Origin of the sequence: Martinezella multihospitum (assembly GCF_900094585.1) — a bacterium.
In the GTDB taxonomy this organism is placed as follows: domain Bacteria; phylum Pseudomonadota; class Alphaproteobacteria; order Rhizobiales; family Rhizobiaceae; genus Rhizobium; species Rhizobium multihospitium.
The window spans coordinates 280,513-338,183 of record NZ_FMAG01000006.1; the positions used below are offsets into that span (position 1 = coordinate 280,513).

Consider the following 57,671-nt stretch of genomic DNA (forward strand, 5'->3'; position numbering starts at 1 on the left):
GCACCGCGGTCGATTGGTCCATGGAGAGGATCTTGAAAGCCTGATAACCACGCTCCCGGCGCTGGATCAGCGCAACGATGCGGGTTCCTTCGAGAATCGTCTGATAACCGTCGCGGCGGAGACACGTCACATGCAGCAACACGTCCTGCATGCCGTTATCCGGCACGATGAAACCGAACCCCTTGGCGACATCGAACCACTTGACGACGCCTGAGATTTCGATGAGCTCGACGGTATCGCCGGACATCTCCTCGAAGTCGTCAACTCCCTTCGATGAAATTCTGTCACCCATCCTAGCCAGCCCTCGATTACGCGTCACACTGTTACGGTTAACTGATTCCCTGATATCAAGATTAACATCTTGGTAACGGAAAAGCGCAAGTCCTAGTTTTCGTTTATTCCCACCCTAAGATTATTGCTCCAAGACTTGCGCGAAGCTGGTGCCGCGATCGAAGATCCGCCCAGCTCAACATTAAGAGAGGAAATAGAATGCGTTATCTCCATACGATGGTCCGCGTCACCGATCTCGACGCCTCGTTGCATTTTTATAGCACCCTGTTCGGGCTTGTCGAAACCCGCCGCTACGAAAACGAGAAGGGTCGCTATACACTCGTTTTCCTTGCGGCCGATGAGGATGCCGAATCATCCCGCAGCAATGGTGCTCCCAGCCTTGAACTGACCTACAACTGGGATCCGGAAGAATATAGCGGAGGACGTAGTTTCGGCCACCTCGCCTATGAAGTCGACGACATCTATGCGACCTGCCAGAAGCTGATGGACAACGGCATCACCATCAATCGCCCGCCGCGCGACGGTCACATGGCCTTCGTGCGTTCTCCGGACGGCATTTCCATCGAGATCCTGCAGAAGGGCGCCAACCTTCCGTCTGCCGAGCCCTGGGCCTCCATGCCCAATACCGGCTCCTGGTAGCGCCAAGCTTTCGCGAGGCTTACGGCACGCGCGGAGCCATCCGTTTCGCGCTTGCCGCCCATGCCTATCCTCCGGCATGCTTGGACGACTCGAAGCATCATGCATCGGATATCGCGCGGTCATCGTTCCCAGTCAGCGCGTGCGATATCGCCGTCCCTCGCAAGGAGGCCGTTCCGATGCAACCTTATTTGCAGGGAACGTCCTATGTGCGATCAGCGGATTTTATACGGCAGGAAGAAGCTCGCAAGCACAATTGCCGTTCTTGCCTCATTTGTGATGATGGCGGGCTGCGCGACCACGGCCAAAAAGCCAACCGAGACTTCGCAAGCCGCGCCCGTCGTGCCATTGACTGTGGCAGAACAGCTGGCAGCCGACATGAACAGCAAGGCAGACGCGAGGCGACGCAAGGCCGATGGCGCCTATCGCGATCCGATGGTCCATAGCGTCAACGGCACACGCCAGCAGATCGTCGCCCAGCAGAATCAGGCGCTCTATCCCGCACCTGCGGCAGCCCCGACCGCGGACGGCCAGACCGGCATCGCCGGGCTGGTCACGCAGCCGACCGGCGTCAACGCGAATAGAAGCAGCATCTTCTCCGCGCCGCCGCCGATTGCGGTCAATCCGGACGGAACTCTAGCAAAGAACCAGCCAGACGGCGGCCAGGCGATCACGCCGATGATGCGCAGCGTCTACAGCACGCCACCAGCCGCTATGCAGACAACGGCACCGCAGACGATGGATGCCGCCAGCGTCCCCAATGGCCGCACCTCGGCCGACATGCTGCCGCCACCCGTCATCCGCAACTCAAACTCGCCGGCGGTAGCTGCACCGCAGCCGATTGCGCAGGTGACGGCATCGGGAGTTTCGGCGACGCCGAACCCGAATGTGCGTGAGTTGAACGGCAGACAGGCAGCGGCCTTGGCGCAGTTCATCGCCTCGAAGAACCAGCCTCAGAACGGCAAGCTGCTGGTGCAGCCCATGCCGGGTGCAAGTGGGCAATAAAAAAGCCCGCGTTTCCAGGGAATCTTCGATATCGCCGGCAAGAGCCTGTTAAGGCTCACTTATTCAGTGCCGGCGGTAGTTTCACCCATCTGTCATTTTTTCCACAAAAAAGCAAAATTGCCGCTTGCGGGAATGAAATCACCCCGCTATAAGCGCGCCACACAACAGCTGCACGCGCCCTTCGTCTATCGGTTAGGACGACAGATTTTCATTCTGTAAAGAGGGGTTCGACTCCCCTAGGGCGTGCCACTGTTGTTCTCTCCTGTCATGAATTCATTGACCTACCGCTTGCGGACGCAATGGGCTATTCTTATCTAGGCCATGCAGCACGCGCCCTTCGTCTATCGGTTAGGACGACAGATTCTCATTCTGTAAAGAGGGGTTCGACTCCCCTAGGGCGTGCCAAAAGCGTGTCCCGAAGTTTTCCACAAGCACCTCGAAAAATCTTCGCCTAGTCATAGATTTTTTTGGGATTTTTCTCAGATTTTTCGCGATTTTCCGCTTGCGAGAATGAAAGGTGCTGACTATAAGGGCGCCACAGCACGCGCCCTTCGTCTATCGGTTAGGACGACAGATTTTCATTCTGTAAAGAGGGGTTCGACTCCCCTAGGGCGTGCCACTGTTCTTCCCCCTGCAAATCGTTGATTGAACTTCGTAAACGAAGTTTTGGGCAAGTTTCTCAGAGAGCTTTTGCCACGTCCGTGACGCGCAGCTGCACGCGGCGGCTTCCCTGCCAATGATCGGCGCCGAGCGTGCCGGCGACATGGATCTGAGCGCCGCGCGACGACATCAGCAGATCACCCAGAGGCGTCTCGGCCGCACGGAAGGCGATGCCGTCAACCCGGCCGCCGTCCTGCGCCTCCAGCGTGATCTTGATATGCGACTGGCCGACAAGGCGGGAATCGCGCAACCTGTGGCTTGGAAGGGCGAAGACGGGCTGTGGATGGCCAGAACCATAGGGGCCTGCTGTCTCGAGCCTGTCGATCAATTCCACGGTGGCGCCGCTTGCTCCGAGCGCGCCGTCGATCTTCAATGTCTCGTTGGCCACGAGACCGGGGACTTGTTTCTCCGCCTTCTCGGTGAAGAAGGCGCGCAGCTTGCCGAGATTGCTCCGTTCCACCGTCAGACCGGCCGCCATGGCATGGCCGCCACCTTTGACCAGCAGGCCGGCATCAACGGCGGCGCGCACCATACGGCCCATGTCGAAGCCATTGATGGAGCGGCCGGAGCCGGTGCCTTTGCCGACGGGATCGAAGGCGATGGCGAAAGCCGGGCGGCGGAATTTGTCCTTGAGGCGCGAGGCGATCAGACCGACGATTCCCGGATGCCAGCTCTCGCGCGCCGTCACGATGACGGAGGCGCCATCACCATTGCCATATTCCGCCAGCGCTTCGGCCTCGGCCTCCTGCAGCATGGCGGCTTCCATGGCCTGCCGCTCGCGATTGAGCTCGTCCAGCTTCGCCGCGATCGTTTCGGCCTCGCCGGCGTCCTCAAGCGTCAGCAACCGAGAGCCAAGGGCTGCATCACCGATGCGGCCACCGGCATTGATGCGCGGGCCGATCAGGAAGCCGAAGTGATAGGGCGTGACGGGACCATTGAGCCCGGCCTTGCGAAACAGGGCGGCAAGCCCGAGATTGCCCTGGTGGCGGGCAGCGATCAGCCCCTTGACCACATAGGCGCGGTTGAGACCCTTCAGCGGCACAACATCGCAAACGGTCGCGAGCGCGACGATATCGAGCCAGGCAAGCAGGTCGATCGAACGCACGCGGGAATCACCCGCTTCGCGCAGCAGCCTGAGCGCCGCGACCAGAACCATGAAGACGACGCCAGCAGCACAGAGATGCCCCTGCCCCGAAAGATCGTCCTCGCGATTGGGATTGACCAGGGCATGGCAAGGCGGCAGCTCATGCGCCACCTGGTGGTGATCGATAACGACGACGTCGATGCCGCGTGCCTTGGCCACCTCAAGCGATTCGAAGCTGGTAGAGCCGCAATCGACCGTCACGATCAAGGTCGCGCCACTATCGATGAGTTGTCCGATGGCGGTCGGATTGGGGCCGTAGCCTTCAAAGATGCGATCGGGAATATAGATGCTGGCCGGGACGCCGAAATGGCTCAGGAAGCGATAGAGCAGCGCCGAGGAAGCCGCACCGTCGACGTCATAGTCACCGAAGATCGCGACGGTTTCGCCCTTCCTGATCGCTTGCAGCAGGCGCTGCGCCGCCTTCTCGCAATCGGTCAGCAGATGTGGATCCGGCATCAGGCCGCGAATCGTTGGATCGAGGAAAGCCATGGCTTCCTCCTGCCCGACGCCGCGCCCGGCAAGCACCCGGGCAATCAGTTCCGGTAGACCATGTGTCTGCGCGATGGCAAGCGCTCTGTTCTGGCCGGCCTGATCGAGCCGGGACACCCAGCGATTGCCTGATACCGAGCGCTCGACACCGAGAAATGCCCGTTGAACTGGATCGACCGGTTGCTCCACCATCTCTCCCGGAATTTGCGGGCGGCGTCCCTTTAAGGCACGCCGCCGCTGGTCAGATTATTCTTTCGGCCGCTCGATGCGAATGACCTGCGGTTCGCCGACGAGATAGCCCTCGTTCTTGATCGTGGCAACGGCCTTGCGCACCGAATCCTCCGTCGTCGCATGGGTGACGAGGATGATCGTCTGGTGATCGGACGGCGCCAGATGCTGCTTCGAGCGCTGGACGATCGATTCGAGCGAAATATGGTTTTCCGCCATGCGGGTCGCCACGCTTGCGAAGACGCCGGTGCGGTCAAGCACGGTCAGGCGGATAAAATAGCCGCCTTCATGGCTCTGCATCTGCGCCTTGCGATAGGGTTCCAGCGCCTTGGCCGGATGGCCGAGCACCGGCACGCGCTGCTCGCCCGGGCGGCTCTTGGCGATATCGGCGATGTCGCCGAGCACGGAAGATGCCGTCGCATTGCCGCCTGCGCCTGGGCCGACCATCAGCAGTTCGCCGAGAATGTCGGATTCGATCGCAACCGCATTGGTGACACCATCGACCTGGGCAATGACCGAATCGAGCGGCACCATGGTCGGATGCACGCGCTGCTCGATGCCGCTTTCGGTGCGCTGGGCAACGCCGAGCAGCTTGATGCGATAGCCGAGATCGGCAGCAGCACGAATATCCTCGATGGAGACATTGGTGATCCCCTCGAGATAGATGTCGTCGGCCGCGATGCGATTGCCGAAGGCAAGCGTCGTCAGGATGGCAAGCTTGTGAGCCGTATCATTGCCCTCGATGTCGAAAGCCGGATCGGCTTCGGCATAGCCGAGGCGCTGGGCTTCCTTGAGGCAATCGCTAAAGGATAGGCCTTCCTTCTCCATCCGGGTCAGGATGTAGTTACAGGTGCCGTTCATGATGCCGTAGACGCGGGAAATCGTATTGCCCGTCAGGGATTCGCGCAGGGCCTTGATGACCGGGATGCCGCCGGCAACGGCTGCTTCGAAATTCAGCAGGGCACCCTTCTCTTCGGCGATCTGTGCGAGCTCAACACCGTGATAGGCCAGCAGTGCCTTGTTGGCGGTGACGACATGCAGGCCACGTGCAAGCGCTGCGCGCACAGCTGCATTGGCAGCACCCTCGGAACCGCCGATCAGCTCGACGAACACGTCGATATCGGCCTTCTGGGCGAGATCGACCGGACCGCCGAACCATTCGATGCCAGTCAGATCGATGCCGCGATCCCGCGTGCGATCGCGCGCGGTAACGGCGACGATCTTGACGGGACGACCGCAGGTAACGGCAAGCTCGTTAGCGCGGCTCTGGATAATGCGGACGAGCGAGGCACCAACGGTGCCCAAGCCCGCAATGCCGATTTTGAGGGCATCTGCCATGGAAAATTCCTGATCAGTATTGGGGACGGCAGCCGCCAGAGCAGCTGCCGCGCGACATTATGAACGGTGAGCGTTCAGCGAAATGACATTGTGCATCGTCTCGTCCGCCGTCGAGAGGAAGCGCTTCAGATTGCGCGCTGCCTGGCGGATGCGATGTTCATTTTCAACGAGCGCGATGCGGACGTAATCGTCGCCCTGCTCGCCGAAGCCGATGCCCGGAGCAACCGCAATGTCGGCCTTCTCGACCAGAAGCTTGGAGAATTCCAGCGAGCCGAGATGACGGAACTTTTCCGGGATCTTCGCCCAGGCGAACATGGTCGCCGCCGGCGGCGGCACGTCGAAGCCGGCCTTGCCAAAGCTGTCGACCAGAACATCGCGGCGCCGCTTATAGATGTTGCGCACTTCGGCGATATCGGAACCGTCGCCGTTCAGCGCGTGGGTCGCTGCCACCTGGATCGGCGTGAAGGCACCGTAATCGAGGTAGGACTTCACGCGCGTCAGCGCCGCAATCAGCCGCTCGTTGCCGACGGCGAAGCCCATGCGCCAGCCGGGCATGGAGAAAGTCTTCGACATCGAGGTGAACTCGACCGTCACGTCCATCGCGCCCGGCACTTCCAGCACCGACGGCGGCGGCGCGTCGTCGAAGTAGATTTCCGAATAGGCCAGATCCGAAAGCACGATGATGTCATGCTTCTTCGCGAAGGCGATGACTTCCTTGTAGAAATCGAGCGTCGCGACATAGGCTGTCGGGTTCGACGGATAGTTCAGGATGAGCGCCAGCGGCTTCGGGATCGAGTGACGCACGGCCCGCTCGAGCGGCGGGAAGAAGCTATCATCCGGCTCGACCGGTATCGAACGGATGACGCCGCCTGCCATCAGGAAGCCGAAGGCATGAATCGGATAGGTCGGGTTCGGGCAAAGGATGACGTCGCCAGGCGCGGTGATCGCCTGCGCCATGTTGGCGAAGCCTTCCTTCGAGCCGAGGGTGGCGACCACCTGCGTATCGGGGTTGAGCTTCACGCCGAAACGACGGGCGTAATAGGCGGCCTGCGCGCGACGAAGGCCTGGAATGCCCTTGGAAGAGGAATAGCGATGCGTGCGCGGGTCCTGGACCACTTCGCACAGCTTGTCGACGATCGCCTTGGGGGTCGGAAGATCTGGATTGCCCATGCCGAGGTCGATAATGTCCGCCCCGCCCGCTCGCGCGCTCGCTTTCAAACGATTGACCTGTTCGAAAACGTAGGGCGGCAAACGCCGGACTTTATGAAACTCTTCCATTTCTTTCCCCATGGGACAGCGGCCCTCAAAACCGCGCTGAAGTTCGTTGATCTCCCGGCCAGCCGCGATACGAACTTGGGACTCGCGGCGCCGTATTCATGCTATCTCGAAAGATAAGGTGAATCTTGGGCGCTTATGCACGCAAAGTGCAATCCGCCTGTCAGATACATCCAAATTCGGCCTATCCGAACGCTTTGCGTCCAAATCGCCTGAAACGCAAGGCTAATTCTGCGTCTGGGCAGGCTGCGTGCCGCCCTCTTTCTGAATTTCCTGCAATGTATCCTGACCATGTTCGGCAGCGAGCTTGCGCATCTCGGCGACGCGTCTCTGGTACTCGGCTTCCGAGATCGTGCCGGCCTTGCGCTGCGATCCGAGTGCCGTCAGCTGCTTGACCAGATCACCAGCCTGCTGATCGTTGATCTGGACGTTTGCAGCGGTCGGCGGCGCATTGAAGGAAGGATAGCCATCCTTGTAATATTGCTGCGTGCTGGTTTCCACGACCGGCGTGCCCTTGGCGGGCTTTACGATCACCGCCTGGGGCGGTTGCTTGCGCTTGGCGAAGGCCGCCTTTTCCTCAGGCGTCGAGCAGCCCGCGAGCGTCAATGCGAGAATTCCGCACATTGCACCGCAGAGTACGGAATACCGGTTCAGTCTTGCCACCATGCCGCCGCCCATAATTGTCTTCCTGCGCTATTCCTTGCTGTGGGTTGCGACTGTTAAATTTGTCGCAGCAGCAAAGCAAGAGCAGGGTTGCGTTTCATTCGACTTGTATTCCTTTTCCCGCAAGATGTACAAATGGAAAACAAGACACGAGCTGCCGCCGGGAGGATGATGCGTGACCGACAGCAAGCGGGACAAGAATGAAGGTAATGGCGGCTTTCCCGGCTTTGATCCAAAGTCAGTCGAGCCTTACATCGTCAGGGATCCCGAAGCGATGGCCGTCAACTTTGCCCGTGCGCTGGAAAATCTCGGCAAGGCCGCCTCCGCCTGGCTTGCGCCACGCGAACGCGGCGAGAAGGTCGATACGGTTGCCGACCCCTTCACCGACATGGTCAAGACGCTCTCGAAGGTCGGGGAATACTGGCTTTCCGATCCTCGCCGGACGCTGGAGGCGCAGACTCACCTGCTTTCCGGCTATTTCGGCCTGTGGACGAAAACCATGCAGCGCCTCAGCGGCGATTCGTCCGCCGAAACCGAAGCCGAGCCGGTGAAGGACAGGCGCTTTGCCGATGAAGACTGGCAGAAGAACCCCTTTTTCGACTTCCTGAAGCAGACCTATCTTCTGACGTCGAACTGGGCGGAAAAGCTGGTCGGTGATGCGGAAGGGCTGGACGAACACACTCGCCATAAGGCAGCTTTCTACACGAAGCAGATCACCGCGGCCTTCTCTCCGACCAATTTCGTCGCGACCAATCCTCAAGTCTATCGCGAAACCATCGCCTCCAATGCCGAGAATCTCGTGCGCGGCATGAAGATGCTGGCTGAGGATATCAGCCTCGGCCACGGCGAATTGCGGCTGCGGCAGACCGATATGACGAAATTCGCCGTCGGCCGCGATATGGCGCTGACACCAGGCAAGGTGATCGCGCAGAGCGATGTCTGCCAGGTGATCCAGTACGAGCCGGCGACGGACAAGGTGTTGAAGCGTCCCTTACTCATCTGCCCGCCCTGGATCAACAAATTCTACATTCTCGATCTCAACCCCCAGAAATCCTTCATCAAATGGTGTGTGGAGCAGGGTCACACCGTCTTTGTGATCTCCTGGGTCAATCCCGATCATCGCCATGCGGCGAAGGACTGGACTTCCTATGCCCGCGAAGGGATCGACTTCGCGCTCGATACGATCGAAAAGGCGACCGGAGAGCAGGAGGTCAATGCCGTCGGATATTGCGTCGGCGGCACACTGCTCGCCGCCACCCTCGCCCTCCATGCCAAGGAAAAGAACAAACGCATCCGCACGGTGACGTTCCTGACGACGCAGGTGGATTTCACCTTTGCCGGGGACTTGAAGGTTTTCGTCGACGAGGAGCAGATCGCAGCGCTTGAGGGACAAATGAATGTGCTCGGCTATCTCGAAGGCTCGAAGATGGCGACGGCCTTCAACATGCTGCGTGCCTCAGAGCTGATCTGGCCTTACTTCGTCAACAACTACCTGAAGGGTCAGGAACCCCTGCCCTTCGACCTCCTGTTCTGGAACGCCGATTCTACACGCATGGCGGCCGCCAACCATTCCTTTTACCTGCGCAACTGCTACCTCAACAATGCGCTGAGTCAGGGCAAGATGGTGCTCGACGGCAAGACACTGTCGCTGAAGGATGTCCGCATCCCGGTCTATAATCTCGCGACGCGCGAGGATCACATCGCGCCGGCCAAGTCCGTCTTCGTCGGCAGCCAATATTTCGGCGGCCCGGTCGAATTCGTGGTGACGGGCTCCGGCCATATCGCCGGCGTCGTCAATCCGCCGGACAAGCACAAATACCAGTTCTGGACCGGCGGCTCCTTGAGTGGCGACTATGAGAAATGGCTGACGGAAGCAAAGGAGACACCAGGCTCATGGTGGCCGCATTGGCACTCCTGGATCCTCTCGCAGGATCACCGCATGACCGCGGCACGCCAGCCCGGCGGCAAGGCGCTCAACGCACTCGAAGAGGCACCGGGCAGCTTCGTCATGGAACGGGCATAAGCAGCCATCCGATTATGCAATTTCCTTCGTCTCTCATCCCTGCCCGCCTGATTTCGCGCTACAAGCGCTTCCTCTTCGACGCCGAGCTGGAGGACGGAACCTTCATCACCGGCTCCTGCCCGAATACCGGATCGATGCTTGGGCTGACGACGCCCGGCTCACGCATCTGGCTTTCCGAGCATGAGGGCGCGAAGAGAAAATACCGCCATGTCTTCGAAATGATCGAGGCGGACGGCACGACGGTCGGTGTCAATACCGGTATGCCGAACCGGATTGCGGCCGAGGCGATCGCGCTCGGGCAAATCTCCGATCTCGGCGCTTACACGACTGTCAAACGCGAGCAGAACTACGGCCGCAATTCCCGCATAGACCTGCTCTTGACCGACCCTTTGCGCACAACCACCTATGTCGAGGTGAAAAACGTCCATTTCATGCGACAGCCGGGCCTTGCGGAATTTCCCGATACGGCGACGGCCCGCGGCGCCAAGCATCTGGAAGAACTCGGCGATATGGCCGAGGCCGGTTACCGCGCCGTGATGCTGTTCGTAATCCAGCGCCGTGACTGCGATCGCTTCCAGATCTGTAGCGATCTCGATCCGGTCTACGCCAAGGCCTATGAACGCGCTTTGAAGCGTGGCGTCGAGGTCTATGCGTTGAAATGCAGGGTTTCGCCGACGGAAATCGCGCCTGCCGGGTTGATCCCGATAGACGAACCCGGCATAGCTGCATTAGAACAATTTAAGATCTCTACCGAAGGCTAGTCATGGTGAATTACATCGAAGCGGCAACGGCGCCGGCGAAGAATACGGGCGCTATCCGCATCTACGGGCAGGATGCCTTTGCCGGAATGCGCAAGGCCTGCCAGTTGACGGCGCGCTGCCTCGACGAACTGGCCGCCATCGTCAAGCCGGGTGTCGCGACTGATGTCATCGATCGCTTCGTCTTCGAATTTGGCATGGATCACGGCGCCTATCCGGCGACGCTGAACTATCGCGGCTACATGAAATCCTCCTGCACGTCGATCAACCACGTCGTCTGCCACGGCATACCCAACGACAAGCCGCTGCGCGAAGGCGATATCGTCAATATCGACGTGACCTATGTGCTCGACGGCTGGCACGGCGATTCCAGCCGCATGTATCCGGTCGGCGAAATCAAACGCTCGGCCGAACGGCTGCTGGAAGTCACCTACGAATCCCTGATGCGCGGCATCGCTGCCGTCCGTCCCGGCGCTCGCACCGGCGCCATCGGCGAAGCGATCCAGACCTTTGCCGAAGGCGAACGCTGCTCTGTCGTGCGCGACTTCTGCGGCCACGGCGTCGGCAGTCTCTTCCATGACTCGCCGAACATCCTGCATTACGGCCGGATCAATGACGGCCCGGAACTGCGCGAAGGCATGATCTTCACCATCGAGCCGATGATCAATCTCGGCAAGCCGCATGTGAAGGTGCTCGGCGACGGCTGGACGGCCGTCACCCGCGACCGCTCGCTTTCGGCCCAGTACGAACATACGGTCGGCGTCACGGCGGCGGGCTGCGAGATCTTCACCCTGTCGCCGGGCGGCCTCGACCGCCCCGGCCTGCCGCCGCTGCAGGGATAATTCATGGCGAAACGTCCTGCTTCTTCCAACGGACATGGCGACATGCCCCTCGAAAGAGGCGGGAAGCTGGAGACTTTGGAAGAGGCTCCGCTGCTCGACGAGCGGCTGTTCTTCCCCCAACAGACTGTCAAGCCGGCCTCGCAGACCGCCAAATCCGCCCCGATAGCCAAATCTGCGCCAGCCAATGTCGAAGCCCATTATCATGGTCACCGCGACCGGTTGCGCAATCGCTATCGCGACGGCGGCGACGCGGCGCTGGCGGACTACGAAATTCTCGAGCTCTTGCTTTTCCGGCTAATCCCGCGACGCGACACGAAACCCATCGCCAAGGCATTGCTTGCCCGCTTCGGCACGCTTGGCGGTGTATTCGGCGCGCCGGTCAACCTGTTGACCGAGGTCAATGGCGTCGGCGACGCCGTCGCTCTCGACCTGAAGCTGGTCGCGAGCGTCGCACAGCGCATGCTGAAGAGCGAATTGACCGGCAAGCCGGTGCTCTCCTCCTGGAAAGCGCTTATCGATTATTGTCATGCCGCGATGGCACACGAAGCCCGCGAGCAATTCCGCCTACTGTTTCTCGACAAGCGCAACGCTTTGATCGCCGACGAGGTGCAGGGTTTCGGCACCATCGATCATACACCGGTCTATCCGCGCGAGGTCGTCAAGCGCGCGCTCGAACTCTCCGCCTCGGCAGTGATTCTGGTCCACAACCACCCGTCAGGAGACCCGACCCCATCTCGCGCCGATATCGACATGACGAAGACCATCATCGATACAGCCAAGCCGTTAGGCATCACTGTTCACGACCACGTTATTATCGGCAAGAACGGTCATGTCAGCTTTCGTGCATTACGTTTAATTTAGAATTTCGCACCAAAAGCGATAAATATATTTAAGAAATCACAGTATCAATTTGATATTAAATGATAATATTGATTCGACTTAAACCATATATTTGCAGGTCCTCCGAATTTGCCGTTGTGATCGCCGCTCTAATTTTTCAGTTCAGCGTCAGCATCATCTGGCAGAAGGATCATCGCATCCGATCGGCATATACACCGGCGGAAGCTATTGTTTTGATTTGGCCTATCCGCTGCGGGCGTCGGCCATGTGGAGATCGAATGCCGAAGATGTCGCCAGTGCTTGCTCATCGCCTCCTTTCTATCGGTCGCGGCGCGCTTGTCGCGGCAGGCGCTTTCCTCGTGGTCGCCGGCGGCTTCTATGCTCACATGCTCTGGACGACGAACTTCCATCCGGTCATTGCCGGCGAGCTTTACCGCTCCTCGCAGCCCTCGGCCACCAACATCGCCGAGTTTCAAAAGCAGTACGGCATCAAGACCATTATCAACCTGCGTGGCTACAATAGCGGACACCATTGGTACGATAACGAAGTCGCCGAGGCAAAAGAGCTCAACATCGACCATATCGATTTCCATATGTCTTCCGGTCGCGAGCTGACACAGGAGCAGGCAGCACAGCTTGTCGAGATCATGCGGAATGCGCCCAAGCCGATCCTCATTCATTGTCAGGCCGGAGCCGACAGAACCGGCCTGGCCTCGGCACTTTACCTTGCCGCCATTGCCAAGACGAATGAGGCTACCGCGGAGGGCCAGATGTCGATCATCTATGGTCACTTGCCGTTCTCCTTCACGCGTGCCTATGCCATGGACCGTACTTTTGAGAAGCTTGAACCTTGGCTTGGCCTTTCGGCGTCGTGAACACCAAACTTTCCCGTTAGATAATCTGTAACATTGAGAGGCTACCGGTTGACGGAGCATGTTGCATTGCGACATTGATTCCCCATTCCAGTCATCCGAGGCTTCCCGATGGACCAATTCGATCTCCTAGTCGTAGGTAGCGGCCCCGCCGGCCGCAGAGGCGCTATCCAGGCCGCCAAACTCGGCAAGAAGGTGCTCGTCGTCGAACAAGGCAAGCGCGTCGGCGGCGTCTCGGTCCATACCGGCACCATTCCCTCCAAGACGCTGCGCGAAACCGCGCTCAACCTTTCCGGCTGGCGCGAACGCGGCTTCTACGGTCGCGCCTATCGCGTCAAACAGGAAATCAGCGCCGAAGACCTGCGCCGCCGCCTGCTGATCACGCTCGACCACGAAGTCGAGGTGCTGGAACACCAGTTTGCCCGCAATCGCGTCCAGCACATACGCGGCAAGGCAAGCTTCGTCGATCCGCAGACCATGCAGATCGTCAAGGATGATGGCGAGGTCGTCACCGTATCCGCCGCCAGCATCCTGCTTGCAGTCGGCACCAAGCCGTTCCGTCCGGATTACATGCCTTTCGACGGCAAGACGGTTCTCGACAGCGACGAGCTGCTTGATATCGAGGAGCTGCCGCGTTCGATGGTGGTCATCGGCGCCGGCGTCATCGGCATCGAATATGCAACGATCTTCAGTGCGCTCGATACGCAGGTGACGTTGATCGATCCAAAGTCGACCATGCTCGATTTCATCGACAAGGAGATCGTCGAGGATTTCACCTATCAGCTGCGCGATCGCAACATGAAGCTGCTGCTCGGCCAGAAGGCCGAGAAGGTAGAGCGTCTGCCAAACGGCAAGGTGGAGCTGACGCTGGACAACGGCCGCCGCATCACGACGGATATGGTGTTGTTTGCCGCCGGCCGCATGGGCGCGACGGATACGCTCAATCTTGATGCCGCCGGCCTCGAGGCGGACAATCGCGGCCGCCTCAGCGTCAATCCGGAAACTTTTGCGACGAAGGTGCCGCATATCTTCGCCGCCGGTGATGTCGTCGGCTTCCCGAGCCTCGCCTCGACCTCGATGGAACAGGGCCGCATCGCCGCCCGCGTCGCCGTCGGCGCGATCGCCAAGGAGCCGCCGAAATACTTCCCCTACGGCATCTATGCCGTGCCGGAGATTTCCACCTGCGGCCTGTCCGAGGAAGAGGTCAAGGAGCGGCACATCCCCTACGAATGCGGCATTGCCCGTTTCCGCGAGACCTCGCGCGGCCACATCATGGGCCTCGACACCGGGCTCTTGAAGATGATCTTCTCGCTGAAGACCCGCCGCCTGCTCGGCGTTCACATCGTCGGCGAAGGTGCCACCGAACTCGTGCACATCGGCCAGGCCGTGCTGAACCTGAAGGGCACCGTCGAATATTTCGTCGAGAACACCTTCAACTACCCGACGCTCGCCGAAGCCTACAAGATCGCCGGCCTCGACGCCTGGAACCGCATGGGCGACATCAAGTCGGAACTTTAGACTGAGACAATATTGACCGTGCCGGCAGGGCTCACTACTCTGTCGGCATGATGAGCATTCTCAACATCGCTTCGGTCTTCTTCATAAGCCGCTGATCCCCAGGGCTCTCAGCCAAATGAAGATGAGACCGCCTGAGCGGCTGCAACGCCGCGGGTTGGTCCATGCCGAAACAGCCGTACCCCATGAGAAGGGCACAGTACGGCGCGACGATTGAGAAAGATTTCACATGCCATCCGAAGAACAGTACCCGGCTGCACTTTCCGGCGCACAGCTGAATGATTTCATCGAACAGGGTTTTGTGCGCATCGATAATGCGTTTTCAGCGGAACTCGCAGAGCAGGCACGCGTCATCATGTGGCGTGATCTTCGCTGCAGCGAGCATGATCCAGCGAGTTGGACGCTTCCGGTCATCCGGCTACCGGGCTATGGCGGCGAACCGTTCCGCACCATCGCCAATATGCCCATTCTCCACGCCGCCTTCGATCAACTGGTCGGCCACGGACGATGGCTGCCGAGAGACGGCCTCGGCACATTTCCCGTGCGCTTCCCGCATCCCGATGATCCGGGCGACGCCGGCTGGCATGTCGATCTCAGCTTCCCCGGCGACGATTGCGATCCGAACGAGAAAAGGGACTTCTCGGCCTGGCGCGTGAATGTCACCTCACGAGGGCGCGCCCTACTGACGCTCTTCCTGTTTTCCGATGTCGGCGAAGACGATGCGCCAACCCGCATCCGCGTCGGCTCTCACCTGGATATGGCACGCTATCTTGAGCCGGCAGGAGAGCAAGGGCGTTCGCGCATGATGCTCGAGCATATGGGAGCTGACCGGCCTCAGACATTAGCGACGGGAAAAGCTGGGACTGTCTATATCTGCCATCCCTTCCTCGTTCATGCCGCCCAGAAACATCAAGGCAGCACGCCGCGCTTCATGGCGCAGCCCTCGATCGGGCTTGCCGAGCCTTATCGATTGGAGCGGCCGGATAATGCCTATAGCCCGGTCGAGACAGCCATTCGCCGCGCTTTGGGTAAGGAATAGTCGCGCCGAACTGATTGCTGATAGCCTGGAGCCCCTCACCCCAGCCCTCTCCCCGCTTGTGGGGAGAGGGAACATTATGGCGACACAACAAAAAAGCCCCGCCGCGAACGGCAGGGCTCAATTTCAATCCGGAAGAAAGTCCGATTATTCGGCGCTGTCTTCAGCAGCCTTCTTCTTCGGAGCGGCCTTCTTCTTCGGAGCAGCAGCTTCTTCGCCTTCGGCGGCAGCTTCGGTCGCTTCAGCCTTGGCAGCAGCCTTCTTCTTCGGAGCAGCCTTCTTGGCGGCCGGCTTGTCTTCGGCTTCGTCGTCAGCCAGCAGCGCTTCCTTGGAAACGGTCTTGTCCGTGACGTTGACCTCGGTCAGCAGGTGATCGATGACCTTTTCTTCGAAGATCGGCGCGCGCAGGTTGGCGGAGGCGCCGGGCGTGTTGCGGAAGAATTCCAGGATTTCCTTTTCCTGACCCGGGAACTGCTGAAGCTGGGCATAGAGCGCACGCTGCAGCTCGTCTTCGGTAACTTCGACGCCGGCCTTTTCGCCGATTTCGGAGAGAACGAGGCCGAGGCGAACGCGACGCTCAGCAAGCTTGCGGTATTCCTCGCGAGCCTTCTCTTCGGTGGTGTCTTCGTCTTCGAAGGTCTTGCCGGATTCGCTGAGATCGGTTTCGATCTGGCGCCAGATGCTGGCGAATTCGGCATCGACCAGCTTCTGCGGCGTGTCGAACTGATACATTTCGTCGAGCTGGTCGAGGATCTGACGCTTGACCTTCTGGCGGGTGACCGAGCCGTACTGGCTTTCGATCTGACCGCGAACGATCTCCTTCAGGCGGTCGGCCGATTCCAGACCGAGCTTGGTAGCGAGTTCGTCGTTGATCTCGACTTCACCGGGCGCTGCAACTTCCTTGACGTTGATGTCGAAGGTGGCTTCCTTGCCGGCAAGGTTCTTGGCCGGATAGTCGGCCGGGAAGGTTACGGTGATGACCTTCTCATCGCCAGCCTTGACGCCGACGAGCTGTTCTTCGAAGCCCGGGATGAAGCGGTTGGAGCCGAGAACCAGCTGCGAGTCTTCGTCCTTGCCGCCGTCGAAGGCAACGCCGTCGACCTTGCCGAGGTAATCGATGGTGACGCGGTCGCCGTTGGCGGCCTTGCCCTTCTTGGTTTCGTAGCTACGAGCGCTTTCGGCGATCTTGAGGATCTGCTCGGTGACTTCTTCGTCAGCGATCTCAGCGACTTCGCGGGTGACCTTGATGCCGGAAACCGGCTTCAGTTCGATCGCCGGGATGACTTCGTAGGACAGCGTGAACTCGAAGTCGGCCTGAGCGGAGAGGATCTTTTCTGCCTCGTCCTGGTCTTCCGTCATGGCGATTTCCGGCTGCGTTGCCGACTTTTCGCCGCGCTCGGTCAGGATCGCCGGCGGCTGGTCGCGAACGATTTCGTTAACCAGGTCGGCCATGATCGACTTGCCGTAGACCTTCTTCAGGTGCGAGACCGGAACCTTGCCCGGACGGAAGCCGTTGATGCGGACCTTGTCCTTGACCTCGGCCAGGCGCTCGTTCATGCGCACTTCCATGTCCTTGGCCGGGATGACCACCTTGATTTCGCGCTTCAGCCCTTCAGCGAGCGTTTCGATAACCTGCATTGTCCTACCTTCATTCATGGCGGCCGTGCCCAGCCTGCCGTTCGTTTCGATGAGCACGACGCCGGAAAATCCCGAGCGTGGCTTGGATGCAATTCTCTTTCATCTTGCTAGAGCGCCGCGCCTTCTTGTGAACGCGCAAAAGGCAGCTCTATCCCGTCACGAGCCAAAACATCTGATCCACTTTCCTCATCGAAAGCGGGATGCTTTGGGCAAGATGCGCGTCCTGCGGCATATCGGAAGACAGGCTTTTTGAGCCTCCCCCCGTCCACAAGACAGTGTTGGTGCGGGTAGAGAGACTTGAACTCCCACGCCTTGCGGCACCAGAACCTAAATCTGGCGTGTCTACCAATTTCACCATACCCGCGTTCCCAAAACCGCATGGCGATGCCTGCCCATGGGGCCTTCCGGAGCGCGGCGTCTCTATATCACCCGTTTCAAACCACGCAAAGGAAAAATGACGGTTCCGCGACGACGCTAAAGCTTATCGGGGCTCTTCGCGTAGATATCGTCAGTAAAGCGGCTCCTCGTAGACGGATTTGCCGTCGAGAAGCAGGCTTCTGATATGGGCAACACCATCGGAAGACACGCGAGCAGCGATCGCGACACGATTGTCGTTGCGGGCGCTCTCGATATCGCGCCCCTGCCCCTCGGGCACATAGTAGCGCTCGATGCCATAGGTAACGCCGATGATCGCCTGCGATGGATCGGTCGCATCGCCATCGAAAACATAGTCGACAGGCAGGCTCTTGAGCACGACCGTATCGGGTTTCGGCTCTAGCTTTCCGAAGGATGATTCGACGATACCCCAATAGCCGTCATCCTGCTTCTTCAGGCGAACGGACAATATCACGGCACTTCGGCTCATTTTCGGTGGCCCCTCGACCATCGTCGAGAATGGAACCCGTGAAATGTCGTAGTTCAAGGTCACATAGTCGCCGCGCAGAAGATCGCGTGGATCGACCGGCGCGGTCTTTAGGAGAATCTCGACGCCGCTCCGCAGGCCCCAGGCCCGCTCGCCGACCATGTAGCCGAGGACTGCGGTCTGCAGAGCCGCACCGACGATGGCGGCAAGCCACAGGCGGCGGGAACCGATGGTTGGGCTCTTCTCAGCAATATCGGTCATGCCCGCGTCCCCTGCCCGCGATTATCGGAAAAGCGCCGTTCCAGCTGGATGACCAGCCAGGCGGCAATCGCTACCAACAAGCCGGCAACGAGGAAGAACCCGGCCGTGCCGATGATTGAGCCGATCGTCTCGCTGGCGAGGTAAAGAATCTCGCAGGAAAAGACGAAATAGGCGAGATAGCGCACAGCGCCATTGTCGCGGCCGCTGAGCGCTATCGCTACCACCGAGCTCGCCAGTGTCGCTGCCGCGACGATGACGAGCGGCAATTTATCTTCGACCCAGACATTGTTCTCAAAGGAGCCGTTGCTGATCTCGGCATGGACCAGGAAAAAGCCGATCGATGCGATCAGAAAGGCGTAGAAGGCCGGCGCGGCGCCGGCCGTGCGGGCAAAAGGCACCAGCGGCGACGCGGGGACGCTGACGACGAGAAACGCCGCCATGCCGAGAGCGGCAAACAGGATCGCGGTATTCAATCCCTCATGACGGCCAAACAGCCATGTCAGCCAGCCGACGAGCATGAGATAGGCCAAATGCCGAGCCATGGGTGCATCGGCATAGCGGACAAGCACGATCAGGACCATGGCCATCAGGGGCGGCATCCAGGGCATGATCCCATACCATTCGTCGAAATGCCCCCAGAGGTACACGCCGCAAAACGCCCAGGCGAGAAAGCCGGCGAGCCCAACCTGCGCAGCTGAGCGAAACGACGCCGCCACGATGCAGGCCGCGGCGAACCAGACGAGCATCATTCTAAGTTCATCGCCAGACAAATTGTACATCTGACCGACCAAGGCCATGGCGCCGCCAAAACTCAGAGTGCCGAGGATCAACAATCCGGCGGCGACGATCGAACGCCCCTGGACCAGCAGATACGCGGCTCCGAGATAGAAGGCCCATATCATTGCTACCAGCCCGGCGAGACGGATGATCCTCGGGAGAGCCTCCCAGTTTGCGGAGATGAACAGCAAGATGGCAAGGCCGAGAAGCACAGCGGCGATGATGGTCAGTACCCGGCCGGCGCTGAAACTCGTCTGGCGACCGTCATACTCACTGAGGATGGCTTTCGCCGTCCCCGCGTCGACCAGGCCCTTGTCGGTCCAGATCTTGAGATCCCGCTCCAGCCTGCCTCTGTACATGCTTGGCTCCCCTCGCTGCGATTCTGCTCGCGACAGAGTTAGCACAAATCGCCGCACAATCGATGCGAGCCGGGCGGTTCTGGCAGAAGCTTCGGCTCACAGGAATATGTGCCATATTAATACGGAATTAACGGTCTATAGAGTATTCTTAGGACCGGTAAAGAGATACCGATCAAAGATATGCGCAGAGCTCATGCCTCCCATGAAATTATTGCGCTGCACAAATTCGAAAAGTCATACTATTTATTGGACAACAAACGCGGCAGTGGCGCGCCGGGCCGATGCAGATCGGACTAAGCCTGGGGATGGATATCCCGACAAGATATTCGGAGCCGCATACTCCTCCTCCCAATGCGCTCCGATCGATTGACGACACTCCTCCTCCCAAGTCGTCAATCACTATAAATGACGCCCACCGCATCCTCCTCCCGCGGTGGGCGTTATTTTTTTGCCCACTTAAATCGGTTTATGTCGCCTGGACACATGTGCGACCTGCCAATTGGTAAATGCCGGCGCAGACGACTGGTGAGATGATTTTCCACCGACCGAAGGCAGCCTGCGACAGCATCCGACCCCTTCCAAAACAGCAAGGCTGGCGAAAAAGTGGCCAAAGGCCGGCAGCCATCGGTAACTGCCCTGGAACGCCGGGCGCATACCCGAAATCGACTTCCAGTGGTAAACACCCTTTGGCCGCGATATGCACACAAAGCAGCCGCCATCTTAGGCAAAGCGCCCGCAAGACTTGCATATGACGCATAGGTGGCATGAAGCATTCGCTCTTTTAGTTTTCGCGGCGCAGCATATATTTAAATCCATTAGATCGATGACGGAACCAATCGTGGAACTGCTCGATCCCCAAGATCCTCGAAAGGGACTACAATGAACCTGACCCGCTCTTTCAACAACTGGCGCAAGTATCGTCAGACCGTTAACGAACTCGGCCGCATGAGCTCGCGTGAACTGCACGACCTCGGCATCGACCGCGCCGACATCCATCGCGTTGCTCGCGAAGCCACCGGACGTTAATCGCCGGATAGGCTTCGCCTTTCAGCGAAAGCCTTCTCAACGCCCGTTGCGGACCTCCGCGGCGGGCGTTCTTTTTTGCCTATCGACTGAGCAAGTGCAGCATAGCCGAATCCGCCGCGAGCTATTCCTTATCTGCAGAGCACACAAATTTTGAGCATTGGTGTCTTTTTAAGCGTCATATTGCACAAATGCATAGCAGGGACCTTTTCTTTGCACTGCACAAATCACGTCCTCGCGCCTATATAGAGTGCAAGCGCTGAGGCGGTAATCGTACCGCTCGCAAACAAGATACCGAGGACAAGATCATGAACCCGCTTCGCATTGCAAAGAACTGGATCAGCTACCGCCGCACTCTGAACGAACTTGGCAACCTCTCCAGCCAGACCCTTTCGGACATCGGCGTCAGCCGCTACGAAATCCGCAACATCGCTGCTCGTTCCTTCCGTTAATAGGAACGAACTGAGCAGACTGCCTCAAGACGGCGCCTTTCGGCGCCGTTTTTGATTCCGGCGATTAAACGGCGTCGGGACTAGAGCGCGCGACGCCCTTTTGCGCGAGATGCCTTAGCAAAGCATTGGATCGCCGGCCTGCCCGTGATAATGACGCGCGCATGACACAGATCACTTCCCACTCTCCCATTCACGTCATCGGCGGCGGCCTCGCCGGCTCGGAAGCCGCATGGCAGATCGCCAATGCCGGCGTTCCGGTCATCCTGCATGAAATGCGCGGTGTGCGCGGCACCGAAGCACACAAGACGGACGATCTCGCCGAGCTCGTATGCTCCAACTCGTTCCGCTCCGACGATGCGACAAGCAATGCCGTGGGCGTCATTCATGCGGAAATGCGCATGGCCGGCTCGCTCATCATGGCGTGCGCCGACAAGCACCAGGTACCGGCCGGCGGTGCGCTCGCCGTCGATCGCGACGGCTTCTCCGCGGCGGTGACGCAGGCAGTGCATAGTCACCCGCTGATCACAGTCGTCCGTGAGGAAATTGAGGGCCTGCCGCCCAGGGAATGGGATCAGGCGATCATCGCCACCGGCCCGCTGACAGCGCCCGGGCTTGCCAGCGCCATCCAGGCTGAAACCGGCGCCGATGCGCTCGCTTTCTTCGATGCCATCGCGCCGATCGTCTATCGCGACAGCATCAACATGGACATCTGCTGGTATCAGTCGCGCTACGACAAGGTCGGCCCCGGCGGCACGGGCAAGGACTATATCAATTGCCCGATGGACGAAGCCCAGTATAATGCCTTCCTCGATGCGCTGATCGCCGGCGACGCCGTCGGTTTCAAGGAATGGGAAGGCACGCCCTACTTCGACGGCTGCCTGCCGATCGAAGTCATGGCTGAGCGCGGGCGCGAGACGCTGCGCCACGGGCCGATGAAGCCGATGGGCCTCACCAATGCCCACAATCCAACGGTCAAGGCCTATGCGGTCGTGCAACTGCGCCAGGACAATGCGCTTGGCACGCTCTACAACATGGTCGGCTTCCAGACGAAACTGAAATACGGCGCGCAGGCGGAAATCTTCCGGCTGATTCCCGGTCTCGAAAATGCGGAATTCGCCCGCCTCGGCGGCCTGCATCGCAATACCTACATCAACTCGCCCACCCTGCTCGACCGCTCTCTTGTGTTGAAGTCGCGACCGGGGCTGCGCTTTGCCGGCCAGATCACCGGATGCGAAGGCTATGTCGAGAGCGCCAGCATCGGTCTGCTTGCCGGCCGTTTCGCGGCTGCGGAGCGCAAGGGAGAGACACCATTGCTGCCGCCGGCGACGACAGCGCTCGGCTCGCTGCTGAACCACATCACCGGCGGCCACATCGTCTCCGACGAGGAGCCGGGCAAACGCTCTTTCCAGCCGATGAACATCAATTTCGGGCTTTTCCCGGAGCTAGAGCCAGGTTCGATCGTCAAGCCGGAGGGCGTCAAGCGCTTTCGCGGCAAGGACAAGACCATCATGAAGCGCCAGCTCATCGCCAAGCGTGCGCTTGCCGATTGCGCCGGATGGCTTGGCGTGCCGACACCCGTGTTCACGGAAAGCGCCTGACTTTAGCGGGCTTTGTGATTTTCAGCCTGCTGCCGGCGGCGCGTGGTAATCGAGCTTCGCGTCCTCGCCGGCCACATAATTGCCGAGCAGCCAGAGCGAGACCTCCGCAGCTTCCGCCGGCGTCTTGAACTCGAACGTGCCGTTGTGATGCGGAACATCGAGGAAATCGACGACCAAGCCGCGGCCGGTTGTCGAAATCTTGGCGCGCGCCCTGCCCGGCTCGATCAGGTGGACGCTGAAGTGATTGCGCACATTGCGCATAAAGCCGGCCTTGTCGTCATGCAGGCGCACGAAAACCGCCTGCCCGTCTGCGGTCACCTGCAACTGACGGATCGCTTCAGTCGGAAAGGCTCGGCCGAATTCCAGAATCGCAAGGCCGGTATCGTGCAGGCCGTCTTCCTTGTTCTGCGATGCCATTCGTGTCGCGTAGTAAGCAACGAAGATGACGATCGCAAACAGTATGCACCAGACGACAATACCCACAGCAGATCCCCCTGAAATGCAAATCAAGTGCCGACCATCTCCATAGACGCCGAGACTTGTGCGAGCTTGGTGTATTTTAGATTTTCTTTGTGATCGACGCTATCGCCATGCGCAGCTGCCTCCGCCATTGCGGCAGTGCCAGAGATTGATCGAAGATGCCGGCGCCGAGCGTCTGTGCCTTTTTCAAAACAGGCTCGGCCAAGGTGACGGGGAGAAACGCCGGGAACACCGCTTGCGGTATGGCTCCTGCCGCCCTCGCCTTGGCGAGATGCTCACGACCAAGACCGGCAAAGGCTTCGATCGCCGCCGAAATGCGCGGCTTGTCTTCGCCGGCAAGAAAACTGTCACGATCGAGCCCGGTTGCCGCCAGAATCTCAAGCGGTAGGTAGAGCTGGCCTCGATGGCGATTAAGCGGCATCAGGAGCAACAGGCCGGCGATTGCCTGCGCGACCCCGGCATGGCCGGCGGCATCGGCTGAGCGCTTCGCCTCATCGGCCGAGAGGACCAGGCCGGCGAGCTGGATGAGGGCCGAAGCCGTCTCGCCGGCATAGCCTTCCAGACTGCTGCGGCTCTCCATGGGATCATCGTAGAGATCGAAGATGCGGGCATCGATCATGTTGATCAGCGTCTGGCGCGGCAGGCGATACTCTTCGATCGCGGTCAGAAGCTCGGACGCCAGAGGATTGGCCTCGCTCGAGCCGTGGGACTGTCCCTCGAGGAGATCGCGCCAATATTGCATGCGTACTTCGCCGGGCAGCGGCTCATGCACGAGATCCCTCACGCGCGCCAGTTCGGCATTGAAGGCATAGAGCGCGGCAAGTGCTGGACGCTTGTCCTCCGGTGCCAGCAGGCAAGCGAGATAGCGATCGCGATCGGTGTCGCGAAGCGTGGCGAGGCAGATGTCCCGATTGCTCCGAGGCGCAGCTGTTGTCGTCATACTCTTTGATCCGAAGGTCAGACGGCGATCAGCGCCGCAGCCACGGCACGAGATTCGGAAAGCATGATGTTGAAGGTTCGCACCGCTGCGCCTGTGCTCATCGGATCGGAGGAAATCTGCTTGGCGCGCAAGGCGGCTTTCAGCTCGGCCGGCAGCGGGCGAAGCTCCGTACCGGTGCCGACAAGCAGCACCTCGATCTCTGCAGCTTCATCCAGCACCTTCTGGAAGCGATCCGGCGTCAGCGCATCGCCCTGCAGCATGTCCCAGCCGTAGATGCCCGAGGGCAGGCAGAGCAGAGAGCCACGATGCGACATGTCGGCAAAGCGGAAGCCGCCGTTGCCGTAAGCATCGATCGGTGCGCGCCCCGGGAAATGCGCGTTTCGAATTTCTATACCTTTTGCCACGTTATCACACCGCTGGTTTGCCTGACTGAAGATCGCCGGCCGCGGGTCCATTGCTTTCGCCGCCGGTCTGGAACTTGTCCGGCCGCAGCTTGAACAGGATCAGCACGGGCGCCGCAATATAAATCGACGAAAAAGTGCCGACAGCGACGCCGAAAAGCAGAACGAAGGTGAAGGCACGGATCACCTCGCCGCCGAAGATATAGAGGGCAAGCAGCGCCAGAAGCGTCGTCGCCGATGTCAGAATGGTACGAGATAATGTCTGATTGATGGAGGCATCGATCAGGATCGGCAGCGGCATCTGCGAATAGCGCTTCAGATTCTCGCGCATGCGGTCATAGACGACGACAGTGTCGTTCAGCGAGTAGCCGACGATGGTGAGGATCGCGGCGATGCTCGTCATGTTGAATTCCATGCCTGATAGCACGAAGAGACCGAGCGTCAGAATGACATCGTGCAGCGTCGCAATGATCGCGCCGACTGCGAACTGCCATTCGAATCGTACCCATATATAGATCAGGATTGCCGCCAGAGCCGCCAGGACGGCAAGAGAGGCCGTCGTGGTAATCTCACCCGATACGGCTGGACCGACCACTTCGACGCGGGCGAAATTGTAATCCTTGCCAAGCTCGTCCTGAACGAGCGAGACGGCGGACTGCTCGGCGTTTTCCCCGCCCTCCTGTGCATGGACGCGGATCACCGCGCCAAGTCGATCGGCCATCCGCTCAACGCGCACGTCGCCCGGAATGACGGCATCGAGACGCGTCTGAATGTCGACGGGATCGGCAACGCCCTGCTTGGCGCGGACCTCGATGATCGATCCGCCGGCAAAATCGATACCGAGATGCATGCCGACCGTCGCGAAGGCGATGAGGGTGACGACCGATAGCGCCGCAGAGACGGTGAAGGTGTAGCGGCGGATGCCCATGAAGCGGATATTGGCATTGTCGAAAACGCCGCTGCGCACACCAACGAGCAAAGTGCGCGGCTTGCGGCGCGAGATCCACATATTCACCAGCGACCGCGTGACGAAGCAGGAGGTGAAGAAGGTCGAGATAACGCCGACCATCAGCGTTGCGGCAAAGCCCCGCACAGCACCGGTGCTTGCGTAGAAGAGAATGGCGGCGACAATCAGCACGGTCAGATTGGCATCGGCGACGGTCGCTGCCGCCCGGTTGAAGCCATGGCGCAGCGCATCCACGAGAAGATGGGTCTTCTTCTCCTCCTCGCGCACACGCTCGTAGATCAGCACCAGCGCATCGAGACCGATGCCGATAATGAGGACGATGGCAGCGACACCCGGCAGGGTGAGCGTAATGCCGAGCAAGCCCATGAGGGCCGCGACCATAATCATGTTGATGACCAGCGAGATGGTCGCGATGATGCCGAGCAGGCGGTAGAAGCCGATCATCAAGGCAGCAACGAAGACGGCGGCCGCAATGCAGGCAATCAGACCATAACGCGCCGTTTCGCCGCCAAGGCCCGGCTGAATGGTGCGCTCTTCGACCGTCGTTAGCGTCGCAGGCAATGGTCCGCTCTTGACCATGACGGCCAGATCCTGGGCGCCCTGGGCGGTGAAATCTCCGGGAACATCGATCTCGCCGGTGGCGATGACAGTCTTCAGTGAGGCTGCGGAGATGACCTGATCGTCAAGCACGACGACGATGATCTTGCCGAGATTGCTGGCCGTCGATTGCGCAAAGCGGTGGGTCGCCTCCGGCGTCAGCTTGACGGAAACGGTGCCTTCGCCTTTCTGATTGTCGACGACCGCAACGGCATCGGAAAAATCGACGTTCGAGAGCAGCGGTTGCCGCTGCACGAGATAGCCGACGGGCGGATCATCTTCGGAAAACAGCACGTCGGACCCGGCAGGAGGCTGCTTGTCCATGGCGTCCTGTACCGACATCGACTGATCGATCAGGCGGAAGCTGAGTTTGGCCGGCTGGCCGAGAAGGTTTTTCAGGCGCTGCGCATCGGCGAGATCGGGCACCTGAACGATGATACGATCAGATCCCTGCCGGCGGATCAGAGGTTCCCCGACGCCGAGTTGCGCGATACGGGCATGGATGACCTTGATCGCGCGTGCGATTGCCGATGAAACATGGCTGTTGATATCGGCATCGGTAATATCGAGCGTCAGTGCACCGTTATCCCCCTGGGAGACAATGACGGACGGCTTGTCCGGTCCTGATGTCAGCGGTAGTAATGCTGTCAGGGCAGCCTGCACCTGTGCGGAATCGTTGATGCGAAGCTGGATCTTGCGGCCGGTGCCGGTCAGACCCGAATAGGCGACATTGACGGTGCGCAACCGGGTCGCGATATCGCCGACAATGCTTTCCAGACGATCCTTCTCGACATCGCCCCGCTCTATCTTCAGCAGCAGATGCGATCCGCCGCGAAGATCGAGACCAAGCTCGATCTTTCGGTGTGCCCACCATGCAGGAAGGGATGAAAGCGCGCGCTCACCAAGCAGGTTGGGAGCGGCAAGAAGCACGCTCAAGAGAACGACGAACCAGATCAGGGCGGTCTTCCACCAGGAGACGTGCAGCATCGTTCTCTCGAATTAGGGCTTCCCTACTGCGCCCCACTTTCGACAGAAAATGCAAAGGGCGCAGTAACACCTTGAATTTGTGCACAGTCCTTCAAGAAAGTCGATCTCGAATTTCGAAGATGCGCAGCGGCACCAAGCGCCACTTGTCAGGAAACGCCTTATGCGGCGTCAGCCTTCACGGGCTCACCCTTGACGCGAACCTCGGAAATCGCACTGCGGACAACACGGATGCGCACGCCTTCGGCGATTTCGACTTCCAATTCCTTTTCGTCGATGACCTTGGTGACCTTGCCGACGATGCCGCTGGTGACGATCTGGTCGCCGCGACGGATGTTCTTCAGGATCTCGTCACGCTTCTTCGCCTGCGCACGCTGCGGGCGGATGAGAAGGAAATACCAAACGACCATCAGCGGCACAAACAGGATGATCATTTCAAAGCCGGAACCGCCGAAGGCACTCGCGGCCGAATCTGTTGCGCTCTGCGCATATGCGTTGGTGATAAACATCGAGAACTCCCTTGAACTCCTAGCGGGAACAAGGCCCCGCGTCAGGTGGCCGGAATATAGTTACGCGTATGGCGAATGCAACAAAAACAGCCGCAAACCGTACCGTTTTCCCGGTCTGTTAGCCTTTCAGGCCCCAAAGGAGCATGATACCCGGCAAGACAGCGCGCGCATTTTACGACTTTCTTGTTCAATATTCAGGAGGAAACGGTGACTGAAGACCAAAACGCCCTGATCCTTGCCGAAGTCCGTCGCCTCGCCGACGCTGTCGAACGTCTGGCCGGGCCGGCTCCGGCCATCAATGACTGGAATGCCGCCGACTGCTTCGTCTGGGCCCCTGCCCGACTTCATCTGCAACCGGTGCCGCGGCCGAACCGCGTGGCGCTGACCCTCATCCGCGGCGTCGATCACGTGCGCGACATTCTGCACGAGAACACACTACGTTTCGCGGAAGGCTTTGCCGCCAACAACGTACTGCTCTGGGGCGCGCGCGGCATGGGCAAATCTTCGCTGGTCAAGGCGGTGCATGAAGACGTGCGGCGAGCAACCGGCGTTTCGCTGAAGCTGATCGAAGTGCATCGCGAGGACATTTCCTCGCTGCCGGTACTGCTCGATATCCTGAAGGCAGCGCCGCATCGTATCATCATCTTCTGCGACGACCTCTCCTTCGACCACGACGATACCGCCTACAAGTCGCTGAAGGCAGCGCTGGACGGCGGTGTCGAGGGGCGGCCCGACAACGTGCTGTTCTACGCCACTTCCAACCGTCGCCATCTGCTGCCGCGCCACATGATGGAAAACGAGCAGTCGACCGCGATCAATCCCTCCGAAGCCGTCGAGGAGAAGGTCTCGCTCTCCGATCGCTTCGGCCTCTGGCTCGGCTTCCACAAGTGCAGCCAGGAAGATTATCTGCAGATGATCGATGCCTATGCCGATCACTTCAAGCTCGATCTCGATCGCGCCCAGATGCATCACGAAGCCCTGGAGTGGGCAACGACCCGCGGCGCCCGTTCCGGTCGCGTCGCCTGGCAATATATCCAGGATCTCGCGGGCCGGCTGCGCATCGTGCTGGAACGGGATTGACCGTCGATCGATCAACATCGCCATAAACGACAAAAAGCCCGGCTTTGACCGGGCTTTTTGCAGAGTCCTTGAGACGCACTACCTATTCAAGGAACGTCATTGGGTTGACCGGGGCCGAATTCTTGCGGACTTCGAAGTGCAGCTGCGGCTGGCTGACATTGCCGCTCATGCCCGACGTTGCCAATGTCTGGCCGCGCTGGACCTTCTGGCCACGAGTCACGCTGAGCGCATCAGCATGGCCGTAGACCGTGACCGTGCCATCGTCGTGGCGGACGAGAACCGTGTTGCCGAGCTCTTTCAGGCCGTTGCCGGCGTAGATGACCACACCGTTTTCGGCAGCCTTGATCGGCGTCCCCTCGGGAACCGAGATGTCGATACCGTCGTTACGGCTACCATTGACGTTGGAGCCATAGCCGGCGACGACCGCTCCGCGAACCGGCCAGCGATACTTGCCGATGCCGGTTGCCTCAGGCGCATCGGCCTGCGCATCCGACTTGGCGGCATCATTGATGGACTGGCTCGGAGACGCGGATGCTACTTCCTTTGGCTTGGCAGCGGCATCAGGTGCCGCATCGGCATGGGCAACAGCCTTGGGCGCCTGTTTGGCAATAGGATCAGCGGCAGCCTGCTTCGGCTCAACAGGAAGGGCACCCGGCTTGGCGGAAGCCTTCTGCGGCTCGATCGAAGCTGTTTTGACCGGATCTGCAGCCGCGACGGAGCCGTGCGGCAATGCGAGCGCCTGCCCGATGCGAATGCTGTCGCCGGCCTGCATGTTGTTCGCACGCTTCAGTTCCGCAACGGAGACGCCGCTCTCCTTGGCAATTCTTGCGAGCGAATCGCCCGGCTTGACGACATAGGTGCCCTTCGGCGTCGGCCCCTTGCCATTACCGGCGGCAAGCTTGTTGGGATCGACAAGGCCAGCCTGGGACTTGCCGCGCATCTGGTTGCCGGACGGCAGCGCGAGCGCTTCCTGCTGCGGCGCCTTGGCCGGACCGGGCATCTTGCCGCCCCTGGAAAGATCAGTCGCTTCAGCAGCCATCTTGGCCGGCCCTGAAACGCCTGCCCCGTTCATCGTCGGGATGACGATCTGCTGGCCCGGCTGCGCTGCAGCGCCATTGCGCAGGCCGTTCGCGCGCAGGATTTCCTTTTCCGGAACGCCATAGCGGCGCGACAGCAGCGCAATATTCTCACCCTGATGCAGCGTCACGCTCGGGGCATTGACCGTGGTCCAGCCAGGAGACATCTGCTGCGCGGCGGCAGTCTTGATCGTGCCCGTCGACATGGTGTCGGGAGCAAGTGCCGGCGCGGCGCGGGAGCCGTTATTGTTGCGAGACGCTGGGAACGGCTGCGCCATTGCCTCAGATTCTGCCTGCGGCACCCTGCGGGGGCTACCTGCATTGGCGGAAGCACTCGGAGGAGCCAGATCGGTGCGCTGAATTGCGACAGGCGCAGTGGATGCCCGCGCGCTGGAATAGGACGGGTTATAGCGAGCCGGCGAGTTCGGGTAGGGTTGCGTTACCGGTGCACTCTGCTGCGAATAATCCTGCTGACCGTAACCGCCGGCCTGAGCGACATCAGCGCGCGGCACCGGATCGCCGTTCGGACCATTGAGGCTGCGCCGGTTGATCGACCCGGTCGACATATTGTCCGTCTTGTTGAAGAGACCGCTGAAGCGGGTCGTATCCGAACTACAAGCTGTGGCAGTGCTCGCCAGGAGAATGGCCACCAGGACTTTCCCTGCCGATTTGCTGACGTTTGAAGAAAGACTGAAACCCATGACTCGACCCACTTAAGACGCAACCGATTATGGGTCGATTAAAGCGCGTTAATCTTACCATGCGGTTAAAGCACTGGTGCGGCATGTGTTTTTTTGAGGAATTGCTAACCATAGAAAATGAAACGGCACCAATCGCCCGTTTCATAGGGGCATCAGCCCGAATTGAGCCTCAAAGATACGAGGCGAGCATGGGCACGATGGGCTGATAGGGAACATCGAACAATTCTTCGCGCTCGAATCGGCTTCCCGTCTTCGTCAGTCGCACCAGGCGACATGTATGCTCATCGATAATAAGCGGGGCTATCATCGAACCGCCGGACACCAGCTGCTCGGCGTAAAAGCGCGGCATTGTCGTGAAGGCTGCCGTCACCAGGATGCGGTCGAAGGTGCCCTCGCCTGGCAGACCGGCGCTGCCATCCGCCTGACGGATGATGACGTTGCGCAGCCCCAGTGTATCCATGCGCTGCTGCGCCGATGTCGTCAGCGTCTTGTAGCGATCGACAGTCAGCACGCGCTCGACGATTCGTCCCATGACAGCAGCAGTGAAACCGCTTCCCGTGCCGATCTCGAGAACGCGATGACCAGGCTTGATCTTCAAGCCATGGAGAATACGAACCACGAGATCGATGCCTTCCATGAAGGCACCGCAATCGATCGGAATCGTCCGGCTGGAATAGGCATCATCGGCAAATTGCGCCGGCACGAAAGGCAGGCGCGGCGTCTGCTCGACCGCCGTCATCAGATCGATGTCCAATATGCCTTCCGCCCGCAACCGCAACACCACGGCCGCAAAGCCTTCCTTTTCCACCAAACGAGGTGTCAATCCGCTACTCCATACCGAGCGCCCGCGCCACGCGGTCTTGCGCCGAATAATCCGTCAAATCGAGTTTCAAAGGCGTTACCGAAATACGATTTTGTTTCAACGCCTGAATATCGGTTCCTGGACGGAAGATGCCGCTCCGCTCACCGAAGCGAAGCCAATAATAAGGGAAGCCGCGGCCGTCGGCTCGCTCCTCGACCTGCACGTTGAAGGCAAGATTGCCCTGCGCCGTCACTTCCGCGCCGTCTACTTCGTCAGGGCGGCAATTCGGAAAATTCAGGTTGAGGAAGGTCCCGTCGGGCAGATCGACGTTCATGAGCTTGTTAAGCAGGGCTGGAGCATGAGCCTCAGCCACGTCCCAAGGCACGACGCGCGCGCCGTTTTCATAGAGATAGGCCTGGCTCAACGCAAAGGAGCGCACGCCTTGCAGCGTGCCCTCAATGGCACCGGCGATGGTGCCGGAATAGGTGACGTCGTCAGCGACGTTCGAGCCGGAATTGACGCCGGAGAGCACCAGATCCGGCTTGATATCCAGAACCTTGCGGATCGCCATGATGACGCAATCGGTCGGCGTTCCCCTGAGTGCATAGTGCTTGTCCGAGACCTTGCGCATGCGCAACGGCTCGGAAAGGCTCAATGAGTGAGCAAGGCCGCTCTGATCCGTCTCGGGCGCGACGACCCAGACATCATCAGACAGAGTACGGGCGATACGCTCCAATGCCGCCAGACCTTCGGCGTGAATGCCGTCATCATTGGTCAGAAGAATACGCATCGCCCCACCACCCGATTATGCTGCTTTTTCGATCCTCTTCAGACCACCCATATATGGCAGGAGTGCGTCCGGGACAGTGACCGAGCCATCGGCATTGAGATAATTCTCAAGGACAGCGATCAGGCAGCGGCCGACAGCCGTTCCCGAGCCGTTCAGCGTGTGAACGAACTTGGTGTTCTTGTCGTCCTTGCCGCGATAGCGCGCATTCATGCGACGCGCCTGGAAATCGCCACAAACCGAGCAGGACGAAATCTCGCGATAGGTATCCTGCCCCGGCAGCCAGACCTCGAGGTCGTAGGTCTTGCGGGCGCCAAAGCCCATGTCGCCGGTCGAAAGCGTCATGACACGATAATGCAGGCCGAGGCGCTTCAGCACTTCTTCGGCACAGGCTGTCATCCGCTCGTGTTCCGCAATGGAGCTTTCCGCATCGGTGATCGATACCAGCTCACACTTCCAGAACTGGTGCTGGCGCAGCATGCCGCGGGTATCGCGACCGGCCGAGCCTGCTTCCGAACGGAAGGACGGCGTGAGTGCGGTGAAGCGCAGCGGCAGCTTTTCCTGATCGAGAATTTCGCCGGAGACGAGATTGGTCAGCGATACCTCAGCAGTCGGTATCAGCCAGCGGCCGTCCGTGGTCCTGAACGAATCTTCTGCGAATTTCGGCAGCTGACCTGTTCCGAACATCGTCTCGTCACGTACCATCAGCGGCGCGCTGACTTCGGTATAGCCATGCTCGCTGGTGTGCAGATCGAGCATGAACTGGCCGAGTGCCCGTTCAAGGCGTGCAAGCTGCGCGGTCAGCACCGTGAAGCGCGAGCCGGACAGTTTTGCCGCGCGCTCGAAATCCATATAGCCGAGTTCTTCGCCAATCTCGAAATGCTCTTTCGGTTGATGGTTCCAGGTCGGCTTGGCGCCCCAGACATGCTTGACGACGTTGTCGTGTTCGTCCTTGCCAACGGGCACGTCCTCGAGCGGGATGTTCGGAATACGCGACAGCGCATCATGGAGCTCGGCCGTCAGCGTGCGCTCTTCTTCTTCCGCAGCCGGAAGCGAGAGCTTGAGGTCGGCAACCTCAGCCTTCAGCTTTTCCGCAAGCTCGCTGTTCTTCTGGGCCATCGCCGCGCCGATCTCCTTCGAGGCGGCGTTGCGGCGGGACTGCATGTCCTGGACGGACTGAATGACGGAGCGGCGCTTCTCGTCGAGCGCTATGAGGCTTTGCGACAGAGGCTCCGCACCGCGCTTGGCAAGCGCCGCATCGAAAGTCTCGGCATTCTCACGAATCCATCTGATATCAAGCATCTTCGTTCCAGGTCGTTTGACATAAGTACAACTCCGACCGAGGCTTCGGTCGGAGGTCGAAACGGCAAACAGCTGGAAAACGAGGCTAAGCCTTCTTCACCTAGACGCCATCCGTCTTGGCAACATCGGAACTTCCGCCACTCTCTTCAAGCGCTTGCCGGGTACGCTGGCGTTCCACGAGTCGCGCCGCGTAGATGGAAATCTCGTAGAGAAGGATTGTCGGCAGTGCAAGGCCGATCTGGGACATCGGGTCCGGCGGCGTCAGCACAGCGGCAACGATGAAGGCGAAAACGATGGCAAACTTGCGCTTTTCCGCGAGCCAGGCCGACGTCAGCAGGCCAACGCGCGCAAGCAGCGTCGTGATGACGGGCAGCTGGAAGACCAGGCCGAAGGAGAAGACCAGCGTCATGATGAGGCTCAGATATTCCGAGACCTTCGGCATCAGCGCGATCCCGACCTGACCGTCACCGCCCGTCTGCTGCATCTTCAGGAAGAACCACATCACCATGGGCGTGAAGAAGAAATAAACGAGCGCCGCCCCCATGAGGAAAAGCACGGGCGACGCGATCAGGAATGGCAGGAAGGCATTGCGCTCGTTCTTATAGAGGCCGGGCGCGACGAACTTGTAGATCTGCGAAGCGATGATCGGGAAGGAAATGACCAGGGCACCGAACATAGCGACCTTCACCTGGGTGAAGAAGAATTCCTGCGGCGCAGTATAGATCAGCTCGGACTTCGCGAGATCGAGATGAGCCCATTCGACGGCCCATTTGTAGGGATAGACCAGATAATTGAAGAGATGCTTCGCCACCGCGAAACAGCCAATGAAGGCAATGAAAAACGCCACGAGCGACCAGATGAGCCGTGTGCGCAACTCCATAAGGTGTTCGATAAGCGGTTGCGGCTTATCGTCGATGTCACCCGTCATGCCTGGTCCTTCTTCTTGGGCGTTTTAGGCGTCGCTTTGCTGGCTGTAGCAGTCGGACGCTTCCTGGGAGCTGGGGGCGTCTTCTCTACGGCAGCAGCGGCCGCGACCTTGCGCAGGGCTCGCTTTGGTTTTTCCGTCACCACGGGCGTCTGGACGGCGGCGGCCGCAACATCCTCGGTCTTGGCCGGAACCCTGGCGCGAGGTTTGCGAGCGGCCTTCGGTTTTTCGGCGGCTTCGCTCACTGTGGCCATCGGCTGCGGAACAACTGCTGCCACTGCCTCGGAAGCAGCCGCTGGCAACGGATTGCTCGAAGCGGCAGGCATTGTAGACGTGGCCGCAAGCGCTTCCGGCAGGCCGGACGAGACGCCCGGAACCGGCTCGGACGGCAATGGTGTCGCGGCAGGCGCTGCTTTGTCCGGCGTAGCGACGCGCTGCAGATCCGCCTTTATCTCATTGCCCATATCCCGCAGCGGATTCATGGCTTCCCGCAGCGAGTTCATCGGATTGAGCTTCTGGGCGTCGGCGATCGTCTGGCGCACATCGTCCAGCTCCGCCTCGCGCATGGCTTCATCGAACTGGGCGCGAAATTCGCCAGCGACCTTCCTCGCTCGGGCTGTCATCTTGCCGATTGTCCGCAAGGTCGCCGGCAATTCCTTGGGGCCGATCACCACCAAGGCCACGACGGCAATAACCACCAGCTCGGACCAGCCTATATCGAACATGCAAAGGCTCCTGGGCCAACGGCAAGCCTCTCAGCTTGGCGCCTGCCCGACATGATTACTTCGTTTCGTCAGCCTTGTGCTCGACCGTACGGGCTGTCGTCGCCGACGTCGGCTGAGCCGAAGTATCCTCGTCGTCGTTCATGCCCTTCTTGAAGCTCTTGATGCCCTTGGCGACATCACCCATCAGCTCCGGGATCTTACCACGGCCGAACAACAACAGCGCGATGGCCAGGACGATGAGCCAGTGCCATATGCTTAGAGAACCCATTGCTTTAACTCCCAATTACAGTGTCTTTCCGATGTAAGACGTTTGCGGATGTTTTTCAAACACCAAAATGTACTGCATCCACGCATATCAGGATGATCAACGCCCATGCAGGCGATCAAACGTCTCCAAGCCGAGAGGATGATTGTTATATTCGCACCCGCTGATGGCAAAAGAGAGACTTTGCCGGCGGTTTCGCGAAAATCTGCAGATAGGGTTGCAACCCCTTATACGAGCCGGCCAACGGTCAATCGCCGGAACTTGCGCCGCTCGGCGGCAGGATGCCGAGTTCCTCCAGATCCATCTGCGTGATCGGATCTTCGTCTTCGGTCAACTCGTCGCTCATCAATGGCGAGGGAATGTTGAAATTGGCCGGAATCCGGCCTGACAGCAACCCCGCCCCCTTCAACTCTTCGAGACCGGGCAGATCGCGCAGCTCTTCGAGACCGAAATGATCGAGGAAATCGCGCGTCGTACCAAGGGTTACCGGCCGACCAGGCGTGCGGCGACGGCCACGGAAGCGGACCCAGCCAGACTCCATCAGGACATCGAGCGTGCCCTTGGAGGTCTGTACGCCCCTGATATCCTCGATCTCGGCGCGTGTGACGGGCTGGTGATAGGCGATGATGGCCAGCACCTCCAGCGCCGCGCGCGACAGCTTGCGCACCTCGCTCTCGTCGCGCCGGATCACAAAGGAAAGATCCGCGGCCGTGCGGAAGGCCCAGGCGCCATCCACCTGGACAAGATTGACGCCGCGCATGGCGTAACCGGCCTTGAGCTTCTGCATGACGGCTGGGATATCGACCCCGCGCGCCACGCGCTCGGCGATGAATGCCTCGGAGACCGGCTGGGCCGAGGCGAAGACCAGCGCTTCGGCGATCCGCTCGGCCTCGCTCAGCCGACGATCGTCTACATCGGGCGTTTCCGCTTCGTGCTCTACATGCTGCTGCTCGTCGTCCGGTTCAGTCACGCGCTTTCCTGCCCTATTCCGCTGCTTCCAGCGACGAATGCTTCGGCCCGCGCCGCATATAGAGCGGCTGAAACGCGCCTTCCTGACGAATTTCCAGCTGCCCTTCGCGCACCAGCTCCAGCGATGCCGCAAAGGCGCTGGCAATCGCCGTCACCCGCTCGCTTGTCGTCGTCATGTAGCTGAGCAGGTAATGTTCCAGGGCCGTCCAATCGGTGATTTCGCCGATCATCCGGTCCAGAATAACGCGAGCATCGGCCAGCGACCAGACACGGCGCTTCTCGATCGTGACCTGGGTCACGGCCTGACGCTGACGCAGGCTCGCATAGGCGGTGAGCAGATCATAGAGGTTGGCATCGAAGGCGGATTGGCGTCGGTCCGGAATATGTTCCGGCGCGCCACGCGCGAAGATATCGCGGCCGAGGCGATTGCGGTTGACGAGATCAGTGGCCGCGTCACGCATGGCCTCCAGGCGCTTCAGGCGGAAGGCGAGCGTTGCCGCCATCTCCTCGCCGGTCGGGCCGTCTTCCTTGCTCTGCTGCGGAATAAGCAGCTTGGATTTCAGATAAGCGAGCCATGCGGCCATGACGAGATAATCGGCCGCAAGCTCGATGCGGATGCGCCGGGCACTCTCGATGAACTGAAGATATTGTTCGGCAAGCGCCAGAACGGAGATACGGGACAGATCGACCTTCTGATTGCGCGCCAGATGGAGCAGCAGATCGAGCGGTCCTTCGAAGCCGGCGAGGTCGACGACCAGCGACGGCTCGTGCGAGCCGCGCTGCGTCTCGCCTTCCTGCCAGAGCTTGTCCATCGGCGTTGTCGCCTGCTGAAGCTTGTCCGTACTGCCGCTCACCTTGTCACCCGTCCGTTCCTTGAAGTCCGGTTTTACGCTACTGCGAACATTGCGTCGAATTCCGCCCGAATAGAGGCTTCGTCAGCGCCGTCATTCCTGCCGAAAGCGGCTTCGACCACCTTGGCCCTTGCCAGCGATGCTCCCGCCAGCGTCGGAACATTGCGAACCACCTGCTGCATTTCGTCCATGACGCCATTGCAATGCAGCACGATATCGCATCCGCCGGCAATAATATTTGCCGCACGCTCGCCGATCGTACCCTTCAGGGCGTTCATGGAGGTATCGTCCGACAATAGTAGCCCCTGGAAGCCGATGTAACCGCGGATGATTTCCTCGTTCACCTTGCGCGACGTCGTGGCCGGGTTCTCCGGATCAATATCGGTGAAGACGAGATGGCAGGTCATCGCCATGAGCTCGTCCTTCATGGCAACGAAGGGCACGAAATCATGCGCTTCCAGCTCAGCGCGCGGCACGGAGACAACAGGCAGCTCGTGATGCGAATCGGCAAAGCCACGGCCATGGCCGGGCATGTGCTTCATGACAGGCAGCATGCCGCCGGCCTTGAGCCCTTCCGCCGCCGCGCGTCCCATTTCGGTCACCGTCACAGGATCAGAGCCATAGGCGCGATTGCCGATGACGTTGCTCGATCCCTCCACCGGAACGTCCAGCACGGGCAGGCAATCGACATTGATGCCGAATTTCAAGAGATCGAAGGCATGAAGCCGCGACATCAGCCACGCGGCGCGCAGGCCGCGTTCGCGATCCTGGCGATAGATGTCGCCGAGCGCCCGCCCCGAGGGGTAGTGCTGCAGGATCGGCGGGCGGATACGCTGCACCCTGCCGCCTTCCTGGTCGATGAAAACAGGAGCGTTGCGTCCGACGCTGTCACGCAAAGACGCAACGAGATCGGCAATCTGTGCCGGTTCGGAAATATTGCGTCCGAACAGGATAAAGCCCCAGGGCTGCTCCCCCTGATAGAAGGATCGCTCTTCGGGCGTGATGGTGTGGCCGCTGCAGCCAAGGATCATGGATTTCGATTCGGTCATATCCGAATCATAAGGCCTGCGCCGGGAAATGCGAGTGACGTCAAGCCGGGATACACAGGAACAACCGTCTTCAGCAGGCTATTTGGGCGGTATATGGTAGACGACTGAGCGATATTTGGCGTTTGATCTGTGCTCCCTCACCTCGCCGCCATAGGCTTCGGCTATCCGTCTGCTGGCGATGTTCTCCTCCGCGATGGGGTATTCGAAATATCGTATAGAAAAGCTCGCGCTCGCCCATCCGATGATCGTGCCGATCAATTCGCGACCGAATCCCAGGCCGTGCGCTTCGCTGCGAAGCCAAATTCCAAGCTCCGGCGTGTCGGTCAGCGCGGCATGCATACCGATAATGCCCAGAAAGCGATTGTCATCCTTGTAGCGGGCTGTGAAGTGGAATTCCGAACCGTCTTCGATTGCCTTCGGCCACCTCCGCCAAACACCCGCGAAAGCCGCCTCGGTCTCAGGCGGATGCCAGGCCATGAACCGCGTGATGTCCGGCGATATGCTGGCGAAGATGTCCGGAGCATCCTCAGGAACAAATGGCCTGATGGACGTTCGACGCGTCGATAACTGTAGATGCCGCATCGTTCGCCACGTCCCGCGCTTAGCGCGCCAAAAACAAATCCGCCCGCAGATTGATCTCTGCGGGCGGATTTTTCAACTCTATCAAAACACCGGGGGCTGGAAGCCCAACTCGACTACTTCGAAATCAGGCAGGTGCCGCCGGCGGCGCGATAGCGCGTGCAGATGGCCGCGGCCTCATCCTTGGAGCCGGCGACGACACGGACGCGATAGTAGGTGCCCTTGCCGGCAATATCGGCCTTGCGGATCTCCAGTGGATGATTGCCGATGACGCTGGCGAACTTGACCTTGAGGTTGGCCTGCGACTTTTGCGCGTCGGCTTCGGTCGGCAGGGATGCGATCTGGACGCCGTAAGCGCCGCCGCCCGCAGCAGAGGTCGCAGCCGGGGCTGCCGCCGGGCTGGCCGATGCGACCTGCTTCGGCTGAACCTTGGGCTGAGCTTGAGCTTGGGCTTCCTGGGCCGGAGCAGCCGTATTGGCCTTGGCAGCAGGCTCGGGACGTGCCGTCGGAACCGGGTTCGTCTTGACGACGCGGATCGGCGTGCTTTCGGCGCTGGCAGCATCGGCGTTATCCGACTGGGCTGCTGCCGGGGTATTTGCCTGAGACGGGCGCGAATTGGTCGATGCGACCTGATTGTTCGCCGGCTTGGCGGCAGTGGTCGTCGTATCGGCAACCGGCTCGTCGCGCGGCACCAGCGAGCCATCCGGCTTGACGATCATCGTGCGCACCTTGCGCGGGGAGACGGACGGCACCTGATCGTCGCTGTTGGCGGCGACATTGGTGTTTCCGCCATTCTGGTTCGGCAGCAGGCGCGGATCTTCGGTTTCACCGACCGGCGTCGACGTGACCTGATCGCCGCTGCCGTCATCCGGGGATACCGCTTCGGGGATCAGCGTCTTCTGGACGACATCAACCGGCTGTTCGTTGGAGGAGACAAGCTCCTTCTGCTTCGGCGCTGCGGTGCTATCGCCAGCAACGCGATCATAGACGGCCTTATCCTGATTCGGGACGACCGTGCCGCCCGGATTTTCCGGAGCGACCTTGACCGGATCGCTATCGGCCGCAATCACGCGCGGCTCTCCGGAGAAGCTCGAGATCGGCGCGCCGTGACGGACCCAGCTGTAGGCGCCATAGGCACCGACACCGAGAACAACGATGACGGCCGCCGTCGTCACCATCCCGCGCACGGAGCGGACCGGGCGACGGTTGGCGGCGGGGTTCAGCGTCATCCTGGCGACGTTCTCGACCGGCGTTGCGGCTTCGCGATAGCTGCGGCGGAAGTCCTCTTCCAGCGCACGCTCGAACTCGTCGAACTCCTCGATCGGCTGCTTTGCGACGGGCGCAGCAGGCTGAGCCGCCGCATTCTTCGACCAGGAAGCGGCAACTGCAGCACCGCCAAGTGCAGCCGCAGCGGCCGGCTTAAACGGCTCGGGCGCGGCTTCCTTGGCCGGCGTACCCAGCAGGCTCGCCATTTCCGAATCGAGATCGAAATCAAATTCCGGCGGAACCGCGATCGGCTCTTCCGGCTCGATCGTCGGCAGATGCGGAACATGCGAACCCTCGAAGGTTTCGACACGATCCTCCGTCTCGGAGATTTCCGTGGGATCGAACGGCAGAGGCTGGTCGGCCTCGAACACGGGCGCTGCCGTGGTTGCGGCAGGCGCAACATTTGCGGCAGGCACTACCGGCGCCGGTGCGGATCGTATCGGCTGCGGCGCTTCGGCGGCAATCACCGGAGTGGCCGGCACCGGAGCAGCAGGTACCGGTGCAACCGGCGTTGCGCGGGAAAGGATCGGCTCCGCGAACGGAGCGGCCGGAGCCTGCTGCCGTGCGGCAGGAGACTTTTCGGCTTCAGCGAAATCGAGACCCGCAAGTTCCATCTCAATATCGGCCAGATCGAATTCGAAGTCCTGACCGGCAAAGGGGTCCTCCGCCCCGAAGGTAATCGGCTTCGGCTCTTCATGCCGTGCTGCAGCCGCGGGAGCGGCGGACAACTCTGCAGGCTCGGAAAACGAAGCATCGAAATTGCCGAAATCCGGTTCGTCCTTCGCTGCAGGCGCATTGACTCTGGGTGGAACCGGATAGCGATTCACATCGGCCAGCAGGGCATCGATCTCGGCTGAAAGCGCAGCCGGATCGGCCTTCGCGACCTTTGGCGGCTCTGGTGCCTGGAAGACGGCCGGAGCCGACTGGAATGCCGCAGGCTGCGAGACGGCTTCCGGAGCGCGCGGAGGCTCGACAGGATCAAACGCCTCGAAATCAAGGGCACCATCGAACAGCGCTTCGTCAGAAGTGGTTTTCGGCGCCGGCTGGGCAACAGCAGGCGCGGCCGCCGGCGTGAACTGCTCACGAGAAGCGGCGGGCGTTGCCAGGGTAAAGTTCGCAAGCGGCAACCGTATGGTGGCGGCAGCGGATTGCGGCGTCGGCTTCAGCACCGGAGCAGCCGACTGCGGCTCGACAGGTGCGGCCTTCGGCGCTGGCTGCAGAACCGGCGCGATCGACATTTCCAGCTCGTCGATCAGATCGCGAGCGCCGATCGTCGACTTCACCGGAGCGACAGGCTGCGGCACAGGTTCTTCGAACTTTGGCTCTTCAAACTTGGGCTCGGCCCGCACCGGCTCGGCGGAGTGGGCAACTTCTTCATGGCTCGGCGGCGACACCTGCTCGACCGGAGCGGCGATGTCATTTGCCGGACTCATTCGCGGCGTATCGTAGCGCTCGAATTCGCGAAGAAGCTCATCTTCCAGGTTGAAGGAGGGCTCCTGCCGCTGAGCCGCAGGAGTTGCCTGAGCAGCGGGGCGCGGCTCAAAACCCACGATACGAGCGAGTTCTGCGAGCGGATCATCATCCGCAAAGAACTCGTCGTTTCCGCTTGCGCGATACGCCAACTGTTTTTCTGCCATCACCCGTTCCACTCGCAAACACTACAATTAATGCCAGCGCAATGTGGGTAAATGGTGACGTTTATCGCATTTCGTCCGGTGCTGCGGTCCCGGTTATACCAAGACCCGACTTCAAAACCGACGCGACAGCGTACACCAGCCCAAGTCTGGCAATGCTCAATTCTCGGTTCTTATCGTTAACAAAACGTAATTCCGGTAAATCTTTACCTTTATTCCAGTGTCCATGGAAGGAACTGGCCAAATCGTAAAGATAAAAAGCGATGCGATGCGGCTCTTGAGACTGTGCCGCAGCTTCGATGATTCGCGGGAATTCCGCAATCTTCGCAACCAACTGAAGCTCGGTCGGATCGGAGATGGCGCCGAGGACGGCTTTCGACAGGTCGAGCGAGGCAATATCGAGGTCCGGGAAAGCCTCCTTGGCCTGACGGAAGACCGACATGCAGCGGGCATGCGCATACTGCACATAGAAGACCGGATTGTCCTTCGACTGCTCTGTAACCTTGGCGAAATCGAAATCCAGAGGCTCGGAATTCTTCCGGTAAAGCATCATGAAGCGCACCGAATCGCGGCCGACTTCATCGACGACTTCGCGCAGCGTGACGAAATCGCCCGAGCGCTTCGACATCTTCACCGGCTCGCCATTGCGATAGAGCTTGACGAGCTGACACAGCAGCACCGTCAGCTTCGCAGCACCATCCGAAACGCCGCGGGCGACCGCCTCCAACCGCTTGACGTAACCACCGTGGTCGGCGCCGAGGATGTAGATCATCTCATTGAAGCCGCGGTCGAACTTGTTCTTGAAGTAAGCAACGTCGGCAGCGAAGTAAGTATAGGAGCCGTCCGACTTGATCAGCGGACGGTCGATATCGTCGCCCACTTCCGTCGAGCGGAAGAGCGTCTGCTCGCGATCTTCCCAATCTTCCGGCAGTTGCCCCTTCGGCGGCGGCAGCGCGCCCTTGTAGACATAGCCCTTGAAGGTCAGGTCGTTGATCGCGGTGCGGATCAGTGCCGCACCGTTGGCATGCAAGGTGCGCTCGGAGAAGAACACGTCGTGATGGACGTTGAGCGCCTCCAGATCTTCCCTGATCATCGCCATCATCGCGTCAATAGCACGATCCTTGACGATCGGAAGCCACTGGTCTTCCGGCATGCCGCGCAGCTTGGTGCCGAATTCCTTGGCCAGCGCCTCACCGACCGGAACCAGATAATCGCCAGGATAGAGACCCGCCGGGATCTCGCCCACCTGCTCGCCAAGCGCTTCGCGATAGCGAATGAAGACGGAGCGCGCCAGCACGTCGATCTGCGAGCCGGCATCGTTGATGTAATATTCCTTGGTAACCTCATAGCCGGAGAAGGCCAGCAAATTCGCCAGCGCATCGCCGACGACGGCACCGCGGCAATGGCCGACATGCATCGGCCCGGTCGGATTGGCCGAGACATACTCGACATTGACCTTCTGCCCCTCGCCGAGCTTTGAACGGCCGAACTTCTCACCCTCGGAGATCATCGTCGACAGCAGCCGCTGCCAGTAGCCGACCGAAAGACGGATATTGATGAAGCCGGGGCCTGCGACCGAAACCTCTGCGACGTCGGCATCTTCCTTCAGCTTGGCGACGATGATTTCGGCAAGCGCACGCGGATTCGTGCCCAGCGGCTTGGACAGAACCATGGCCGCATTGGTGGCGACATCGCCATGACTGGCATCTCGGGGCGGTTCCACGCCGATACGTCCGAAGTCGACTTCCGATCGCTTTTCTCGTACAATATCAATTTGTTCGAGAGCGTTCTTAATTCTTACTTCGAAGTCGGTGAAAAGGTTCATCATATTGTCCACGCATTAGCTTCGGCAAGCCGCTATCGGCCCGACGCCGCCGCTGCCTACCGCAAATCGGGAGTCTGGTCAAACAGGCGCTTGTGGGCGCTGATGGCATAGGTGTCCGTCATCCCGGCCAGATAGTCGCCGACATGCCTTGCCTTGGGGGCGATTGCGAGCCCGGCAATATGATCCACCCAGTAGTGGCTCTGCATCTCCCTGGGATTTTCCATATAGGCGTGGAAAAGATCGGTGACGATCTGCGCCGCGCCGGCACGGATACGCATGATGTCGGGATGACGGTAGATGCGCTTGAAGAGCATCTGTTTGATCAGCTTGTCGGTTTCAGCCATCTCAGGCGAGAAGGTCGCGATGATTCGGCCAGCGGCACGAATGTCGGCCACATTGCCTGGCTTGATTTCGGCGAGCGCCTGCTGCGAAACGGCAATGACATCCTCGACCATGCGGGTGATCTGGCGGCGCATGATCTCGTGCGTGAAGCGGCTCGGCTCCAGATGCGGATAGCGCGCCCTCACCTCGGCCATCAGCCCGGAGAGGAACGGCACCTCCTCCAACATGTCGAACGTCAGATAACCGGCGCGCAGGCCGTCATCGATATCGTGAGTATTATAGGCAATATCATCGGCGATCGCGGCGACCTGCGCCTCCAGGCTGGCATAGGAGGCGATTTCGAGATCATGGATCTCGCAATAGTCGAGGATCGGCTGCGGCACAGGCCCGCGAATGCCCTTGCCGTCTGGCGTCATCAACGGGCCGTTGTGCTTGACCAGGCCTTCCAGCGTCTCCCAGGTGAGGTTAAGCCCGTCGAAATCGGCATAGCGGCGCTCGAGCTTGGTGACAATGCGCAGGGACTGAGCGTTATGATCGAAGCCGCCATAGGGCAGCAGCACTTCATGCAACGCATCCTCGCCGGTATGACCGAAAGGCGTGTGGCCGAAATCGTGAACCAGCGCTACGCCCTCCGCCAGATCTTCATCCAGCTTCAGAGCTCGCGCCAGGGCGCGGGCAATCTGAGCAACCTCGATCGTATGCGTCAGCCGGGTGCGATAATGATCGCCGTCCTGGGCGATAAAGACCTGCGTCTTGTGCTTCAGCCGCCGGAAAGCGGTCGTGTGGACGATCCGGTCGCGGTCGCGCTGGAATTCGGAGCGTGTCGGGCTCGATCCTTCTTCGTAGAGCCTACCACGCGACTCCCAGGGATTAGTCGCATAGGCTGCCTTTTCCCCGTACCCGAAACCCAATGCATGCGTATCAATCGTCATTATCAATCCATTCCGGCATTTGGCTCCCGCACCGCCATCAGCGCGACAGTCGTTTCCCTGCAATCGGTCCCCCGGCTCTGCCCGGCGACGCGGACGCATGTCCGCTCTTCGTCATTCCAGCCCATTGACGCCGCTTTGCGGCCTTCATACCTATAGACAAGAAAACAGCAAAATGGTGTGTGGCTCAACCACGAAACCATAGCTGTCACCGGCCTGACTTTCATGATAAAGGCTACGGATATCAGCCGTTTGAAAGTTCGACGGCTTATTGGTTCTCTCCGGATCTTGACCCCGGCAGGAGGAAGATATGACTGAGACAAGTGTTACCCTATCGGATGCTGCGGCCAAGCGAATCGCTGCTATCGTCGGCGCGGATGCCGGAAAGCGCGCCCTTCGCGTTGCCGTCGAAGGCGGCGGCTGTTCGGGTTTTTCCTATAAGTTCGATCTCGTTGAAGGCCCCGAGGATGACGATATCGTCGTCGAAAAGGACAATGCGACCGTCCTGATCGATCAGTTGTCGCTGGTCTACATGGCAGGCTCGGAGATCGATTTCGTCGACAATCTGCTCGGCCAATCCTTTCAGATCAAGAATCCGAATGCGGTGGCAAGCTGCGGATGCGGCACCAGTTTCGCGATCTGATCCCTATCCTCTTTTTCCACAATTTGATGACCGGCCGGGAGCCTTCGCTCCGGGCCGGTTTTCATATGGGCTGTAGTCAAGCCGATCGGCTGCGGATACAACAGGGTGAAGCAAAGGAATGAGCCGCCCATGAAAATCGCCACCTGGAACATCAACGGCGTCAAAGCGCGTATCGAGAACCTCTGCCAATGGCTGAAGGACTCGAATCCGGACATCGTCTGCCTGCAGGAAATCAAGACGGTCGACGAAGGCTTTCCGCGTCTGGAGATCGAGGCGCTTGGCTATCACGTCGAAACGCACGGGCAGAAAGGCTTCAACGGCGTAGCGATTCTCTCGAAGACCAAACCGGATGAGGTGACGCGCGGTTTACCAGGCGACGATAGCGACGAACAGGCCCGCTTCATCGAGGCGGTCTTCTCCGTCGAAGGACACGGCGCCTTGCGGGTCTGCTGCCTCTATCTGCCGAACGGCAATCCGGTCGATACGGAAAAATACCCCTACAAGCTCGCCTGGATGGAGCGGCTGCGCAAATTCGCCTTGGATCGTCTGGCCTTGGAGGAGCCTCTGGTACTCGCCGGCGACTACAACGTCATCCCGGAACCACATGATTGTTTCGACCCGAAGGTCTGGGAGAGCGATGCCCTCTTCCTGCCGCAGACGCGCCAGTCCTTCCGTCAGCTCGAACATCTCGGCTTTACCGATGCGGTGCGCGCGACGACAGATGCAATCAAGCTTTATTCATTCTGGGATTATCAGGCCGGCGCTTGGCCGAAAAACAACGGCATCCGCATCGACCATCTGATGCTGTCGCCCGAGGCTGCCGATCGCCTCACCGCAACGGCAATCGAGAAACATGTGCGCGCCTGGGAAAAACCGTCGGACCACGTGCCTGTGATCGCGCACCTCGATTTCGGGGACTAGTCCGCTCAGCTGCAAGCACATGGCGTGCCCTCAGCAACGACGGCGTCAGTAAAGCGGCGATCAATCTGAGCCGGCAACGTCAAGCTGATGGGCCATGGAGACCGCCACACGGCGATCGTTCTCGTTGGCGATGGAGAAGGCCTGCTCCTGCATGTCTTCCATCCAGCTGCAGTCCTTCGGCTTGCACTTGTCGAGCGCTGCGGTCATGAAGGCCAGGCCGCGGATCGATTGGCCTTCCTGGAACAGGATATTGCCGAATACGGCCATGGCGCCCGGATGGCCGCTCTTGCGGGCCTGGTTCAGCCATTTCTTGGCCTGCTGAACATTGGTGGCGCCGCCCTCGCCTGACAGCATCATCTGCGCCAGCTGGAACTGCGCTTCCGGAACGCCGAAGGTCGATGCCACCTGGAAATAGAGCTGCCGGGCCTGGTTGAGGTCGATCTTCACCGGGCTGTTGGGGATGCCGGTCTTGTAATAGCTCGCGAGCGCCAGCAGCGCATTGATGAAGAAGCCAGTGTCTTCCGAACCCGGTTCCACACCCTGCTGGGCGATCTCGCTATAGATCTTGAAGGCTTCGAAATCGTTCTGCGCCACGCCGTCGCCATCGGCATACATATTGGCCAAGGCCCAACGGGAGCCGGTATGGCCTTTTTCGGCGGCATAACGATAGGCTTCGACCGCCTCTTCCTTCTGCCCGTTCTTGTAGGCCTTGAAGCCGAACTTGAAGAGATCGAACGGACCTGATTCCTTGGTGACGCCGGCATTGATATCGAATGCCTTGGCTTGACCCGCCAGCACCACCGCAGTGGCAAGGGACAGGCTGAGCATCATGACTCTCGCTGATATGAACTCGGACTTAAACATAACAGTCGATTTCTTTCGCTCCATTCGGACCTGTCGCGGCACTTGCATAAACGCCGCCAGCTTCACGAATGTTTTCCCTGATGGCGCACGAGACTGGATCGTCCTTCGAAAAGGCGTTTCCTGTGGCATCCAACCGATGCTGTTTGCCACAATTGCGAGCATAGCTTGCAATTATGTCCAAACCAGCATTTGTGCGGCCGCTATCGCATCCCACCATCGAAGCAGCGCCCTCATTCGCCCTCCGATGATGGAGCCCAAAGATCGGCCGGCTGACGACTTTCCTTGGCAGACAACGCGTTTTCGGCTGCGTCGGAAGCATCGCGGCTCCGATCCCGAATTGTTGCTTATGCCAAAGTGGAAATTCACCCATCGACCGCTTACGCACTTTCTACAAGGCTTGCCCCTGTGCCCACGTAATCGCTGCTCCCCATTTGTGGCGGGAAATGGACAAATTGTAATCTGATCACGTGGCTGCAATGTCTTGAAATAGAGTGTTGCTAATACGTCACAAAGATTTTATCGGACTTGAGATTTCTTTAACCATAAATCAGGCAAAAGATGCGGTTTGCGTTCCGCCTTTTACCGATCAGACAAAGAAACGTCGCGAGACTCGGAAAAGCTCGCGACGTCGATGATAAAGTGAAGGATCCGTCAATAAGCTCCTTCAATTCAATGGCTTATCGTCAGAAGCTGACTTTCACCGATGTCTGAAGAGCGGCGACCAAGTCATTGCCGAAGCTATAGGTCGCATCATTGCCGTAGACGACACCGCCGCGTGTGACCGGTCCGGATTTACCTGACGTCATGAGGCCGAGAGCGCCGCCGAAATTGAACTGAACATGCTCGGTCGCCTTGTAGGCCACGCCCGCGCCAAGGGTCCATGTATCGGAGTTCATGCCATAGCCGTCGCTCGTACCGCGATCCCAGGTCAGGCTGACGGCGCCGCTCCATTTGTCATTGAACTTGTGCCCAACACCGCCGGTAATCGTCCAGCCGTCCTTGTACAGCAAGTCGAGCGAAGTCAGCTCGGTGGGGCCGTTGGCCCTGCAGGATATGCTGCGCGTAGAACTCGGGCAGAGCGCGATGCTCTGCAGGATGCTCCAGTTCGTCCACTTGACCGAGCCGAAGGCCAGCCAATCCGGCGCGATACCGGTCTGTACCTTCCATTCCAGGGAGTCGGGAGCATCGGCCGAGCCGAAAACGGACGTTACCTTGCCACCGAAACCGGGGACAACAGGCGGCGGTACCTCGGTCAGGTCGACGCTACCCTTCAGGTTGTCGTATTTGACCCGGCTGTTGTAGACGAGGCTCGTGCGGAAGGCATATTCCGGAATTTCGTAGGCGATACCGGCGCGCCAGCCCCAGCCGTGACCGTCGATATCAAGCGAACCCATGCCGTTGTAAATGGCGGAAATCGGGGCCGGAGTGGCGTAGACGAGGCGCGACTTGTAGCCGCTGACTTCCTGATAGAAGCCGCCGCCGATCAGGCGTAGCTGACCCGGACCCGCATCGAACTTGTACGAGCAGGTGGCCGAGTAGTTGTTCGTGCGAACCTTGACTTCGGTTTCGTTATTGGCGCCGGCCCAATTTGCACCTTCATTGAGGTGGCCGCCGAACGGCTGCGAATAATCGGCCATGCAGTCGAGATCATCGGTGATGCCGATCTTGAAGGCGGCATAAGGAATGGCGTAATTTTCCGATGCATCCGTCGAACGGCTACGGTTATTGAGATTGCCGTCAGCCGGATTGATATCCTTGGCATTCTTCAGTTTACGGTCAGGCATGACGTAAGTAACGCCAGACTCGAACACGTAACGGCCCTTGTCGAAGAGCAGATCAATATCATAGCCGCCACGATCAAGGCCGCCCGCAAAGGCAGCGCTGGCGAAAGACGAGCTGATAACGAATGTAAGTGCGCCCCTCAGCGCAACAGAAAATGCCATTGTATCTCCCCCACAGGTGCATTCATTGGTTTGATTGTTGCGATGATCGCGTGAATTGGCAATGTGGCGCATAAGAACACCGACCACGTAAGAGAGTGATTGATTTACGTAAGAAAACGAACGCCGCCTCTGAAAATCTATCGGTGTAGGTAATTTTTTCTTTCGAAATAGCATTTTAGGCCCCTGATAGATTCTCATTCTTCACAGCAACAATTCTGTTACAATATGACAACAGTTTTGCTTTTCGAGCGTGTCCGACAGCTTTAGGGGTAATCTGTTTCGCCTGTGCGAAACTGACGGCGGATATGGGGCGTTAGATCCAGTCAATCCCATCGAATCGATAGGGAATAAACAAAAAGGCACGCGGCGAACACCGCGTGCCTTTCTCGATCACAGATCTCTACTTCTTCAAGCGAATCGCGATTTCTCAGCTTCGCTTCTTGTGCTTCTCACCTTTGATCGCACGCGTGTCCTAGCCGGCTTCGCTGACCCGGGCCAGAGCCACCTTGAGGCTCGACTGCTGCCCCTCGAGTTCGCCGAGGCGCTCGCGCTCGGCGGCGACGACGTCCGGATTGGCATTGGCAACGAACTTCTCGTTCGAAAGCTTGCCGGCAATGCGGGCGATCTCCTGATCGTTCTTGGCGATCGCCTTTTCGAGGCGCGCTTTCTCCGCGGAGAGATCGATGAGACTGCCAAGCGGCAGGCAGACCGTCGCCTCGCCGACGACGATCTGAGCCGCACCCTTCGGTGCCGTATCGGCAAGCGAAACCGCTTCCACGCGCGCCAGCCGCTTGATGGCGGCATCATGACGGAAGAGGCGCTCGCGCGTCAGGCTATTGGCATCGACGACAACCAATGGCGCCGTCGCAGCCGGCGGCACGTTCATTTCCGAACGAACAGAGCGAATGCCGGAAACAAGATCGATCAGCCAATTGATTTCATCGGCGGCGACGTTGTCGGCATAGGACGGCGCCGGCCAATCCGCGTGGCAGATCAGGCCTTCACGCTCCTGCCCCTCGCCTGCCGTGTGCGCCCAGAGCTCCTCGGTCATGAAGGGCATGAACGGATGCAGGAGCTTGTAGGTCTCTTCGAGAACATAGGCGGCGCAGGACTGAGCTTCCGCCTTGGCGTTCTCGTCTTCACCACTGAAGATCGGCTTCAAGAGCTCAAGATACCAGTCGCAGAACTGATTCCAGATGAAGCGGTAGAGAGCACCTGCGGCATCGTTGAAGCGGAAGCTTTCCAGCGCCTCGGTGACATCGCGCTCCGCGCGCGCCAGTTCCGTCAAGATCCAGCGGTTGACGGTGAGTTCGGCGGCTTCCGGCACGAAATGCGGATCGCTCTTGGCGCCGTTCATCTCGGCAAAGCGCGTGGCGTTCCAAAGCTTGGTGCCGAAGTTGCGGTAACCGGCGATGCGGGCCGGATCGAGCTTCACGTCGCGGCCCTGCGCGGCCATGATCGCCAGGGTAAAACGGAGCGAATCGGCACCGTACTGGTCGATCAGCTCAAGCGGATCGATGACGTTGCCCTTCGACTTCGACATCTTCTGCCCGTTCTTGTCGCGCACCAGGGCGTGAATATAGACGGTGCTGAATGGCTCGACCGGATTGCCGTTCTCGTCCTTCATGAAATGCAGACCCATCTGCATCATGCGAACGACCCAGAACGGGATGATATCGAAGCCGGTAACGAGGAGATTCGTCGGATAGTAACGAGCAAGCTCCGGCGTCTCGTCTGGCCAGCCGAGCGTCGAGAACGGCCAAAGCGCCGACGAGAACCAGGTGTCCAGCACGTCTTCGTCGCGCGTCAGGATTTCGCCCGGCTTGAAGTTTTCCAGCAGATCTTCGACATAGGCCTTCATCGGCCCTTCATGCGAGAGATAATGCTGGATCGCAGCCTGCAGTGCTTCTTCTTCGGTCTTCTCGACGAAGACCTGGCCATCCGGCCCGTACCATGCCGGAATTTGATGGCCCCACCAAAGCTGGCGGGAAATGCACCACGGCTCGATATTTTCGAGCCAGTTGAAATAGGTGTTTTCCCAATTTCTGGGGACGAACTTGGTTCTGCCCTCGCGCACGGATTCCAGCGCGGGCTGTCCCAACGTCTTGTTATCGACGAACCATTGTTCCGTCAGGCGCGGCTCGATCGGCACGCCGCCGCGATCGCCATGCGGCACGGCATGCGTATGCGGCTCGATCTTGTCGAGCAGATCAGCCTCTTCGAAGATGCGAACGATGATCTTGCGTGCCTCGAAGCGATCCTTGCCTTCCAGCTCGTCCCAAGCGCCGTGCAGCGCCGCGGGATTATCGAGGCCTTCGAGGAAATCCTCGTTGTCCTTGATGGTGATGGAGGCATCGACGTTCATGACATTGATCGAGCGCAGCCCCGCCCGCTTTCCGACCTCGAAGTCGTTGAAATCATGGGCAGGCGTAATCTTCACCGCGCCGGTGCCGGCGGTCGGATCGGCATAGGAATCGGCGACGATCGGAATCCTGCGACCGACAATCGGCAAGATGACATGCTTGCCGACAATGCCGCGATAGCGCTCGTCTTCCGGATTGACCGCAATGCCGGTATCGCCGAGCATCGTTTCCGGGCGCGTCGTCGCAACGACGATGTAATCGCGCGTTTCGAATTCGGTCGGCTTGCCTTCCTCGTCGAAGGCGATCGGATATTGATAGCTAACACCCGGCTCCAGCGGATAGCGCAGATGCCAGAGGTTGCCCTTCACTTCGTGCTGCTCGACCTCCATATCGGAGATCGCCGTCAGCAGTTTCGGATCCCAATTGACGAGGCGCTTGTCCTTGTAGATCAGGCCTTCCTTGTAGAGCGTGACGAAGACTTCAAGAACGGCCTTGGACAGGCCCTCGTCCATGGTGAAGCGCTCGCGCGACCAGTCGCAGGACGCGCCGAGGCGCTTCAGCTGATTGAAGATCAACCCGCCCGATTCGGCCTTCCATTCCCAGATCTTCTCGATGAAGGCTTCGCGGCCCATCTTGCGCCGATCCGGCTGCTGGCGCTCGGCGAGACGACGCTCGACGACCATCTGCGTGGCGATGCCGGCATGGTCCATGCCCGGCTGCCAGAGAACGTCCTTGCCGCGCATGCGCTCGAACCGCACCATGATGTCTTGCAGCGTGTTGTTCAGCGCATGACCCATGTGCAGCGAACCGGTCACGTTCGGCGGCGGGATGACGATGGTGAAGGTTTCCGCGCCCGGCTTGGCGTTCGCACCGGCGCGAAAGGCGTCGGCCTCATCCCATTTTTGGGCGATCTTCGGTTCGACGGTGGCGGAATCATATGTTTTGTCGAGCATTTTTTGACCGGATCTAGAGAATTGGGTGATGCGGGTTGTAAATAGGATGGCCGTGGGCAAGTCAATAAAAAAGCCGCCCCGAAGCCCGGAGCGGCGGATCGGTTACCTGAAGCTCAGGCTTGTCAGCGGCGCGGGCCGCGGGCCACTCGCTCGATTTCCTCGCGCACGAGACGCTCGACGAGAGTGGGCAAGTTGTCGTCGAGCCACTCTTGCAGCATGGGCCGGAGCATCTCCTGCGCCAGCTCATCGAGCGAACGGCGCGGAGCGCCATCGACGATGGCAGCCAGTTCTTCGAACGAGCGGGAAACCTGCGCGCCAGCGGCTTCCGACATCAGCGGCGATACGGATACGGCCTGGGCCGATGGCAAGGATGCTGGCTCCCCTTCCACGGCAACTGTTAGTTCCGACGCCTCAAAAATTGGTGCCTCGACGGGTGCTGCGACCTGAGGCGCCACAGAGGCAGCCATCGGCCTCTGCTCTTCCATCTCAGGTTCAACCTCGGCCACCACCCGCACAACAGGCTGAGCAACCGGCGCGGCAACATCTGTAATGGCCTGTCTCAGGGGGGCGTCGGCGATCGGCGCGACATTCACCTCGGCAAGGCGCGCAGCCATGGCCGGCGGCAGCTCGCGCGGCTGCGGCGGCTCGCGCCCGGCATTCAGTAATGCGGCGGTATTGCGCTCGGAGGCGGCACGCACACGCGCGGCAACATCGGCCAACGACAGACCGCGGCCGGCAGCTTCCGGCTCGGCAACGGGCATCTGCGAGTTTGCCGCAACGAAACGAGGGTCCTGTTCGGCTGCACGCGCGCGATCAGCGGCAGCGAACTCTTCATCCACAGTCAATTGAATGTCGTCGTCGCGCATGCCGGAGCCGGCAAAATGTGTCGCGGGAGTCGGCTTGGCGCCTACGGGTTCGTTGCTTTCGATGATCCTGCGGATCGACGCCAGGATCTCTTCCATGGACGGTTCACGCACTACATTTGGCTGAGCCATATTCATCCCCGTTTTCCCATATTCAGCGACCGGAAACTCAACAAGCGGCACCCGAATCAGGGCCACCCTAGATGACTGTCTTCGGGAAAAAAATCACCTGAAAAGCACTAAACCCGGTGATGCACAGTTTTGTTACGATCACGACGAATCGCTCTGCTAAGCGCGATTCTGCCACAGGCAGCGACAATAAAAAACAGGCGCCAAAAGGCGCCCGTCGCAAGCTCAAAAAACAGGTCGTTCAGGAAATCAGAAGACGAATTCCTTGGCCTTGGCAAAGCCCGGAAGCGGCTTGATCGAGGCGTTGAAGAAGACGTTTTCGGAAAAGGCGCCACGTTCGCGCATGAAAACAGTCGCGCGCGCGGCGTGGCCATAGCCGATGACCGTGATCAGGCGGCCGTCTTCGCCGAGCTGGTCAAGCAAGCCCTGCGGCAACTGCTCGATCGAGCCGTTGAGGAAAATCACATCGTAGGGTGCATTGCCGGCATGACCCTTTTCAAGATCCCCGCCGACGACGGTCACGTTGTCGTAGCCAAGCGCGGCAAGATTGGCCTTCGCCTGAGCCGCAAGTTCCTCATTGGATTCAAGTGCGATAACCTTGCCGGCGACCAGCGACAGGACGGCGGAGACATAGCCCGTGCCACAGCCGACATCGAGAACCTTGTCGTCCTTGGTGATGGCGCCGAGCTGCAGCAACTTTGCTAGCGGCGAGGCTTCCATGAGGAAACGCCCGGGAGCGACCTCGATATCGCAATCGACATAGGCCAGGAGCTTCGACTTCTCCGGCACGAAGTTTTCGCGCGGTACGGCGAAAAACGCATTCAACACGGAATGGGAGGTGACATCCGTCGTCCGGATCTGGTTCTCGACCATCTTCACGCGCGCTGCTTCGAAATCCATCTTATCCTCTTGCGCCCTTGGTGCCCGAACGGGCTGGCTCTACTTTCTGTTACGCGTGTCTTAATCGCCTGACGCTGCGCTTTCAAGGCATTGCCGCAACAGGCGCCGAGATTCATGCTCAGGCGTCGCCGACGAACAACAATCGACCCCTTAAATGCGAGCCGGCGCCTTTCGGCACCCAGGATTTGTGCGACACCTTACAAATCCGCCATGCCCCGGACCGGGACGCTCGTTAGCAAAATGTTAACTTCACGCGACCACGCTTCAGGACATTGGACCCCGCCCGGGTGTGGTGACCAATCAACCTTCCGGCCCGAAGCTATTCGGCCCAAACATTAAATTTGAATAGAAGGTGGCTGGGATGCCTGTTTCTCTTGTTCTTTTCGTCGTAACGTCGCTGCCGCTGGTGGTTTTTCTGGCCGCGAGTCTTTCCTCGATGATGTAGGTTTTCCGAATGAGGCTTTCGCTCTTCGTCGCAGCGCTTCTCCTTCTCTTACCCCAGGTCGCGTTGAGCGAGGAAACGTCAAGCGAGGATGAGCCGAAGGAGACAGCCCCGATCATCGGACATGTCGTTACCGGAAAGCAGCTCGACGAATGGTGCGAAGAGGACCGAACGCTCGCCTCGGTCTATATCCAGGGCATTCTCGATGAGGCCCAGCGAACGAAGAACCTGACGATCCGGGCGACTAAGCAGACACCGAAAAACTCATCGCGCTACGAGCGCTATCTTCAACAGTTCGTCGGCGCTTTCTGCCTGCCGCCCGATCTCAATAATGCAAAGGCGACAGCAACCGCCTGCAAATGGATGGCAGAGCACTCCTGGCAGCTCGAGCGGCCTGCCAGCTCGCTGATCGCACGCGCCTACAAATTTGCCTTTCCCTGCCTTGAGGAATAGTCATTCGCCCGCAATGGCGGCTAAGAACCGTCGCGAGACAGCTAAAACTTTCGCTGGGGATTGAGAAACATCCAAAGCGACCATGCCCCTGCCCGCCGATATCGCGGACCAAATGCGCAACGGAACCGGCAGCTCGAGCGAAGATCTCAGTCAGGCCAAAGAGCGCGAAACTTGATGTGCGAAGGCGTTACATCGCATTTGCGTTGACAACTACTAAGTACACCTTATAATTAGGACGCTGAATTTGATTGACCTCTAGTCCAGCAAAAGGCGGCCCAGTTTTTTCCCTAGACTGGACCGCTTTTGCTTTTATGGAAGCGCCAACTCTCTATCCATTTGCTTCGCACTTTCGGCACCGAACCGGATCGGCGTCCGATTGTATTGCCGCTTGAGCAATGCCGAAGCTGAAGCGCCGGCACCCGCCGTCCTCAACTCCCATAACTCCTCAATACCTTAAGCGTCAGTTCAGTTTCGAATGCGACGCTGAGACGGGGATGGGGAGTATCAATGTCGTTACCGAAGTCGCGGTGGCTTGCGCTGACATCAGTCGAGCGCAAGAAGCTTGTCCGCCTGACTATGATTCGACTACTGCCGATCTTCGGTGCTCTGGCGCTGCTCGGCATCGGGTTGCTTGTAATGTTTACCTAATAGAGAATTTCGAAGATCGAACGCCGCTACCGCCATCCTGTGCACTGGGCCGGCAGACTTGGGACTACCCATGGATGGAAGGACGCCAAGATTTGGGGAAATGGGATAGGCACCAAATCGCTGCTGGCAGCCGATGAGACGGAAAACTGAACATAGAACGGATTGCCACACTTAACTTCGATGTGGCTGAATGATTCAGGTTCAAATTGCCATCCCTGAAAATTCAGTAGAAAAATCAGATATCTATTGGGGATTTAAGAGAAGATGGAGGCCTCGCCCGGAATCGAACCGGGGTGCAAGGATTTGCAGTCCTCTGCGTAACCACTCCGCCACGAGGCCATCCGAAAGCAATTTGCGTTGTGGTGGCGCGGATTTAGAATGATCCAAAGAAAACCGCAAGAGGCTTATTCTGAATTCTGTCCTTTTTTCATTCTGAAGAGAGAATTGCCTACTGCTCTTGCACAGCTGTCAATGCGGGTAATGAAACGCATTGCGCGCAGGGCTGCGGGAGCGTCGCAGATACGACTTATATCGGCCGAACCGGAGTGACGCACGAAATAGTTGCGAAACTCAAAACCACACAGCCTTTACGCGGCGGCGCGGGAATATTAAACAGCATGCTGAAATTTCGAGCAGCATATTGAGAATTCAGACATGTTCTTGCTGCGGCCAGCAACACCCGACGACATCGCGCGCAATTATGAGATTTGGCGCACCTCCGTCGAAGCCACCCATGATTTTCTCGATGCGTCAGACCGTGAAGCGATTGCGAGGACGGTCTTGGAAGACTATTTGCCGAATGCAGAGTTCACGGTGGCGGTGGATGCCAATAATGTGCCGCATGGCTTCCTGGGAGCGACCGAGAACCATATCGATTCGCTCTTCATACATGCCGACAGCAGAGGTGCGGGCTTGGGACGTCTGCTTTTCGACGGCTTCCGTGCTGGAAAAGATGTCGTCACCGTCGACGTTAACGAGCAGAATGTGGGCGCTGTCGGCTTTTACGAGCGGCTCGGGTTCATGGTGACAGGGAGCGCCGATGTCGACGATCAGGGTCGGCCCTACCCGATCCTTCATTTGCGATGGCAAAGACCGACAGCGCCATGAGGCGCAGCTGCCGATGACCGCCATTTCGGGAGCTCTGGCGATCATCCTGGATTTTGGCGAACCGGTGGAAATTGAAGACTAAAAGATCATCGCCGGATCGGGGCGCAGCCGTCCTATCAGGAGGTCGGCGCTGCCAGCCCATTCAGGTAGGTTATAGAAACCTATGGTAGATGCTAGAATGAACTCTACCGGTTTGTACGCCACCCACGGACCGGACAGTGCCGCGTCCGACGAGACTACGCCCCCAGTAATGTCGTCGGACGCACCACGGCCAGGCGCCCGGCAGCCGAATCGCAACGAAGTGCGATTGCCAGACGGTCTCTTACCTTCTCTTCTATAGAGTGATGCGCGCCGCTACAGGTTTTTCTGCCTGAGAATCGTTTCAATAGTCGCGACTCAAAAGAGCCGCGACTCGGCGCTGCCATCCAGATTGCGGGCAATCGGCTGCGCCCGGTCTCAGGATTGAGCATAATCATATGGCTGCGGCTTCCTGCCCTCGCCCGCCCCAAATCAGCGCGTATCGCCTTAACAGCCGGAGACTTAGCCGTTTTCCGGGCTGTTAGAACACAAGCCATCCAAATGGGATGGAAAACAAGCCGGGATCAGATACCCCCGTGAATTGCGTCATTTTTGCAACAACGCCGGTTTTCAAGTAGTGCACATATAGTTCCATACCCTTAGTATCTTGCCAAATCACTGAAGCAGGTTCAGGAAATAGTTCGCGGAGCTTACTACTTCGCACCTACTGATAGGGAACATGAACGGGATGGGGTTGGGCACGTCGTTTCTCGGCGCGATATCTCATGCCCAATCAAGAAAGATTGGAGTTATTATGAACATCAAGAGCCTTCTTCTCGGCTCCGCTGCTGCCC

At 59.5% G+C, this 57,671-nt stretch carries 51 protein-coding genes and 5 tRNA genes (2 of these 56 only partly in view); 22 read left to right on the top strand and 34 right to left on the bottom strand.

The features are described 5' to 3' along the window. Positions 1-292, bottom strand: partial view of a cold-shock protein gene (locus GA0061103_RS24210; RefSeq protein WP_092715668.1) — the 5' portion only. It extends 287 nt beyond the left edge of the window; only the first 292 of its 579 coding nucleotides appear in the window; it begins with the start codon at positions 290-292; the stop codon falls past the left edge of the window. A 197-nt stretch (positions 293-489) separates the two neighbouring features. Between GA0061103_RS24210 and GA0061103_RS24215 the strand changes: the two genes are divergently transcribed. The 5 genes from GA0061103_RS24215 (at position 490) to GA0061103_RS24235 (ending at position 2,551) form a co-directional block, all read left to right on the top strand. Then, the gene (locus GA0061103_RS24215; RefSeq protein WP_092715670.1) at positions 490-930 is read left to right on the top strand and encodes a VOC family protein; all 441 of its coding nucleotides are present in this window, start codon (positions 490-492) and stop codon (positions 928-930) included. A 375-nt stretch (positions 931-1,305) separates the two neighbouring features. Then, on the top strand, positions 1,306-1,932 hold the full coding sequence (locus GA0061103_RS24220; RefSeq protein WP_245304856.1) for a hypothetical protein: 627 nt from the start codon (positions 1,306-1,308) through the stop codon (positions 1,930-1,932). Positions 1,933-2,106: 174 nt separating this feature from the next. Then, a tRNA-Glu gene (locus GA0061103_RS24225) sits at positions 2,107-2,181 on the top strand. Between the two features lie 81 nt (positions 2,182-2,262). Then, a tRNA-Glu gene (locus tag GA0061103_RS24230) sits at positions 2,263-2,337 on the top strand. 139 nt (positions 2,338-2,476) lie between these two features. After that, positions 2,477-2,551: transfer RNA gene (locus tag GA0061103_RS24235), tRNA-Glu, on the top strand. Between the two features lie 60 nt (positions 2,552-2,611). Here the strand turns inward: GA0061103_RS24235 and recJ are convergent. From recJ to GA0061103_RS24255, 4 genes are all read right to left on the bottom strand, one after another. After that, on the bottom strand, positions 2,612-4,417 hold the full coding sequence (gene recJ, locus GA0061103_RS24240) for a single-stranded-DNA-specific exonuclease RecJ (protein ID WP_425349535.1): 1,806 nt from the start codon (positions 4,415-4,417) through the stop codon (positions 2,612-2,614). Positions 4,418-4,471: 54 nt separating this feature from the next. Continuing rightward, positions 4,472-5,791, bottom strand: coding sequence for a homoserine dehydrogenase (locus tag GA0061103_RS24245; protein WP_092715673.1), 1,320 nt, complete (start codon positions 5,789-5,791; stop codon positions 4,472-4,474). A gap of 57 nt (positions 5,792-5,848) precedes the next feature. Beyond that, the gene (locus tag GA0061103_RS24250; RefSeq protein ID WP_092715675.1) at positions 5,849-7,069 is read right to left on the bottom strand and encodes an LL-diaminopimelate aminotransferase; all 1,221 of its coding nucleotides are present in this window, start codon (positions 7,067-7,069) and stop codon (positions 5,849-5,851) included. A 222-nt stretch (positions 7,070-7,291) separates the two neighbouring features. Continuing rightward, positions 7,292-7,744: a gas vesicle protein GvpG gene (locus tag GA0061103_RS24255; RefSeq protein WP_092715677.1), complete on the bottom strand. Its 453-nt coding sequence runs from the start codon at positions 7,742-7,744 to the stop codon at positions 7,292-7,294. Positions 7,745-7,904: 160 nt separating this feature from the next. Here GA0061103_RS24255 and GA0061103_RS24260 point away from each other — a divergent pair, with 160 nt between their 5' ends. From GA0061103_RS24260 to GA0061103_RS24295, 7 genes are all read left to right on the top strand, one after another. Further along, positions 7,905-9,752 carry a PHA/PHB synthase family protein gene (locus GA0061103_RS24260; RefSeq protein WP_092715679.1) on the top strand — a complete coding sequence of 616 codons (1,848 nt, stop codon included), beginning with the start codon at positions 7,905-7,907 and terminating at the stop codon, positions 9,750-9,752. A gap of 14 nt (positions 9,753-9,766) precedes the next feature. Beyond that, entirely contained in the window at positions 9,767-10,513 is a 747-nt protein-coding gene (sfsA, locus tag GA0061103_RS24265; protein ID WP_092715680.1) for a DNA/RNA nuclease SfsA, read from the top strand. A gap of 2 nt (positions 10,514-10,515) precedes the next feature. Next, positions 10,516-11,352 (top strand): type I methionyl aminopeptidase, encoded by an 837-nt coding sequence (map, locus tag GA0061103_RS24270; protein ID WP_092715682.1) that lies wholly within the window; start codon positions 10,516-10,518, stop codon positions 11,350-11,352. Between the two features lie 3 nt (positions 11,353-11,355). Further along, on the top strand, positions 11,356-12,213 hold the full coding sequence (gene radC, locus GA0061103_RS24275; RefSeq protein WP_092715683.1) for a RadC family protein: 858 nt from the start codon (positions 11,356-11,358) through the stop codon (positions 12,211-12,213). A gap of 257 nt (positions 12,214-12,470) precedes the next feature. After that, entirely contained in the window at positions 12,471-13,067 is a 597-nt protein-coding gene (locus tag GA0061103_RS24280) for a dual specificity protein phosphatase family protein (RefSeq protein ID WP_092715685.1), read from the top strand. Between the two features lie 108 nt (positions 13,068-13,175). Then, complete coding sequence (sthA, locus tag GA0061103_RS24285) at positions 13,176-14,582, top strand: Si-specific NAD(P)(+) transhydrogenase (protein ID WP_092715687.1); 1,407 nt, start codon at positions 13,176-13,178, stop codon at positions 14,580-14,582. A gap of 226 nt (positions 14,583-14,808) precedes the next feature. Beyond that, positions 14,809-15,618, top strand: coding sequence for a phytanoyl-CoA dioxygenase family protein (locus tag GA0061103_RS24295; RefSeq protein WP_092715691.1), 810 nt, complete (start codon positions 14,809-14,811; stop codon positions 15,616-15,618). A gap of 144 nt (positions 15,619-15,762) precedes the next feature. On the opposite strand, the gene tig is transcribed toward GA0061103_RS24295, so the two are convergent. The 4 genes from tig to GA0061103_RS24320 all read right to left on the bottom strand — a co-directional run bounded on the left by tig (position 15,763) and on the right by GA0061103_RS24320 (position 19,512). Next, positions 15,763-17,253, bottom strand: coding sequence for a trigger factor (gene tig, locus GA0061103_RS24300; RefSeq protein ID WP_092715693.1), 1,491 nt, complete (start codon positions 17,251-17,253; stop codon positions 15,763-15,765). Positions 17,254-17,532: 279 nt separating this feature from the next. Then, positions 17,533-17,617, bottom strand: a tRNA-Leu gene (locus tag GA0061103_RS24310). Positions 17,618-17,761: 144 nt separating this feature from the next. Then, positions 17,762-18,376, bottom strand: coding sequence for a GDYXXLXY domain-containing protein (locus tag GA0061103_RS24315; protein WP_092715697.1), 615 nt, complete (start codon positions 18,374-18,376; stop codon positions 17,762-17,764). Beyond that, entirely contained in the window at positions 18,373-19,512 is a 1,140-nt protein-coding gene (locus tag GA0061103_RS24320; RefSeq protein WP_092715699.1) for a DUF2157 domain-containing protein, read from the bottom strand. The genes GA0061103_RS24315 and GA0061103_RS24320 overlap by 4 nt, the downstream gene beginning before the upstream one ends. An 879-nt stretch (positions 19,513-20,391) precedes the next feature. Between GA0061103_RS24320 and GA0061103_RS24325 the strand changes: the two genes are divergently transcribed. The 3 genes from GA0061103_RS24325 to trmFO all read left to right on the top strand — a co-directional run bounded on the left by GA0061103_RS24325 (position 20,392) and on the right by trmFO (position 22,585). Continuing rightward, positions 20,392-20,538 carry a DUF1127 domain-containing protein gene (locus GA0061103_RS24325; protein ID WP_015339702.1) on the top strand — a complete coding sequence of 49 codons (147 nt, stop codon included), beginning with the start codon at positions 20,392-20,394 and terminating at the stop codon, positions 20,536-20,538. Between the two features lie 305 nt (positions 20,539-20,843). After that, a complete protein-coding gene (locus GA0061103_RS24330; RefSeq protein WP_015339701.1) occupies positions 20,844-20,987 on the top strand; it encodes a DUF1127 domain-containing protein in 144 nt (47 codons plus the stop codon). Between the two features lie 161 nt (positions 20,988-21,148). Next, positions 21,149-22,585, top strand: coding sequence for a methylenetetrahydrofolate--tRNA-(uracil(54)-C(5))-methyltransferase (FADH(2)-oxidizing) TrmFO (trmFO, locus tag GA0061103_RS24335; protein WP_092715701.1), 1,437 nt, complete (start codon positions 21,149-21,151; stop codon positions 22,583-22,585). Between the two features lie 21 nt (positions 22,586-22,606). Here the strand turns inward: trmFO and GA0061103_RS24340 are convergent, their stop codons facing one another. From GA0061103_RS24340 to yajC, 5 genes are all read right to left on the bottom strand, one after another. Continuing rightward, positions 22,607-23,068 (bottom strand): hypothetical protein, encoded by a 462-nt coding sequence (locus GA0061103_RS24340; protein WP_092715703.1) that lies wholly within the window; start codon positions 23,066-23,068, stop codon positions 22,607-22,609. 76 nt (positions 23,069-23,144) lie between these two features. Continuing rightward, on the bottom strand, positions 23,145-24,005 hold the full coding sequence (locus GA0061103_RS24345) for a phytoene/squalene synthase family protein (protein WP_092715705.1): 861 nt from the start codon (positions 24,003-24,005) through the stop codon (positions 23,145-23,147). A 17-nt stretch (positions 24,006-24,022) separates the two neighbouring features. Continuing rightward, positions 24,023-24,409, bottom strand: a complete 387-nt coding sequence (locus GA0061103_RS24350; protein ID WP_075852462.1) for an Mth938-like domain-containing protein — start codon at positions 24,407-24,409, stop codon at positions 24,023-24,025. A 4-nt stretch (positions 24,410-24,413) separates the two neighbouring features. Next, positions 24,414-26,957: a protein translocase subunit SecDF gene (gene secDF / locus GA0061103_RS24355; protein WP_092715707.1), complete on the bottom strand. Its 2,544-nt coding sequence runs from the start codon at positions 26,955-26,957 to the stop codon at positions 24,414-24,416. Positions 26,958-27,115: 158 nt separating this feature from the next. Next, positions 27,116-27,463: a preprotein translocase subunit YajC gene (yajC, locus tag GA0061103_RS24360; RefSeq protein ID WP_047634659.1), complete on the bottom strand. Its 348-nt coding sequence runs from the start codon at positions 27,461-27,463 to the stop codon at positions 27,116-27,118. A gap of 207 nt (positions 27,464-27,670) precedes the next feature. Here yajC and GA0061103_RS24365 point away from each other — a divergent pair, with 207 nt between their 5' ends. Beyond that, a complete protein-coding gene (locus GA0061103_RS24365; RefSeq protein ID WP_092715901.1) occupies positions 27,671-28,543 on the top strand; it encodes an ATP-binding protein in 873 nt (290 codons plus the stop codon). Positions 28,544-28,625: 82 nt separating this feature from the next. Here GA0061103_RS24365 and GA0061103_RS24370 read toward each other — a convergent pair whose 3' ends face one another. The 14 genes from GA0061103_RS24370 to GA0061103_RS24435 form a co-directional block, all read right to left on the bottom strand. After that, the gene (locus GA0061103_RS24370; RefSeq protein WP_092715708.1) at positions 28,626-30,320 is read right to left on the bottom strand and encodes a peptidoglycan DD-metalloendopeptidase family protein; all 1,695 of its coding nucleotides are present in this window, start codon (positions 30,318-30,320) and stop codon (positions 28,626-28,628) included. Between the two features lie 169 nt (positions 30,321-30,489). Beyond that, positions 30,490-31,143, bottom strand: a complete 654-nt coding sequence (locus tag GA0061103_RS24375) for a protein-L-isoaspartate(D-aspartate) O-methyltransferase (protein ID WP_092715710.1) — start codon at positions 31,141-31,143, stop codon at positions 30,490-30,492. Between the two features lie 4 nt (positions 31,144-31,147). Continuing rightward, positions 31,148-31,912: a 5'/3'-nucleotidase SurE gene (gene surE, locus GA0061103_RS24380; RefSeq protein ID WP_092715712.1), complete on the bottom strand. Its 765-nt coding sequence runs from the start codon at positions 31,910-31,912 to the stop codon at positions 31,148-31,150. Between the two features lie 15 nt (positions 31,913-31,927). Next, complete coding sequence (gene serS / locus GA0061103_RS24385; protein WP_092715714.1) at positions 31,928-33,211, bottom strand: serine--tRNA ligase; 1,284 nt, start codon at positions 33,209-33,211, stop codon at positions 31,928-31,930. Positions 33,212-33,311: 100 nt separating this feature from the next. Next, complete coding sequence (tatC, locus tag GA0061103_RS24390) at positions 33,312-34,139, bottom strand: twin-arginine translocase subunit TatC (RefSeq protein WP_092715715.1); 828 nt, start codon at positions 34,137-34,139, stop codon at positions 33,312-33,314. Then, positions 34,136-34,861 carry a Sec-independent protein translocase protein TatB gene (gene tatB, locus GA0061103_RS24395; RefSeq protein WP_092715717.1) on the bottom strand — a complete coding sequence of 242 codons (726 nt, stop codon included), beginning with the start codon at positions 34,859-34,861 and terminating at the stop codon, positions 34,136-34,138. Before tatB ends, tatC begins: the two co-directional genes overlap by 4 nt. Positions 34,862-34,916: 55 nt before the next feature. After that, positions 34,917-35,129, bottom strand: coding sequence for a twin-arginine translocase TatA/TatE family subunit (locus GA0061103_RS24400; protein WP_092715719.1), 213 nt, complete (start codon positions 35,127-35,129; stop codon positions 34,917-34,919). A gap of 244 nt (positions 35,130-35,373) precedes the next feature. Then, a complete protein-coding gene (scpB, locus tag GA0061103_RS24405; RefSeq protein ID WP_092715721.1) occupies positions 35,374-36,096 on the bottom strand; it encodes an SMC-Scp complex subunit ScpB in 723 nt (240 codons plus the stop codon). A 13-nt stretch (positions 36,097-36,109) separates the two neighbouring features. Continuing rightward, on the bottom strand, positions 36,110-36,907 hold the full coding sequence (locus GA0061103_RS24410; RefSeq protein WP_092715903.1) for a segregation and condensation protein A: 798 nt from the start codon (positions 36,905-36,907) through the stop codon (positions 36,110-36,112). 74 nt (positions 36,908-36,981) lie between these two features. Next, positions 36,982-37,995 carry a beta-N-acetylhexosaminidase gene (gene nagZ, locus GA0061103_RS24415; protein WP_092715723.1) on the bottom strand — a complete coding sequence of 338 codons (1,014 nt, stop codon included), beginning with the start codon at positions 37,993-37,995 and terminating at the stop codon, positions 36,982-36,984. Positions 37,996-38,073: 78 nt separating this feature from the next. After that, entirely contained in the window at positions 38,074-38,577 is a 504-nt protein-coding gene (locus GA0061103_RS24420) for a GNAT family N-acetyltransferase (RefSeq protein WP_092715724.1), read from the bottom strand. 113 nt (positions 38,578-38,690) lie between these two features. Next, positions 38,691-41,477 (bottom strand): SPOR domain-containing protein, encoded by a 2,787-nt coding sequence (locus GA0061103_RS24425; protein WP_092715726.1) that lies wholly within the window; start codon positions 41,475-41,477, stop codon positions 38,691-38,693. Between the two features lie 61 nt (positions 41,478-41,538). After that, the gene (argS, locus tag GA0061103_RS24430; RefSeq protein ID WP_092715904.1) at positions 41,539-43,299 is read right to left on the bottom strand and encodes an arginine--tRNA ligase; all 1,761 of its coding nucleotides are present in this window, start codon (positions 43,297-43,299) and stop codon (positions 41,539-41,541) included. Positions 43,300-43,355: 56 nt separating this feature from the next. After that, the gene (locus GA0061103_RS24435) at positions 43,356-44,573 is read right to left on the bottom strand and encodes a deoxyguanosinetriphosphate triphosphohydrolase (RefSeq protein WP_092715728.1); all 1,218 of its coding nucleotides are present in this window, start codon (positions 44,571-44,573) and stop codon (positions 43,356-43,358) included. 307 nt (positions 44,574-44,880) lie between these two features. Here GA0061103_RS24435 and erpA point away from each other — a divergent pair, with 307 nt between their 5' ends. Together erpA and xth are read left to right on the top strand one after the other, a co-directional pair. Further along, positions 44,881-45,213 (top strand): iron-sulfur cluster insertion protein ErpA, encoded by a 333-nt coding sequence (erpA, locus tag GA0061103_RS24440; protein WP_069611967.1) that lies wholly within the window; start codon positions 44,881-44,883, stop codon positions 45,211-45,213. 129 nt (positions 45,214-45,342) lie between these two features. Further along, positions 45,343-46,134, top strand: a complete 792-nt coding sequence (xth, locus tag GA0061103_RS24445) for an exodeoxyribonuclease III (RefSeq protein ID WP_092715730.1) — start codon at positions 45,343-45,345, stop codon at positions 46,132-46,134. 60 nt (positions 46,135-46,194) lie between these two features. Here xth and exoR read toward each other — a convergent pair whose 3' ends face one another. The 5 genes from exoR to GA0061103_RS24470 all read right to left on the bottom strand — a co-directional run bounded on the left by exoR (position 46,195) and on the right by GA0061103_RS24470 (position 54,149). After that, positions 46,195-46,998 carry an exopolysaccharide production regulator ExoR gene (gene exoR, locus GA0061103_RS24450; protein ID WP_092715732.1) on the bottom strand — a complete coding sequence of 268 codons (804 nt, stop codon included), beginning with the start codon at positions 46,996-46,998 and terminating at the stop codon, positions 46,195-46,197. 683 nt (positions 46,999-47,681) lie between these two features. Beyond that, the gene (locus tag GA0061103_RS24455) at positions 47,682-48,941 is read right to left on the bottom strand and encodes an OmpP1/FadL family transporter (protein ID WP_092715734.1); all 1,260 of its coding nucleotides are present in this window, start codon (positions 48,939-48,941) and stop codon (positions 47,682-47,684) included. Between the two features lie 472 nt (positions 48,942-49,413). Beyond that, positions 49,414-52,257, bottom strand: a complete 2,844-nt coding sequence (locus tag GA0061103_RS24460) for a valine--tRNA ligase (RefSeq protein WP_092715735.1) — start codon at positions 52,255-52,257, stop codon at positions 49,414-49,416. A gap of 122 nt (positions 52,258-52,379) precedes the next feature. Further along, positions 52,380-53,252 (bottom strand): PopZ family protein, encoded by an 873-nt coding sequence (locus GA0061103_RS24465; protein WP_167376641.1) that lies wholly within the window; start codon positions 53,250-53,252, stop codon positions 52,380-52,382. Between the two features lie 246 nt (positions 53,253-53,498). Then, positions 53,499-54,149: a protein-L-isoaspartate O-methyltransferase family protein gene (locus GA0061103_RS24470; RefSeq protein WP_092715739.1), complete on the bottom strand. Its 651-nt coding sequence runs from the start codon at positions 54,147-54,149 to the stop codon at positions 53,499-53,501. 454 nt (positions 54,150-54,603) lie between these two features. Here GA0061103_RS24470 and GA0061103_RS24475 point away from each other — a divergent pair, with 454 nt between their 5' ends. Then, complete coding sequence (locus tag GA0061103_RS24475; protein WP_092715741.1) at positions 54,604-55,044, top strand: Rap1a/Tai family immunity protein; 441 nt, start codon at positions 54,604-54,606, stop codon at positions 55,042-55,044. A gap of 507 nt (positions 55,045-55,551) precedes the next feature. Next, on the top strand, positions 55,552-55,692 hold the full coding sequence (locus GA0061103_RS35130) for a hypothetical protein (RefSeq protein WP_167376642.1): 141 nt from the start codon (positions 55,552-55,554) through the stop codon (positions 55,690-55,692). A 265-nt stretch (positions 55,693-55,957) separates the two neighbouring features. Here GA0061103_RS35130 and GA0061103_RS24480 read toward each other — a convergent pair. Beyond that, positions 55,958-56,031 (bottom strand) — tRNA-Cys (locus GA0061103_RS24480). 315 nt (positions 56,032-56,346) lie between these two features. Here GA0061103_RS24480 and GA0061103_RS24485 point away from each other — a divergent pair. Beyond that, on the top strand, positions 56,347-56,799 hold the full coding sequence (locus GA0061103_RS24485; protein ID WP_092715743.1) for an acetyltransferase: 453 nt from the start codon (positions 56,347-56,349) through the stop codon (positions 56,797-56,799). An 832-nt stretch (positions 56,800-57,631) separates the two neighbouring features. Beyond that, positions 57,632-57,671, top strand: the start of a protein-coding gene (locus tag GA0061103_RS24490) for a porin (protein WP_092715745.1). The gene runs 1,067 nt beyond the window's last position; the window shows 40 of its 1,107 coding nt (coding positions 1-40); the start codon lies at positions 57,632-57,634; its stop codon lies off the right edge, out of view.

Coding starts and splice junctions, on each gene's coding strand:
- secDF (WP_092715707.1), bottom strand. CDS start 26,957: ATGCTGCACGTCTCCTGGTGGAAGACCGCCCTGATCTGGTTCGTCGTT.
- GA0061103_RS24425 (WP_092715726.1), bottom strand. CDS start 41,477: ATGGCAGAAAAACAGTTGGCGTATCGCGCAAGCGGAAACGACGAGTTC.
- GA0061103_RS24370 (WP_092715708.1), bottom strand. CDS start 30,320: ATGGGTTTCAGTCTTTCTTCAAACGTCAGCAAATCGGCAGGGAAAGTC.
- tatB (WP_092715717.1), bottom strand. CDS start 34,861: ATGTTCGATATAGGCTGGTCCGAGCTGGTGGTTATTGCCGTCGTGGCC.
- recJ (WP_425349535.1), bottom strand. CDS start 4,417: ATGGTGGAGCAACCGGTCGATCCAGTTCAACGGGCATTTCTCGGTGTC.
- GA0061103_RS24410 (WP_092715903.1), bottom strand. CDS start 36,907: ATGGACAAGCTCTGGCAGGAAGGCGAGACGCAGCGCGGCTCGCACGAG.
- tatC (WP_092715715.1), bottom strand. CDS start 34,139: ATGACGGGTGACATCGACGATAAGCCGCAACCGCTTATCGAACACCTT.
- sthA (WP_092715687.1), top strand. CDS start 13,176: ATGGACCAATTCGATCTCCTAGTCGTAGGTAGCGGCCCCGCCGGCCGC.
- tig (WP_092715693.1), bottom strand. CDS start 17,253: ATGCAGGTTATCGAAACGCTCGCTGAAGGGCTGAAGCGCGAAATCAAG.
- GA0061103_RS24400 (WP_092715719.1), bottom strand. CDS start 35,129: ATGGGTTCTCTAAGCATATGGCACTGGCTCATCGTCCTGGCCATCGCG.
- GA0061103_RS24245 (WP_092715673.1), bottom strand. CDS start 5,791: ATGGCAGATGCCCTCAAAATCGGCATTGCGGGCTTGGGCACCGTTGGT.
- GA0061103_RS24435 (WP_092715728.1), bottom strand. CDS start 44,573: ATGACGATTGATACGCATGCATTGGGTTTCGGGTACGGGGAAAAGGCA.
- sfsA (WP_092715680.1), top strand. CDS start 9,767: ATGCAATTTCCTTCGTCTCTCATCCCTGCCCGCCTGATTTCGCGCTAC.
- GA0061103_RS24325 (WP_015339702.1), top strand. CDS start 20,392: ATGAACCTGACCCGCTCTTTCAACAACTGGCGCAAGTATCGTCAGACC.
- trmFO (WP_092715701.1), top strand. CDS start 21,149: ATGACACAGATCACTTCCCACTCTCCCATTCACGTCATCGGCGGCGGC.
- exoR (WP_092715732.1), bottom strand. CDS start 46,998: ATGTTTAAGTCCGAGTTCATATCAGCGAGAGTCATGATGCTCAGCCTG.
- GA0061103_RS24460 (WP_092715735.1), bottom strand. CDS start 52,257: ATGCTCGACAAAACATATGATTCCGCCACCGTCGAACCGAAGATCGCC.
- xth (WP_092715730.1), top strand. CDS start 45,343: ATGAAAATCGCCACCTGGAACATCAACGGCGTCAAAGCGCGTATCGAG.
- serS (WP_092715714.1), bottom strand. CDS start 33,211: ATGCTTGATATCAGATGGATTCGTGAGAATGCCGAGACTTTCGATGCG.
- GA0061103_RS24330 (WP_015339701.1), top strand. CDS start 20,844: ATGAACCCGCTTCGCATTGCAAAGAACTGGATCAGCTACCGCCGCACT.
- radC (WP_092715683.1), top strand. CDS start 11,356: ATGGCGAAACGTCCTGCTTCTTCCAACGGACATGGCGACATGCCCCTC.
- yajC (WP_047634659.1), bottom strand. CDS start 27,463: ATGTTTATCACCAACGCATATGCGCAGAGCGCAACAGATTCGGCCGCG.
- GA0061103_RS24475 (WP_092715741.1), top strand. CDS start 54,604: ATGAGGCTTTCGCTCTTCGTCGCAGCGCTTCTCCTTCTCTTACCCCAG.
- GA0061103_RS24320 (WP_092715699.1), bottom strand. CDS start 19,512: ATGTACAGAGGCAGGCTGGAGCGGGATCTCAAGATCTGGACCGACAAG.
- GA0061103_RS35130 (WP_167376642.1), top strand. CDS start 55,552: ATGTCGTTACCGAAGTCGCGGTGGCTTGCGCTGACATCAGTCGAGCGC.
- GA0061103_RS24465 (WP_167376641.1), bottom strand. CDS start 53,252: ATGGCTCAGCCAAATGTAGTGCGTGAACCGTCCATGGAAGAGATCCTG.
- GA0061103_RS24255 (WP_092715677.1), bottom strand. CDS start 7,744: ATGGGCGGCGGCATGGTGGCAAGACTGAACCGGTATTCCGTACTCTGC.
- GA0061103_RS24315 (WP_092715697.1), bottom strand. CDS start 18,376: ATGACCGATATTGCTGAGAAGAGCCCAACCATCGGTTCCCGCCGCCTG.
- GA0061103_RS24220 (WP_245304856.1), top strand. CDS start 1,306: ATGAACAGCAAGGCAGACGCGAGGCGACGCAAGGCCGATGGCGCCTAT.
- GA0061103_RS24295 (WP_092715691.1), top strand. CDS start 14,809: ATGCCATCCGAAGAACAGTACCCGGCTGCACTTTCCGGCGCACAGCTG.
- map (WP_092715682.1), top strand. CDS start 10,516: ATGGTGAATTACATCGAAGCGGCAACGGCGCCGGCGAAGAATACGGGC.
- surE (WP_092715712.1), bottom strand. CDS start 31,912: ATGCGTATTCTTCTGACCAATGATGACGGCATTCACGCCGAAGGTCTG.
- GA0061103_RS24215 (WP_092715670.1), top strand. CDS start 490: ATGCGTTATCTCCATACGATGGTCCGCGTCACCGATCTCGACGCCTCG.
- GA0061103_RS24345 (WP_092715705.1), bottom strand. CDS start 24,005: ATGACGACAACAGCTGCGCCTCGGAGCAATCGGGACATCTGCCTCGCC.
- GA0061103_RS24420 (WP_092715724.1), bottom strand. CDS start 38,577: ATGCGGCATCTACAGTTATCGACGCGTCGAACGTCCATCAGGCCATTT.
- GA0061103_RS24250 (WP_092715675.1), bottom strand. CDS start 7,069: ATGGAAGAGTTTCATAAAGTCCGGCGTTTGCCGCCCTACGTTTTCGAA.
- erpA (WP_069611967.1), top strand. CDS start 44,881: ATGACTGAGACAAGTGTTACCCTATCGGATGCTGCGGCCAAGCGAATC.
- GA0061103_RS24470 (WP_092715739.1), bottom strand. CDS start 54,149: ATGGATTTCGAAGCAGCGCGCGTGAAGATGGTCGAGAACCAGATCCGG.
- GA0061103_RS24455 (WP_092715734.1), bottom strand. CDS start 48,941: ATGGCATTTTCTGTTGCGCTGAGGGGCGCACTTACATTCGTTATCAGC.
- nagZ (WP_092715723.1), bottom strand. CDS start 37,995: ATGACCGAATCGAAATCCATGATCCTTGGCTGCAGCGGCCACACCATC.
- GA0061103_RS24280 (WP_092715685.1), top strand. CDS start 12,471: ATGCCGAAGATGTCGCCAGTGCTTGCTCATCGCCTCCTTTCTATCGGT.
- GA0061103_RS24485 (WP_092715743.1), top strand. CDS start 56,347: ATGTTCTTGCTGCGGCCAGCAACACCCGACGACATCGCGCGCAATTAT.
- argS (WP_092715904.1), bottom strand. CDS start 43,299: ATGAACCTTTTCACCGACTTCGAAGTAAGAATTAAGAACGCTCTCGAA.